General features: G+C 48.4%; 43 protein-coding genes and 4 pseudogenes (1 of these 47 running past the window's edge). 29 read left to right on the forward strand and 18 right to left on the reverse strand.

Going from position 1 to position 57,671, the window contains the following annotated elements:
• The coding region (locus MUN53_RS01415) for an ISAon1 family transposase (RefSeq protein ID WP_449587416.1) at positions 1-762 on the reverse strand (762 nt) is incomplete at its 3' end.
• Entirely contained in the window at positions 758-1,099 is a 342-nt protein-coding gene (locus MUN53_RS01420; protein ID WP_243323135.1) for an ISAon1 family transposase N-terminal region protein, read from the reverse strand. The genes MUN53_RS01415 and MUN53_RS01420, both read right to left, overlap by 5 nt.
• A 287-nt stretch (positions 1,100-1,386) precedes the next feature.
• On the opposite strand from MUN53_RS01420, the pseudogene MUN53_RS01425 reads away from it, so the two are divergent.
• The 3 genes and pseudogenes from MUN53_RS01425 to MUN53_RS01435 form a co-directional block, all read left to right on the forward strand.
• Positions 1,387-2,472, forward strand: a pseudogene (locus tag MUN53_RS01425) (alpha/beta hydrolase); the annotation flags it as partial.
• 461 nt (positions 2,473-2,933) lie between these two features.
• Positions 2,934-3,476: a cyclophilin-like fold protein gene (locus MUN53_RS01430; RefSeq protein WP_243323136.1), complete on the forward strand. Its 543-nt coding sequence runs from the start codon at positions 2,934-2,936 to the stop codon at positions 3,474-3,476.
• Between the two features lie 74 nt (positions 3,477-3,550).
• Entirely contained in the window at positions 3,551-4,321 is a 771-nt protein-coding gene (locus MUN53_RS01435) for a carboxymuconolactone decarboxylase family protein (protein WP_243323137.1), read from the forward strand.
• Between the two features lie 162 nt (positions 4,322-4,483).
• Here MUN53_RS01435 and MUN53_RS01440 read toward each other — a convergent pair whose 3' ends face one another.
• From MUN53_RS01440 to upp, 10 genes are all read right to left on the reverse strand, one after another.
• Positions 4,484-8,332 (reverse strand): TIM-barrel domain-containing protein, encoded by a 3,849-nt coding sequence (locus MUN53_RS01440; protein WP_243323138.1) that lies wholly within the window; start codon positions 8,330-8,332, stop codon positions 4,484-4,486.
• Between the two features lie 78 nt (positions 8,333-8,410).
• Positions 8,411-11,008, reverse strand: a complete 2,598-nt coding sequence (locus MUN53_RS01445; protein WP_243323139.1) for a beta-mannosidase — start codon at positions 11,006-11,008, stop codon at positions 8,411-8,413.
• A gap of 48 nt (positions 11,009-11,056) precedes the next feature.
• Positions 11,057-14,404, reverse strand: coding sequence for a transcription-repair coupling factor (mfd, locus tag MUN53_RS01450; protein WP_243323140.1), 3,348 nt, complete (start codon positions 14,402-14,404; stop codon positions 11,057-11,059).
• Positions 14,405-14,850: 446 nt separating this feature from the next.
• Positions 14,851-17,571, reverse strand: coding sequence for a pyruvate, phosphate dikinase (gene ppdK / locus MUN53_RS01455; RefSeq protein ID WP_243323141.1), 2,721 nt, complete (start codon positions 17,569-17,571; stop codon positions 14,851-14,853).
• A 179-nt stretch (positions 17,572-17,750) separates the two neighbouring features.
• On the reverse strand, positions 17,751-18,614 hold the full coding sequence (locus tag MUN53_RS01460) for a patatin-like phospholipase family protein (protein WP_243323142.1): 864 nt from the start codon (positions 18,612-18,614) through the stop codon (positions 17,751-17,753).
• 26 nt (positions 18,615-18,640) lie between these two features.
• A complete protein-coding gene (locus MUN53_RS01465) occupies positions 18,641-19,102 on the reverse strand; it encodes a septal ring lytic transglycosylase RlpA family protein (RefSeq protein WP_022455792.1) in 462 nt (153 codons plus the stop codon).
• A gap of 15 nt (positions 19,103-19,117) precedes the next feature.
• A complete protein-coding gene (locus MUN53_RS01470) occupies positions 19,118-20,107 on the reverse strand; it encodes a TlpA disulfide reductase family protein (protein ID WP_243323143.1) in 990 nt (329 codons plus the stop codon).
• Between the two features lie 22 nt (positions 20,108-20,129).
• Positions 20,130-20,915, reverse strand: a complete 786-nt coding sequence (locus MUN53_RS01475; protein WP_243323144.1) for an EFR1 family ferrodoxin — start codon at positions 20,913-20,915, stop codon at positions 20,130-20,132.
• A 177-nt stretch (positions 20,916-21,092) separates the two neighbouring features.
• The gene (locus MUN53_RS01480) at positions 21,093-21,995 is read right to left on the reverse strand and encodes a glycosyltransferase family protein (RefSeq protein WP_243323145.1); all 903 of its coding nucleotides are present in this window, start codon (positions 21,993-21,995) and stop codon (positions 21,093-21,095) included.
• Between the two features lie 196 nt (positions 21,996-22,191).
• Positions 22,192-22,845: a uracil phosphoribosyltransferase gene (gene upp / locus MUN53_RS01485; protein WP_022455796.1), complete on the reverse strand. Its 654-nt coding sequence runs from the start codon at positions 22,843-22,845 to the stop codon at positions 22,192-22,194.
• A gap of 391 nt (positions 22,846-23,236) precedes the next feature.
• Between upp and MUN53_RS01490 the strand changes: the two genes are divergently transcribed.
• Both MUN53_RS01490 and MUN53_RS01495 read left to right on the forward strand, forming a co-directional pair.
• On the forward strand, positions 23,237-24,472 hold the full coding sequence (locus MUN53_RS01490) for a site-specific integrase (RefSeq protein ID WP_103002427.1): 1,236 nt from the start codon (positions 23,237-23,239) through the stop codon (positions 24,470-24,472).
• An 11-nt stretch (positions 24,473-24,483) separates the two neighbouring features.
• On the forward strand, positions 24,484-24,858 hold the full coding sequence (locus tag MUN53_RS01495) for a hypothetical protein (protein ID WP_025075424.1): 375 nt from the start codon (positions 24,484-24,486) through the stop codon (positions 24,856-24,858).
• Positions 24,859-24,950: 92 nt separating this feature from the next.
• On the opposite strand, the gene MUN53_RS01500 is transcribed toward MUN53_RS01495, so the two are convergent.
• Positions 24,951-25,247, reverse strand: coding sequence for a helix-turn-helix domain-containing protein (locus tag MUN53_RS01500; protein ID WP_033886815.1), 297 nt, complete (start codon positions 25,245-25,247; stop codon positions 24,951-24,953).
• Positions 25,244-25,528 (reverse strand): helix-turn-helix domain-containing protein, encoded by a 285-nt coding sequence (locus MUN53_RS01505; protein WP_103002559.1) that lies wholly within the window; start codon positions 25,526-25,528, stop codon positions 25,244-25,246. The genes MUN53_RS01500 and MUN53_RS01505 overlap by 4 nt, the downstream gene beginning before the upstream one ends.
• A 213-nt stretch (positions 25,529-25,741) precedes the next feature.
• Here MUN53_RS01505 and MUN53_RS01510 point away from each other — a divergent pair, with 213 nt between their 5' ends.
• The 13 genes and pseudogenes from MUN53_RS01510 (at position 25,742) to MUN53_RS01565 (ending at position 45,130) form a co-directional block, all read left to right on the forward strand.
• Entirely contained in the window at positions 25,742-26,101 is a 360-nt protein-coding gene (locus MUN53_RS01510; protein WP_169757561.1) for a helix-turn-helix domain-containing protein, read from the forward strand.
• 115 nt (positions 26,102-26,216) lie between these two features.
• Positions 26,217-26,471: a helix-turn-helix domain-containing protein gene (locus MUN53_RS01515; protein WP_374693356.1), complete on the forward strand. Its 255-nt coding sequence runs from the start codon at positions 26,217-26,219 to the stop codon at positions 26,469-26,471.
• 32 nt (positions 26,472-26,503) lie between these two features.
• A complete protein-coding gene (locus MUN53_RS01520) occupies positions 26,504-28,093 on the forward strand; it encodes a DUF3945 domain-containing protein (RefSeq protein ID WP_103002425.1) in 1,590 nt (529 codons plus the stop codon).
• Positions 28,094-28,177: 84 nt separating this feature from the next.
• Positions 28,178-30,265, forward strand: a complete 2,088-nt coding sequence (locus tag MUN53_RS01525; RefSeq protein ID WP_103002424.1) for a type IA DNA topoisomerase — start codon at positions 28,178-28,180, stop codon at positions 30,263-30,265.
• A gap of 240 nt (positions 30,266-30,505) precedes the next feature.
• Positions 30,506-30,952 carry a DUF1896 domain-containing protein gene (locus MUN53_RS01530; RefSeq protein ID WP_103002423.1) on the forward strand — a complete coding sequence of 149 codons (447 nt, stop codon included), beginning with the start codon at positions 30,506-30,508 and terminating at the stop codon, positions 30,950-30,952.
• 478 nt (positions 30,953-31,430) lie between these two features.
• Positions 31,431-31,712 (forward strand): annotated as a pseudogene (locus tag MUN53_RS18405) (Eco57I restriction-modification methylase domain-containing protein); the annotation flags it as partial.
• Between the two features lie 753 nt (positions 31,713-32,465).
• A pseudogene (locus tag MUN53_RS01535) lies at positions 32,466-36,782 on the forward strand (helicase-related protein); the annotation flags it as partial.
• 657 nt (positions 36,783-37,439) lie between these two features.
• A complete protein-coding gene (gene tet(Q) / locus MUN53_RS01540; protein ID WP_243323146.1) occupies positions 37,440-39,365 on the forward strand; it encodes a tetracycline resistance ribosomal protection protein Tet(Q) in 1,926 nt (641 codons plus the stop codon).
• Positions 39,365-41,692: a hybrid sensor histidine kinase/response regulator gene (locus MUN53_RS01545; protein ID WP_103004151.1), complete on the forward strand. Its 2,328-nt coding sequence runs from the start codon at positions 39,365-39,367 to the stop codon at positions 41,690-41,692. The genes tet(Q) and MUN53_RS01545 overlap by 1 nt, the downstream gene beginning before the upstream one ends.
• Positions 41,673-42,685: pseudogene (locus MUN53_RS01550) on the forward strand (sigma-54-dependent transcriptional regulator). The gene MUN53_RS01545 and the pseudogene MUN53_RS01550 overlap by 20 nt, the downstream one beginning before the upstream one ends.
• A 248-nt stretch (positions 42,686-42,933) precedes the next feature.
• The gene (locus MUN53_RS01555) at positions 42,934-43,557 is read left to right on the forward strand and encodes an RteC domain-containing protein (protein ID WP_103004149.1); all 624 of its coding nucleotides are present in this window, start codon (positions 42,934-42,936) and stop codon (positions 43,555-43,557) included.
• 133 nt (positions 43,558-43,690) lie between these two features.
• Positions 43,691-44,029, forward strand: a complete 339-nt coding sequence (locus MUN53_RS01560) for a type II toxin-antitoxin system RelE/ParE family toxin (RefSeq protein WP_103004148.1) — start codon at positions 43,691-43,693, stop codon at positions 44,027-44,029.
• 9 nt (positions 44,030-44,038) lie between these two features.
• Positions 44,039-45,130: a HigA family addiction module antitoxin gene (locus tag MUN53_RS01565; protein WP_103004147.1), complete on the forward strand. Its 1,092-nt coding sequence runs from the start codon at positions 44,039-44,041 to the stop codon at positions 45,128-45,130.
• A gap of 102 nt (positions 45,131-45,232) precedes the next feature.
• Here MUN53_RS01565 and mobC read toward each other — a convergent pair whose 3' ends face one another.
• The 4 genes from mobC to MUN53_RS01585 form a co-directional block, all read right to left on the reverse strand.
• Entirely contained in the window at positions 45,233-47,239 is a 2,007-nt protein-coding gene (gene mobC, locus MUN53_RS01570; protein WP_103004146.1) for a conjugal transfer protein MobC, read from the reverse strand.
• Positions 47,240-47,275: 36 nt separating this feature from the next.
• Complete coding sequence (mobB, locus tag MUN53_RS01575) at positions 47,276-48,547, reverse strand: conjugal transfer protein MobB (RefSeq protein ID WP_103004145.1); 1,272 nt, start codon at positions 48,545-48,547, stop codon at positions 47,276-47,278.
• On the reverse strand, positions 48,526-48,954 hold the full coding sequence (mobA, locus tag MUN53_RS01580) for a conjugal transfer protein MobA (RefSeq protein WP_169757404.1): 429 nt from the start codon (positions 48,952-48,954) through the stop codon (positions 48,526-48,528). The genes mobB and mobA overlap by 22 nt, the downstream gene beginning before the upstream one ends.
• A 399-nt stretch (positions 48,955-49,353) precedes the next feature.
• Positions 49,354-49,590 carry a hypothetical protein gene (locus MUN53_RS01585; RefSeq protein ID WP_243323148.1) on the reverse strand — a complete coding sequence of 79 codons (237 nt, stop codon included), beginning with the start codon at positions 49,588-49,590 and terminating at the stop codon, positions 49,354-49,356.
• Positions 49,591-49,653: 63 nt separating this feature from the next.
• Here MUN53_RS01585 and MUN53_RS01590 point away from each other — a divergent pair, with 63 nt between their 5' ends.
• The 11 genes from MUN53_RS01590 to traJ form a co-directional block, all read left to right on the forward strand.
• Positions 49,654-50,415, forward strand: coding sequence for a ParA family protein (locus MUN53_RS01590; RefSeq protein WP_021825156.1), 762 nt, complete (start codon positions 49,654-49,656; stop codon positions 50,413-50,415).
• A gap of 2 nt (positions 50,416-50,417) precedes the next feature.
• A complete protein-coding gene (locus MUN53_RS18410) occupies positions 50,418-50,825 on the forward strand; it encodes a DUF3408 domain-containing protein (RefSeq protein WP_103004144.1) in 408 nt (135 codons plus the stop codon).
• A 31-nt stretch (positions 50,826-50,856) separates the two neighbouring features.
• The gene (locus MUN53_RS01600; RefSeq protein ID WP_243323150.1) at positions 50,857-51,351 is read left to right on the forward strand and encodes a DUF3408 domain-containing protein; all 495 of its coding nucleotides are present in this window, start codon (positions 50,857-50,859) and stop codon (positions 51,349-51,351) included.
• 42 nt (positions 51,352-51,393) lie between these two features.
• On the forward strand, positions 51,394-51,639 hold the full coding sequence (locus MUN53_RS01605) for a DUF3408 domain-containing protein (protein WP_036906439.1): 246 nt from the start codon (positions 51,394-51,396) through the stop codon (positions 51,637-51,639).
• Positions 51,636-52,352: a conjugal transfer protein TraD gene (locus MUN53_RS01610; RefSeq protein WP_103004143.1), complete on the forward strand. Its 717-nt coding sequence runs from the start codon at positions 51,636-51,638 to the stop codon at positions 52,350-52,352. Before MUN53_RS01605 ends, MUN53_RS01610 begins: the two co-directional genes overlap by 4 nt.
• Positions 52,353-52,563: 211 nt before the next feature.
• A complete protein-coding gene (locus MUN53_RS01615) occupies positions 52,564-52,875 on the forward strand; it encodes a DUF4134 domain-containing protein (protein ID WP_021825124.1) in 312 nt (103 codons plus the stop codon).
• Between the two features lie 11 nt (positions 52,876-52,886).
• Positions 52,887-53,219, forward strand: a complete 333-nt coding sequence (locus tag MUN53_RS01620) for a DUF4133 domain-containing protein (RefSeq protein WP_021824845.1) — start codon at positions 52,887-52,889, stop codon at positions 53,217-53,219.
• Positions 53,216-55,723 (forward strand): TraG family conjugative transposon ATPase, encoded by a 2,508-nt coding sequence (locus MUN53_RS01625; RefSeq protein ID WP_103004142.1) that lies wholly within the window; start codon positions 53,216-53,218, stop codon positions 55,721-55,723. The genes MUN53_RS01620 and MUN53_RS01625 overlap by 4 nt, the downstream gene beginning before the upstream one ends.
• 78 nt (positions 55,724-55,801) lie before the next feature.
• Entirely contained in the window at positions 55,802-56,155 is a 354-nt protein-coding gene (locus tag MUN53_RS01630) for a DUF3876 domain-containing protein (protein WP_243323207.1), read from the forward strand.
• A 6-nt stretch (positions 56,156-56,161) separates the two neighbouring features.
• A complete protein-coding gene (locus tag MUN53_RS01635) occupies positions 56,162-56,791 on the forward strand; it encodes a DUF4141 domain-containing protein (protein WP_103004141.1) in 630 nt (209 codons plus the stop codon).
• A 3-nt stretch (positions 56,792-56,794) separates the two neighbouring features.
• A protein-coding gene (gene traJ, locus MUN53_RS01640) for a conjugative transposon protein TraJ (RefSeq protein WP_103004140.1) crosses the window boundary here: on the forward strand, positions 56,795-57,671 show its 5' portion. The gene runs 128 nt beyond the window's last position; 877 of the gene's 1,005 nt are visible here — the first part of the coding sequence; the start codon lies at positions 56,795-56,797; the stop codon falls past the right edge of the window.

The following is a 57,671-nucleotide window of genomic DNA, read 5'->3' on the forward strand; positions in this document are numbered from 1 at the left end:
TGCAAGTCTGGTTAAGGCCGTATCCTTATGCCTGCACTGGTGATATATCAGCCCAAGTCTCATTGAAAGATAATAGGCTTTCTTTATATCCGGATATTCTCTGAAGAGGATGGCAGCACGCGTACGCTGCGATTCGGTCCATAAGGATTCTTTCTTATAGAGAAGATAGATGCTTCTAGCCAGTAATTGCTTCCTTGAGTCCCCGTTTTCGAAAACCGGAGCATGATAGATTTTCCCGCAAGCCCTGGCATGTGCTATCTGTATGGATTCCTCATCCAGGGCTTCCCATCGAGCCTTGACTCTCATTTCCTGAACAGCTTCATAAGCCAGTTTCTGGACATGGAAACGGTCCGTTACACGCCGTGCGACGGGAAAACAGACGCGTGCAATCTGTTCCATGTTGGGGGCCATATCAAGGGTTATCTCCCTGACTTGGAATCGCCTGCGTCTGGAGAGCCTTAGCAAGACGGAAGTAACGATCTTTACATCGGTACCTTTTATGATAGCGATGATACTCCCCGAACGTCCTATTCTTTCCTTATTTATCAGGATCGTATAGAGTTCGCCCTGTGAAAGGCAGACTTCATCAATCCCCACATATGCACCGATATTCTTCTCGAAAAGAATCCACTCTTCTGCATGTGAAAGTTGTTCCCAGCTCAAGTAACCGCTCAGATGGTTTCGGTATTGACGCTCAAGCAGCTCTCCGTTTACACCGAAGAGAAAGCCTAAAAGCTTGCAGCTTACCGGAAGTGTATCAATATAGTTCTTTTAAAAAAGACGCGAAATCATGCGTCATACGGCAGCCCTCAGCGACCAGTTTCCAGTTACAGCTTACATAGCGTCCATCATCCTTAACAATCCATCGGCGACGGCGGATGTTCAGGAAAAGTTTCTTGCCACGGATCGGGAAGTCCTGAACCACTACCGGATCATAAAACCCCTTGCTTTCCACTTTTATATTCGAGTATTCACTGGGAACCTCATTTTTCTCTTCCAGGAAAATGACAATGTCAGTACTACTTTCCTTTACATCTGAGATGCTGAAATAATCCAATGTCCCTTCCGGAAGAAGGAGACGATAACCGTTGGTTTCCATAACTGATAATGATTTGTTGTTCTCAAAGATACGATTTTATCGAATTTACCCCTCATATTTTTACGTTGATCCTTGATATTCTATGTGAAATATTTTTATCTGTCTTATCCGTTTCATCTACATTTCTTGCAGAATAAGGTTTGCCTATAAAAAATATGAGTATAAATCCGTAATAAAGGTAATTCTGCCCCGGGAAAAACCGTAATTTATCTACATTTTAAGCCGATGAAGCCAGCTAATTTTGTATCGTAAAACAATAAGATTGTTGAACCCTAATTGTTTATGGTATGTGCAAACGATTCTTTTATTTATGTTTGGTATGGTTCGGATTTGCTTCAGCGGGTTCCCTCCATGCTGAAAACAGGAATTTGGAAACAACAGAAATTAATAACTCAAAAAACAGCCTTATGGAAACAACATTAAATCTGACACAAGAATGGGATAAAGTATTCCCGCAAAGCGACAAGGTACAACATACGAAAGTGACTTTCCGCAATCGTTATGGTATTACCCTGGCTGCTGATTTATATGTTCCGAAGAATGCAGTAGGAAAATTCTCCGCTATCGCAGTGAGTGGTCCGTTCGGAGCTGTTAAAGAACAAGCATCTGGACTTTATGCCCAAACGCTGGCAGAACGAGGATTTCTGGCACTGGCTTTCGATCCCTCATTTACCGGAGAAAGTGGTGGTGAGCCTCGTTATGTGGCTTCGCCAGACATCAACACAGAGGATTTTTGTGCCGCTGTCGATTATCTTTGTACTCGTCCGGATGTAGATGCCGATCGTATTGGAATTATCGGAATTTGTGGTTGGGGAGGTTTCGCTCTTAATGCCGCTGCCATCGATACTCGTATCAAAGCAACAGTTACCAGTACAATGTATGATATGAGTCGGGTGACAGCCAATGGTTATTTTGATGCCATGGATGCAGAACAGCGATATGAACTGCGCAAGCAACTCAATGCACAGCGTACGGAAGATTATCGGAATGGAACGTATGCGCTGGCCGGTGGGGTGGTAGATCCGTTACCCGAAGATGCTCCACAGTTTGTAAAAGATTACTATGCTTATTATAAAACATCTCGTGGATATCATCCGAGATCACTTAACTCGAACCGGGGATGGAATGTCACTTCATCGCTTTCATTTCTGAATACACCTCTTTTGGCATACAGTCAGGAAATACGGAGTGCGGTACTCATGCTACATGGAGAGAAAGCTCATTCGCGTTATTTCAGTGAAGATGCTTTTAAGAAGCTGAAGGGAAAGAACAAGGAGTTACTTATCATTCCAGGAGCTAGTCATGTAGATTTATATGATAATCTTCAGGTCATTCCTTTTGATAAGATTGTACAATTCTTGCAAGAATATCTTCCCAAAGAAGCAGAGGCGATAGAAACAGATGCCAAAACAGCTTTTCAGCAGGAGATGGTTTTCCCTATTGGCGAACCCAATACGGCGTATGCCCAATATTTTACCGGCAACAGTTATCTCGCTTTTGTTTCTAAAGATCAGGTTCCGGTAGCGAATGTGACATTTGAGCCGGGATGCCGGAATAACTGGCATATCCATTGGGCAACGAAAGGCGGTGGACAAATGCTGATTGGTGTAGCGGGTCGTGGTTGGTATCAGGAAGAAGGTAAACCGGCGGTAGAAATTCTTCCGGGTACGGTTATTAATATTCCTGCGGGTGTTAAGCATTGGCATGGAGCGGCTTCCGACAGTTGGTTTGCTCATCTTACTATTGAAGTCCCGGGTGAGAATACTTCTAATGAATGGCTGGAACCTGTTTCTGATGAGGTTTATAAGCAAGCGCAAACTTCTAATCATCCTCAATGATGGATCTGAAGGAGAGATTTAGACACTTCTGGATAGTTCCGGTCTTATTGCTGACATGTGCCACCTTATCAGCTTGTACTCCTATGGATGAAGACGTATTTGTGGAAGAAGTACCTGAAAAGCCGGAAGATTCGGAAGAGGATACAAACAATGACAATAGTAACGAGAATATGGAAAGTAAGACGATTCGGTTGACTGTAGATGACCGTACATTTATAGCAACATTAGAAAAGAATTCATCAGCGGAAGCTCTGATAACTCGTCTGTCAGAAGGTAACATTCAAATCCGTATGGACGATTATGGAAATATGGAGAAGGTGGGTTCTCTTGGTTTTTCTCTACCTCGGAATGACAGACAAACAACTACCGCTCCGGGTGATTTGATATTATATCAAGGCAATTCGTTCGTTATATATTACGATACGAATTCATGGAACTTCACTCGTCTGGGGCATGTCGACGGAGTTACCACTCGGAAACAAATGCTGGAATTATTGGGCGGAGAAGGTGAAATAACCATTACATTATCTTTAGAATGATGAAACAAGCTATTATCTTCCTCTTGCTTGGATGCCTGATGCTTCCGGCAAGAGCTCAAAATAAATCAGAAAATATGGACAGAATAGATCTTTGTAAACAGAATTATACCGCCTTGTTTGGCGGAGAAGCTTTAACAGGGGAAGGAACGGATCCTGAGTTTATGGCAATCCTACAGAAATTTATCTTCGGAGAGATTTTTGCCGTGGGAGATCTTGATCGGCCTACTCGTGAATTGATTACTTGTACTGTACTTTCGGTGATGCAGACTTTACCCCAGTTGAAAGCTCATGCTGCAGCAGCTTTACAGGTAGGAGTCAAGCCTGTTGAATTACGTGAGGCGGTTTATCAGTGTGCTCCGTTTATTGGTTTCCCAAAGACTTTAAATGCGATTGGAGTCATCAATGAGGTTTTCCGAGAAAAAGGTATTTCTTTACCTTTGGAAAACCAGGCTACTACCACCGAGGAGGATCGTTATGAGAAAGGTCATGCCATCCAACATCCGCTTTATGGCGATGAAATTGCTGAGAAAATGGCCGATGTTCCGGGAGGTATGGGCGATGATGTAGCTCGCTTCCTGACGGCTTACTGTTTCGGGGATATATATACTCGGGGTGGATTGGATGTAAAGACACGCGAACTGCTTATTTATTGTGTTCTGACAACTCAAGGGGCCGATGCCCAACTATTACCTCATGCCCTGAGTAATCTGAAATTGGGTACAAGTCGGGAAACACTTGTAGCTGCTGTTATCCAATGTCTTCCTTATGTGGGATTCCCGCCTGCATTGAAAGCTTTGAATGTGATCAAAGGTATTGATCCGAAGGTAATCGAGGCTTCTAAATAAAATTATTATCTGTGGAAAATGATGTTTAATCTGCTGCCTGGTAATAGCGGTATATTCATGCAAGAAGGGCGCGGCCTTCAACGATAAATGAGGATAATTTCTCGGTATTGTCGTTGAGGCCGCGCCTCTTTTATTAAGCCGAAGCCTGAATCCTAAAAGGAATCAGAATTTCAGCGTATTCAGATTCTTATCGATTAACAAGCCGTCGGTCGGATTGAGGGCAAACTTCACCTTCCGTTTTGCCCGGAAAGTAAGAATAAAGAGATCTTCCGAACCTGAAAGGACCGGTTTGTCTCCTAAATTGACGAAGGTTGGATAGAGGACTTTCTGACCGTTGGTATGCAAGCGGTCGTATATCAAATTCTCCATTTGAGCCATACCTTGGGTTTCCACTCCTACAAACTCAAAGTTTTGCTGGTCATACGGCAGAGCAAAACTCAAGGCATTGACCGCACAAAGATCCATTCCTTTAACCAATACCCGAACAGTATCGCCTGCTTGTATAGCCTGTGTCTTGTCGAGGCTGATTGTTAATTGACCGGAAACTTTCTCTTGACCCGGATCTTCGATACCGTCTTCCAGTTGGGTAGCCACCACCGAGATGTCATAGGCGTCGATCAACTCGTTCCGGTTAATATCCCCGGCACTGACGTAATCGAAGTCGGCGTCGCCTTTCCGCAAACCGGTGTAATTCATGTATGAGGTTAGGTCGTTGCTATCGATCTTACCATCGTTATTGATATCGCCCGGCAGATAACTTTCTGTACCCGGAACCTTAAAGACATACAGCTCACGACCCGATCCGTAATTGCCAGCAGCCTCGGTCACGTGTAGTTTGATATAACGAGCCTGCGGATGATCTTTGAATTCAAATACCTTCACATCGCTATTACGTTTCCAGGCAAAGGAATCCACTGCTGTCCAGTGTTCTTTATCGAGACTGTAGGATACTTCTCCTCGGAGGATTGTGCCATTACCGCTATCTAGTCGGGGCAGATAGTGGAACTTATCCAATTGATTGAAGCTACGTAGGTCGATGATCAGATCGAACGGCACGGCCTTTTTCCCATATTCCGAATGCCAAACATCACCCGTTTCAGCCCAATCGAAGAGACGATCTACCTCAAATCCTTCCTGTGAAGGAGCCGACGATTCTCCGCGTATTCCCTTGATCGCAAATTCCAACGGATTCGTCTTGGTTTCTACACCGAAGGAAGCCCAGTTGGATACACCATCGCGATTGACCGAACGTATCTTGAAATCGTAGTGTGTTTCTGGTTCCAAGTCCTCAAACGAGAGTGACGTCTGTTGGATGGTCGTATAAAGCATGTTGTTGAACTCGATTTCGTAGTAATCGGCATTCTCCACTTTGTTCCAAGTTGGAGTAACGGCATAAGCTTCCCGGTTCTCTTCCGTTACTTGTGCTATAGGAGCTGTCAGATTTCCTGTCGAACGGAGATACGAATTACCCATGTCGAAACGATAGCCTTCGATTACCAATTCTGTGTTCACAGCGGTAATATCGGCAGATTCCAGTTTTACCCGTAATTGCGGATTCCGGCGGATGGAAACCTTGGCAAAGTCGCTACCTGGTGTCGCAAACCGGTTCCATTCAGGACTTGCTTCGTAAAAGACGACATTTTCGCCCTTCTCGAAAGCTTTCAGCGAGGTTACTTGGGACAGTTTTACTTTCCGTGATCCCAACCGTGCTGTCACTTTCTTTGGTTCTTCCGATACCTGTATACGGAATTCGGTCTGTTTTTCCTTCTCAAAGCCGGCGAAGTTTCCAGTTGTTGGTGCAATGCGGACAGTCACTTTCCCGTTGTTTTCCTCCATGGTAATCTCTGTACTTGTACTCTGTCCTAGCCGGTAGGCTTCTGTACGGCCATCATCGTCATATTCTGTAAAAGAAGTCTGACCTGCCGGATAAAGTTCATAGATACGGATATGTTTGTTGATCTCCGAGACATTGTTATTAGGATTCGTCATCGGAATGATTGCTCCGGCTTTTACAAAGACCGGTAGTTTCCAGATCGGAGCCTTCCAATTATTCACTACTTGGTTTCCGGTATATTTCTCACCAGTAAAGTAATCAATCCAAGTTCCTTCGGGCAGATAGATGCCATCACGGATATCATTCCCTTCTTCATCTGCCGCCGTATTCTTATAAATCGGGGCTACCAGGAAGTACGGACCGTATAAATACTGGTATTGTGTTGCCTTACCCAGCGTATAGGAATTTGGGTATTCGAGGAAGATAGCCCGAATCATTGGCAGACCGTCTACGGCTTCCCGCGCGATGCTATATGTATAAGGCATCAGTTCTGACTTTAGCTTCAGGTACCACCTGTTGATGGAAGTGGCCGGTTCTCCCAAAGCATGCGGATACTTCTCGTTGGCGCCCCAACCATCCATATTCAATTGCATCGGACTCCACGTCTTCCATTGGAAGTCACGCATGTTGACGACCGGATTCTTTCCACCGAAAATACCATCCATATCCGAAGTGATATTGGGTTGGCCGGACAATCCCGAACCAATGTAAGTCGGAATATGGAAACGGATGTATTCCCATTCGCCTCCGGTCTGGTCGCCCGACCAAACACCCGCATAACGTTGTGTGCCTGCCCAACCGTCCAAAGAAATGATAAACGGACGTGCGTCATTTCCATAATACGGCATGATATGAGCTACATCAGCCACGCCATTTAGCCCGAACGAATAGCCGGCACCAACCCAAGCCACATCTGTCTTGAGTACACGCACACCAGCATCCCGGACTTCCTTTACAATATCACGTTGGAGCAATGCACTAACTTCTGATTTCGGATGTAAGTCGGATTGGGTCCAAAGACCAATCTCCACACCTTGCTGGTGGGCATAGTCTGTCAGACTCTTCAAGTTTTGGATATTGCCGTCAAGCGTCTCCGTCTGACCGTATCCGGCTCCATAACCATCATTCGGAAGTAGCCAACCTAAAGGCATATCGTGCGCCTTATATCGGTCGATTACTGCTCGGGCAGAGAACTGGTAATTTCCTTTCTCTCCGTTGAGTGATTCTTTGATACCGCCGTTGTCCTTCTGACTTTCCTTATAGCGTTTGCCGTCTTCGAAAAGGATTCCTTTCTCGTCTTCTTTCCAGTAATCGCGGTTGTAAGCGTTCAGATGACCTTGATAGAAACCAAACTTCGGTAATAGAATTGGATTACCCGTCAGTTGATAGAAATCATTTAATAACGGAACTGCTCCATCATTGATCATAAAGAATACATCGAGGTAATCCGTCTCATGTGAAAGGGAAACAAGCCCTTTCTGAGAAGCACCAAAGTTATATTTACCAGGCTTGAAGGTGTACCACATGAAGCCATATCCGGCTGTTGACCAATAAAAAGGAGTAGGAGAAGCTACACCTCCATCTGTCCAACTGTTCTGGTTTACGATCGAAATACTTTTTCCCTTATGTGAAAAGCGTCCGTTTTGTACGCCGCCACCATAGAAGTATTCATCTGGTTGTTCCTGAAGGCTTAATCGAGTTTCGCCTTTTCCATAAGAAACGGGTTTCGCTTCTTCAAGTACAGTACGCTGAGTTGTCCGGTTAATGATTTTCATCCGGCCATCTTCTTTGGCGAATTGCAATTCGATTAGGTCTGTATAAATGCGGATCTGACCGTTCTCATCCTTTATTTGTAATTCCGAAATCGGCTTTCTGGGTTGATCTACCAGAATTTGTGCTTCCGGTTGTGCTTCCGGATCGCGGATAATACCTCCTTGGTTATCTTGAAACATCCGGAAGATATTCGGACCATAAAAGTCGAATGTCATTCGCTGGCCATTCCTGAATACGAGGTCAACGGTTGTTGGGTTGATCCGTTGGGCACTGACAATGGGCGTTATTTCTGTTGTTATGACGGGAACCGGTTCAGAAGGCTGGATTGCCAGCACCGGACCGCTCATCAATAACATCGGAAAAGCCCATATAAGCAGTTTGGGTTGTTTGTACACTTGTTTCATACCTGTTATTTTATAGAATAAGCCCAGGCGGATTCCAAAAGAAGCCAGCCTGAGCCAAATGAATAAATCTTTTTCTCATTAAAAAGCATCGCAGATGCTGATGCATTGCAGTTGCCGATCGAATGTCGCCTTATCCAAAGAGGTAGTTACATGGATAGTAACTGCTTCACTCGGTATCAGATCGAAATAATTATCTGAAAAGAAGTTGTCGATACCTTCTAAACTCAAGAACACAGCTCGGGCAAATACGTCGCAACGTAGGGTTACATCAAATCCGTCACCTGTAGCAACTGATTCTGTCTGTATAACGGCTTTCGGGAACTGAATGTCTTTGTAGCGGGTCAGGAAGTAATTGTTGGTGATGACTTTTTCCTGACCTTTCTCTTGGAAACGGGCGTGGATGAATACTTCATTTCTATCTTTTCCGCTCAGTAACTCTTCCGTAGATGCGGTATATTGAATCTTACTGGTATTTGCCGGAACAGTTACCTGCTTAGTTTTCTCTGAAATGATATTTCCTTTCAGGTCGAGAACCCGTACCGTTAATTCTCCTTTGGTTGCCTTGAGGCGGTCGGATACCATATAAATATTCACAGCATCTTCTTCTTCAATGGGTGATACCAGAATATCCTGGAAAGATTTCTTGGTGAAGTAATGCTGTGCCTTCCAGCGTCCGTAGTAATCACGGCTGGCCCATGAAGCGACCGGCCAACAGTCATTGTGTTGCCAAACCAGTGATCCCATATTATAAGGCATCATCCGTCGGTGTGCTTCCATTGCTGTCTTGATGGCATCTCCTTGCAGTAAGATACTCAGGTAAAGCGTACTGGCAAAGTCTTTCGGTTGCCCATACTCCTGTTTGGTAATGGATTCAATACGTTCGTTCGCGATTGCTCCTCCACGCTGATGGGCCATCATGACATCCGAATAGATGTTATGATCCCGTTTTTCGGGAGCATACTTCAGTACGGACTGGTATTCGGGGAATGACTGGAATCCGTATTCCGAGAAAAAACGGGCTTTTATCTTATTGAACTGTGTGATAGGATCACGTCCTTGCCATACGTTCCAGTAGTGAGCATCTCCATCTGGATTCCAATCTTCTTTGCCTGATTCGCAGCGGGCTTCGGGATTTCCTCCATAGGGTGAAGAAGGCCAGTAAAAGGTTGTTGCATCGTATTCCTGAACGACTTCAGGCAGAAGATGCTGAAACAGGTCGTTATGATCTTTCCACATTTGGTCATATACACCCATCTTCTTGTATTTTCGCATCCAGCCCCAGTTAAACCAGGCCGTATGATTTTCGTTGTTACCGCACCAAATGGCCAAACAGGGGTGATTCCTTAGGCGGATAACATTATCGATGGCTTCGTGACGGATATTATCCAGCATTTCCGGATTCATCGGATAGGTACTGCAGGCAAACATGAAGTCTTGCCAGACCTGGATTCCATGTTGATCACATAAATCATAGAATATGTCATTCTCGTAGATACCGCCACCCCAGACACGCAGCATGTTCATGTTGACATTCTTGGCATCCAGGATTGTCTTCTCGTAACGCTCGGGCGTTACACGAGGCAAGAAGTTGTCTTGTGGAATATAGTTAGCTCCTTTGGCAAAGACTTTGACTCCGTTCAATTCAAAATAGAAGCTGTGTCCATACTCATCCTTCTCATTTACTACACGCAGACTGCGGATACCCAGATTGGTCGTTTCTGTATCGCAAGTCGTTCCGTTCATGTTAATAGCGGCCGTAAACGGATACAAGTGCGGTTCACCCAGGCCATTGCTCCACCATAGTTTCGGTTGCTTGATGGTCAGATCGGTTTCAATGACATTGATTCCTTTTTTTACCGGCATGGTTTTATGCCAGGTGTTTTTGATACCTTCTGCTGTGATGGTTAAAGTAACATCTCCTTCTTTATCCGCGATGACCGTGGCACGGGCTTTGATATCGGCTTTCTTGGCGGACACATTCGACTGGATATAATGGATGTTATCAATCTTGGCATCGTTCCAACCAACAAGGTAAACCGGTTTCCAGATTCCACTTGTTACAATACGTGGTCCCCAATCCCAACCATAATGATAACCGGCTTTTCGGACCAGCACACTTAGTTTGTTGTCGAAGATTCCACCGTTTTCTGACTGGTCATTTCCGGCTTCAATCGGGTAGGGAATGTCCTTGTATTTGGGTAAGTCTACTTTGATCGGAGAATGAAGATAGACTCGCAATTCATTTTCTTCCTTCTTCAATAATCCTTTGATATCAACTTTCCATTCCCGGAACATATTGTTTGCTTTCAGGATGCATGAATCATTCAGATAGACGTCGGCATACGTATCCAGTCCTTTGAAATCGAGTTCGATGTTATCCTTATTATAAAGTTCATCATCAACCTTTAATGTTGTCTTATATTCCCAGTCTTCTTTGTCAACCCACTGAATGGCGCGTTCGTTCAGTCGGAAGAACGGATCTTCAATGATCTGATTGTCCATCAGGTCTGTTTGTACAACACCTGGAACAGTTGCCGAATACCAGTTATTACCCCGGACTTGTTTGAAGCTCCATCCTTGGTTGATCTCTTGTTGAATTAATCCTTCTGCACCAATGGGAGTTGCCAATAGGGCTGTTCCCAACAGGAATGCAGAAAATCTTGTTTTGTGTTTCATGCTTTATTCGTTTTTATAGATGTGTTATACTGCAATGAAGAGGTATGTTTATAATGATTCCATTTCTTCTAAGATACTGCATGCCATGGCAACAGTCGGTACATCCTTGATGACGATGCTTCTTTTCCCGTTCACTTCTTTCAGGTTACATATCCGGGGATGCTTTTGGATGTATGCCAATAACTGACCAAAGGCATGGCTTTGATAATAAGGACTGTCATCGGCTGATACCAGGTACATATTCATCTGACCTTTCTTCAAGACTACTTTCTCGATACCCAACGACCGTGCCATACGACGAAGACGGACGATACGAATCAATTCTTTTCCTTCTTTCGGAATCTTTCCGAATCGGTCTTCCAGGCGAGCACTAAAGGCTTTTATGTCTTCTTCCCGTTCCATATTGTCCAACTCACGATACAGTGAGATACGTTCGGAGTCGTTTGGAATATACGTAGGAGGGAAGAGCATTTCCAGATCGCTTTCTATATAGGTTTCCTTGACAAAGTCTTTGCCTTCTTTTTCTTTTCCGTCCGATAGTTCGTTATACAGATCAGAGAACTCGTCGTTCTTCAGTTCATCAACGGCCTCTTCCAATATCTTTTGATAAGCTTCATATCCCAAGTCGGCAATGAAGCCGCTTTGCTCGGCGCCCAGCATATTACCGGCACCGCGGATATCAAGATCTTGCATGGCGATATGAATACCACTGCCCAACTCGGAGAAACTTTCTATAGCCTGCAGGCGACGACGAGCTTCTTGTGTAAGTGAACTTAGTGGCGGCGACAAAAGGTAGCAGAATGCCTTTCGGTTACTTCTGCCCACGCGTCCGCGGAGCTGATGCAAATCCGACAAGCCGAATTGCTGGGCGTTATTGATGATAATGGTATTGGCATTCGGAACGTCGATACCGCTTTCGATGATACTTGTCGCTACCAGTACGTCGTATTCGTAGTTCACGAAGTCGAGAATCTTCTTTTCCAGTTCTTCCGGTTCCATCTGTCCGTGTGCTACACAGACACGGGCATCGGGAACTTCCCGTTTCACCAAGGCTTCTATCTCGTAGATATTCTGAATACGGTTGTTGATGAAGAAAACTTGTCCGTTACGACTCATCTCGAAGTTGATGGCTTCGCGGATGATGTCCGGATTGAAGCGTTCTACTTCCGTCTGTACCGGATAACGGTTGGGCGGAGGTGTCGTAATGCTACTCAGATCTCGAGCTCCCATCAACGAGAATTGAAGGGTTCGCGGAATCGGAGTGGCTGTCATTGTCAGAGTATCTACATTTGTCTTGAGCTGTCGTAGTTTTTCTTTGACGGATACACCGAATTTCTGTTCTTCGTCAATGATCAGAAGTCCCAGATCCTTGAATACAACGTCTTTACTTACGATACGGTGTGTACCGATCAGGATATTCACGCTTCCTTCCTTGACATCTTTCAGCACATGTTTGATCTGGGTCGTCGTACGTGCTCGGCTGATATATTCAATCCGGCAAGGGAAATCCTTGAGCCTTTCTTTGAATGTTTGGAAATGTTGGAAGGCCAGTACGGTTGTAGGGACCAATACAGCTACTTGTTTATTGTCTGATACGGCTTTGAAAGCAGCCCGAATGGCTACTTCTGTTTTTCCAAAGCCTACATCTCCACAGATCAGGCGGTCCATTGGGCGCTGACTTTCCATATCGGCCTTTACTTCGGCTGTCGCTTTCATCTGGTCGGGTGTATCTTCGTAGATGAAGCTAGCTTCCAGCTCTTGTTGCATGAAGCTGTCGGGACTGTAGGCAAAACCTTTTTCCTGTTTGCGTTTGGCATATAGCAGGATAAGATCGCGGGCGATGTCTTTCACCTTCTTCTTGGTGCGTTCCTTCATCTTTTCCCACGCACCGGTACCCAGCTTACTTAGTTTCGGAGGTTCGCCATTATCCTTTCCTTTGTATTTGGACAGTTTATGAAGTGAATGGATACTGACAAAGATCGCATCGTGATTCTGATAAATCAACTTGATGACTTCTTGTATCTTTCCGTTTACTTCCATGCGTACCAAGCCGCCAAACTGACCGATACCGTGATCAATGTGTACGATGTAATCACCTGGTGTAAACTGATTCAGCTCTTTTAGCGACAAGGTAATCTTTCCGCTTCGGGCTTTGTCGCTTTTCAGGCTGTATTTGTGGAAACGGTCAAACAACTGATGGTCGGTAAAGCAACATATCTTCAACTGGTCGTCGGCAAAACCACTATGGATGGTTTTGTTGACAGCCGTGAACGGGATATCTTCTTTCCGGTCTTCAAAGATGGCACGGATACGCGCCGCTTGCTTTTCGACATCACTAAGTATGTATAAGGAATACCCGTCTTTCAGATATTGCTGAAAAGTAGTACTGACCAAGTCAAAATTCTTATGGAAGATGGGTTGTACCTGAGTCTGGAAGTTGATGGTCGCATCGGGTGTTCCTACGGCGTGTGTCCCGAATTGGATAAGTCGCAAATCGAGAGCTGCGTGCATAAACAAATCCCATTGAACCAACTTAGAGTGCATCAACTCAGCACTGGTAAATGATTCTTCGTCGGCTACAACCGGTTCTTCGTTCCAGATAGCTCCGATCCGTTCGCGACACCAGGCAAGATCATGAACAACCAGGTTTGTTTGCTGAGGAAGAGTTTCCAGCAGACATTTGCCTGTCGCATTTTTCTTGCTGACTTCCGATACTATATAGATGCTATCCAGTTTTTCTTTGGAAAGCTGACTTTCTACATCAAAGCTACGGATCGTTTCTACCTCATTGCCGAAAAAGTCGATACGATAGGGAAACTCGAAAGAATAGGAAAATACGTCGAGGATACTACCACGGATGGCATATTGTCCCGGTTCGTAAACATAATCAACCTGCTCGAATCCATAACTGTCGAGTACATCTGCCACGAACATATTGTCGAGCTTCTCACCCGTATGAATCTGCAACGTATTTTGTTGCAAGGTATCCTGCGAAACCACTTTCTCGGCAATGGCTTCCGGATAGGAAACGATCATAAACCGTGCTTCCGGATTCTGTAAAACACTCAATACTTCGGTTCGCAAGATTTCATTGGCCGCATCAATGTGTCCGTATTTGATATCACGCCGATAAGCAGATGGGAAGAAATAGATAGATTCATCGCCCATCAGTTGTTTCAAATCATTATAAAAGTAACCGGCTTCTTCCAAATCGTTCAGCAGACAGATGAAACGATTGTTCCCTTTTTTGAAAAGGGCTGCCACCATCATCGCTGGAGCAGAACCATTCAATCCCTTCAAACTGATATTTTGATCTTTGTCTGCCTGTATCAGTTGATGAAGAGCTGTTATCCCGCTATGCGAAGTATATAAGTTGAGTAATTCCTGTATATCCATAAAAATCTCCAGACGGACCTGATGCGTCCGTTTTTGTTTCTATTGCAAATGTAGGAATTATCCATTAATCTCTGGTTGTATAGGAGCGGATTTGTCAATGCGTCGGTGGCTTAGTTGAAAACACAAGATGAAAAACTTTACATGTCGGGAGATAAAAGTCATGATCCCGTTTCTAATTCTTTAGTTCACGCCGCGGATTACTTAGTTCACGTCGTGGTTTAAGTAGTTCACGCCGTGGATTACTTAGTTCACGCCGTGAACTAAAGAATTGCCTATAAGATGAAGAAGTTTATCTAACGTCTTTGATCGATTTCTGTCGGTCGTAAATGAAAAGAGAAGGAGTGTAGAAGATGGAGAAAAAGGAAGAGTTCAGGTAGAAGAAGACAAAAAGAGAGATTTGCCCAACGGACAAATCCCTCTTCTTCTGTATTATTTCAAAAAACTTTTTATCCTTCAATAGCAGCTTGAGCCGCAGCCAAACGAGCGATAGGTACGCGGAACGGAGAACAAGAAACGTAGTCTAATCCTACTTTATGGCAGAACTTCACAGATGAAGGTTCACCACCATGTTCACCACAAATACCGCATTTCAGTTCCGGACGTACTGAACGACCTTTTTCTACTGCCATCTGAACCAACTGACCTACACCATTCTGGTCTAATACCTGGAACGGATCGACTTTCAGGATCTTCTTTTCCAAGTAAACAGGTAAGAAGGAAGCGATGTCGTCGCGAGAATAACCGAATGTCATCTGAGTCAAGTCGTTTGTTCCGAATGAGAAGTATTCAGCACGAGAAGCGATACGGTTGGCAGTCAGAGCTGCACGCGGAATCTCAATCATTGTACCTACTTTGAATGGGATTTCAATACCTTCTTTTTCGAACAATGCAGCTGCTGTTGCGCGGATTACTTTTTCCTGTGCCTCGAATTCATACAAGATACCAGTCAATGGAACCATGATTTCCGGATGAGGATCGTAACCTTCTTTCTTCAATTCAATAGCTGCTCCCAGAATTGCCTCAGTCTGCATTTCCGTAATTTCCGGATAAGTATTACCCAGACGGCAACCACGGTGACCTAACATCGGGTTGTGTTCGCATAAGTTTTCTACACGCTGACGAATGTATTCTACGGTTACACCCATTGCCTTTGCCATTTCTTCCTGACCTTTCTGATCGTGAGGAACGAATTCATGCAAAGGAGGATCGAGCAGACGTACATTCACCGGACAACCATCCATGGCTTTGAAGATACCTTTGAAATCAGCTTTCTGGTAAGGTAATAATTTAGCCAAAGCTTTACGACGTCCTTCTACATCCGGAGCCAAGATCATTTCACGCATGGCAACGATCTTCTGATTGTCGAAGAACATGTGCTCTGTACGACACAAACCGATACCAACGGCACCAAAGCTGCGAGCTACTTCTGCATCATGCGGCGTATCAGCGTTGGTACGTACTTTCAGACGAGTATATTTATCACACAAGTTCATTAACTTAGCGAAATCTCCTGAAACTTCAGCTGCTTTTGTAGGAACTTCACCTTGATAAACTTCTCCGGTACTACCATTCAAAGAGATGAAATCACCTTCTTTCAGCAATACACCATCAATTTCTACGGTACGTGCTTTATAATCTACATTGATGGCACCAGCACCAGATACACAACATTTACCCATACCGCGGGCAACAACAGCAGCGTGAGAAGTCATACCTCCGCGAGCTGTCAAAATACCTTCTGCAACGGTCATACCAGCCAAGTCTTCCGGAGAAGTTTCGATACGGACTAATACGACACGGTGACCATCGGCACGCCATTTTGCTGCATCTTCTGCAAAGAATACAATCTGACCGCAAGCTGCACCCGGAGATGCCGGTAAACCGCGAGTCAATACTTTAGCCTGACGCAAAGCTTCTTTATCAAATACCGGATGAAGCAATTCGTCCAGTTTGTTTGGTTCGCAACGCAGAACAGCCGTCTTTTCGTCGATCAAACCTTGTTCCAGCATTTCCATTGCAATCCGAACCATGGCTGCACCAGTACGTTTACCATTACGAGTCTGCAAGAACCACAACTTACCTTCCTGAACTGTAAATTCCATATCTTGCATATCATGGTAATGGTTTTCAAGCTTCGTCTGGAGTTCATCCAATTCTTTATAGATAGCCGGCATCGCTTCTTCCATAGACGGATATTTGCTGGCACGTACTTCTTCTGAAATACCTTGTAATTTTGCCCAACGCTGAGAACCGATCTTAGTAATCTGTTGCGGAGTACGAATACCTGCTACAACATCTTCTCCTTGTGCATTGATCAAATATTCACCATTGAACAAGTCTTCGCCGGTAGCAGCATCACGAGAGAAGCAAACACCTGTAGCCGAAGTATCGCCCATGTTTCCAAATACCATGGCCTGAACGTTAACAGCTGTTCCCCATTCAGCAGGAATACCTTCCATTTTACGGTAAAGAATAGCACGTTCGTTCATCCAAGAGTCAAATACGGCACAGATAGCACCCCACAACTGTTCGTAAGCGTTGTTTGGGAAATCTTTACCTGTCTGCGCTTTTACAGCCTCTTTAAAGCGAACAACCAATTCTTTCAGGTCGGCAACTTCCAGTTCATTGTCTAAGCGAACACCTTTATTCTTCTTAACATCTTCGATGATTGCTTCAAACGGATCAATATCTTCTTTGTTGGTCGGTTTCATACCCAATACAACGTCACCGTACATTTGTACGAAACGGCGATATGAATCCCACGCAAAACGTTCGTTTCCTGTTTTACGGGCTAATCCGGCAACAACTTCGTCGTTCAAACCTAAGTTAAGGATAGTATCCATCATTCCCGGCATAGAAGCACGAGCTCCTGAACGGACAGAAACCAATAAAGGATTCTCTACGTCGCCGAATTTTGATTTCATCAATTCTTCTACGCCTTTAATAGATTTTTCTACGTCGTCTTTCAATAACTCAACAACAGCGTCTTTCCCTTTTTCGAAGTATTCATTACAAACTTCAGTTGTAATTGTAAAACCGGGAGGAACAGGAACGCCGATCAAGTTCATTTCGGCAAGGTTTGCACCTTTACCACCTAATAGGTTTCTCATGTCTGCTTTTCCTTCAGCGTGACCATTACCGAAGGTATAGACTCTTTTTTTCTCCATAATATAATTAGTTTTAACTTAGATGTTAGTTTTGTTTCTCATCTTAAACTCCTGCAAATATATGGTTTTATATATTTTTCGACCTGTTTTGGGTTATAGTTTTTTATATGTTTTTAAACCATAGTATAGTTTGATTCGTTTTTATTCCTTATATTTGTGTGCGGAAATTTGATGACTGCCTATTTCTTCCTTGTGCAAACTTCTTTTAATTGCTTTCCTAATTGTTGTGCGCAAGCATATCCTTCTTCATATAATGCATGTAATTTGGAGATATTTCTTTCTGTTCGGGTAACTTGTAAAGGCTTTTGTGGCCGGATAACAAGGGCTTTTCCTTCAGCTTCCAGAGAATCAATATAATCCAGTACATGGTTGTAGTTTTTATAACGCATACGCAGTCGTTCCTGTATGGCTGGATATTGATGATAAATAAAAGAAGGTAGATAAAACTCTTTATCAGCTTTCCGGTATCCTTTGTTGCGGGTCAGGATTATGACATTCTGTTTAAAGCCTTCGTCTATGGCTCGTTGGATAGGAATGGCATCGCAGACACCTCCGTCTACCATTGGTATATGGTCAACATACGAGATTGGGCACATCACCGGCAAAGAACAGGATGCTTTACAGGCATCAATAGTCCGTTTGAAATCTTGTCTTTCTTCGATATACTCGGCTTTACCAGTGAGGCAGTTACTGGTAACCATCACGAAACGACCCGGATATGCTTTGTATGCCTCAAAATCGAATGGATAATATTTGTCTGGATATTCATAGAACAGGAAATTCAGGTCAATGTATCCGTTCCCTTTCAGCAAGTGTTTTATACCGATGTAATTATGTTTTTGGAGTAGTTCTATATTGCTGAAATAGGACCGTCCACGTTGTCGGGAAATATAAGAAATACCATTGCTGGCGCCTGCTGATACACCAATCACATATGGAAACCAAAGTTGATTGTCCATGAGGTAATCTAATACACCGACGGTGAAGATTCCACGCATTCCTCCACCTTCCAAGACTAATCCTGTTGCTATGTCTGTTCTCATATATATACCTTATATTATATATCTATTTATTCTTTTGGATAGATAAACGGAGGTGTTTCTTCTCGCTGCTCTACCGGTAAAAAGGGAATAGTTGGGCGCATCAGATCCAGATATCGAAGGTCAATCGGACCGGGAACAACTTCGATCCGTACGCGTGTAACACCCGCTTTGATAAAGTCGAGGACTTCAGCTGCTGATTTCGAAACATCGATGATACGGCTTTTCCGTCGAGGGCCACGATCCATAATGGAGACGATGACGCTTTTCATGTTTTTCAGATTTGTTACACGGACAAAAGTGCCGAAAGGTAATGTACGATGCGCCGCTACAAAATCATCGTTGTCGTGAACGTATCCGCTCGCTGCTTTTCGGCCATGAAATCGGTTGTGATAATAAGAAGCAAGACCTTCTTCCTGTCCATAAGAAAAATCTATATTTCCTATTATGAACAAGCCGAAAAGTAATGAGCGGATCACGAACTGAATCATTTGTCAGAGTTTCTATTATTTCAGTATTTCTTCTAGCTTCTCTTGTAAAGCATCCTCTCGCAAGTCTTTAGCTATGATAATACCGTTCGGATCGATCAGGAAGTTGGCAGGAATACCACGTACAGCATATAAAGCAGGAACTTCCGAATCCCAGTATTTTAAGTCGGATACATGAGTCCATGTCAGCTGATCGTCTTGAATGCCTTTCATCCAACGTGCTTTATCTTTATCTAGTGAAACTCCCAGGATTGTAAAATTCTTATCTTTATACTTCTGATAAGCAGCAACTACATTGGGATTTTCTTTCCGGCAAGGCGGACACCAGGATGCCCAAAAGTCGAGTAAAACATATTTCCCTTTGAAGTCAGCTAATGAGACATTGACTCCTGCTGTATCTGGAAGTGTAAAGTTGGGTGCCGGTTTTCCGATCTGTACGCTTTCAAGAGTCAGAATGATTTGATCCAAATCTTTAACGTAAGGACAAGAGGACAGAGTAGGGGATAATTTGGCACGAGTCGCTTTTAACTGTTCAAGTGGTAACTGATAAGTGAAGTATCGATACAGGAAAAAGGCTGCTACCGGAGAAGCTGGATTTTCACTGACCAGCTTATCAATGTCATAACCTTCTTCTGTTACATCCTCTTGATTGTCGAGAAATAGCTGGTTAAGAGGAGAGTTCTCTATCTTTTCTATTTCACCGTCTTCCGTATCCAGTGTAAGTTTTATGTTTTGGTTGTCTAAAAAGAATTGGGATGGATAACTCATATCTTCTGTCGCCAATCCATACAGTAAAGGCTGTTCAACTTTCCCTTGGAATGTAAATTTCCCGTTTACAATCTCAGCTGTATCAACATCAAAGAACATTTTGTTTCGAAATGACTTTAAATAGATTTTTCCTTCTTGTACACCTTCTACTTCACCTTCAATTTTGTATCCTTCCGGAGTAGATTGACAACTTACAAATAAAGCAGAAGCTAATAATGCTGCTAAACTGAATTTTTTCATGCGATGTTATTTTCTTATATGATTATACTTGTGTTGGATATACGTTTGGATTTTTATATCTTCCTTTGTGTTGGGTTATTTTTCCATATTCAATGGAATGTTCCGGACAACGATGAATACATGCCAGGCATTGTACACATTGATCACTCCATTCAGGCTGCTTCATATTATTTAGGTGAATGTTGTTTTCCGGGCAGACTTTTACACAAAGTCCGCAAGAAATACATGTGTTTGTCACCCGAAAATGCGTTTTCCCCTTAATGAATTTACTGAAACCAGCATAGATTAATTTAGTTTTTAGCCAGGCGGCACTTCCCGGATGATACAACAAGGAAGTTTTCTTTCCGCTTTCAATCGCCTTTATGATCTCTTGTATTTGGTGAGGGGCTTTTTCTAATTTCTGTTTTTCTATTGCTGGTGAGTCAACATCAAAGCCTGGAAGAAGAATGTAACTGTTTGGCATGATTATAGAAAAACAATCATTCAGTATCCATCCTTTTTGTCGCAATTCGTTTTGAATGACTTTGTCTGTTTGCCCACAATCATCACCGCATGTACAGATTGCATAAATAGGTTGATGATTATAACCGGCAAATTCCAGTTGTCGAATAAAAGACAACATGGATAAGGCTGGTCCCCATGAATGAACAGGGAAGACAAACAAGATCAAGGATGCGTTGGATATATCAAATTGATAAGACGCTTTCTTGACTGCTTCCGTAACAGAAATAAGCGGCAAATTGAAGTGATTGCTTAATAACTGAGCTGTCCAATAAGAATTACCTGTTGCTGAAAAATAGAATATCATATACGTGTAACCTTGTGTCCAACAAAGATAAATATAAAAATCGGTATCACAATAGATGTTGGGTTACAGCCTTGATTATTGAAAGATATTCCTGAAAAATAAAAACCGGCAACTACTTTTTGTGAATGAAAAAATAGTCGCCGGCAAGTAAATGTATTTAAATAAATGAATCTGTCATTAGAATAGTTTTTCAGGATATTCTCCTGCATTGACTAATGCCTGGATTTTATCAACAACACCTTGGCGATCGGCAGCATAAGTTACACCAAACCATTTAGAAGTTGTATCCAATACTTTGACTGTTGCCTTTCCTTTGGTAATTAACTCGTTTACCATAAGCGGAATGAAGTATTCACATTTCAGATTACTGATGTTTGCCTTCAGGAATTCAGCAAAATAATCTTCAGAGTATTTGAAATAATCAGGAGTGAAACCCCACATGTTCATAGAAACAGGAGTATTTTCTTCTAATACCACTTTTTCTCCGTTTTCGTCTTTGAATTGAATTTCTCCATCAATGCGTTCGATAGCTGTACGTTCAACAACGCCCGTTAAATAACCTTCGGCATTGGTTTCGCATACACCACGAGCTACAGAACCACTTTCACTTAATGTGTTACCAACACGGTAACCCACCATGCAGTATTGGTTTTGTTTACCATCCATTTCTGAAAGCCACTTACCTAAAACAGCGAAGCTGTCACGTCCATAGAAGTCGTCTGCATTAATTACAGCAAATGGTTCTTTGATTACATCTTTACCCATCAAAACAGCATGATTGGTTCCCCAAGGTTTCTGTCTTCCTTCTGGGCAAGTAAATCCTGCAGGCAGGTCGTTCAAATCTTGAAATACCACTTCTACTGGAATATGATTTTCATATTTGGCTACAATCTTTTCACGGAAGTCTTGTTCGAATGATTTGCGGATGACAAAAACCAATTTGCCGAAACCACCACGGATGGCGTCGAAGATAGAATAGTCCATGATTGTTTCTCCGTTAGGACCTAGTCCGTCCAACTGTTTCAAACCACCGTAACGGCTACCCATTCCGGCTGCTAATACAAATAATGTAGGTTTCATGTGTACTTAATTTAAAATTGTGTTATTTATATTATAGGACAAAGGTAATTGAATTTTAAAGACGGATATAGGAAAAATGAAGAAATTTTGTGCTTGACTACTTGGTTTGTTTTTAAGAGCTTGCTTCTGCTCTGTAACTTATTCCACGTATAATCTGCTGTCAATGATTTATTCTTTCTTCCGATTTATATTCGCCTTATTCTTTAATTCCGAATGCAAGGTCGCCTGCGTCGCCTAAACCTGGTACGATGTAGGAATGCTCATCTAACTGATCGTCGATGGCTGCGACCCAAACAGTTGTTTTTTCGGCAGGCATCTTTTCCTTTATATAATGGATCGCTTGTTTGCTGGCAATAATAGAGGCTACATGAATATGTTCTGGTTCGCCTTTTGTGAGAAGAGCCTGAAAGGCCAGTTCCATGGAGCTTCCAGTGGCTAACATGGGATCTGTAATGATCAATGTTTTCCCATTAAGTCGGGGAGATGCTATATATTCAATGTGAATGTCAAAATTCAAGCGATCTTTGTATTTTCGATAAGCCGATACAAAAGCATTTTCGGCATGATCGAAATAATTCAGAAATCCTTGGTGAAAAGGAAGGCCAGCTCGCAGAATAGTACTGATCACAACTTGTGAGCAAGGTACCATTAAAGAAGCTCGTCCTAATGGTGTCTGGACATTTTTGTTCTCATAAGAGATTTGCTTGCTGATTTCGTATGAAAGAATTTCTCCGATCCGTTCAATGTTTCTACGGAATCGTAAACTGTCAGTCTGAATAGTGACGTCCCGAAGTTCGGCAACGAACTGATTTAAGATAGAATTGGTTGCTCCCAAGTTGATTATTTCCATGCTGTTCTGTTTTTTCTGCAAAGATACAACAAAAAACTGAGAATGAGGGCAGAATGATGAAAAATCTGTGAGAATGAGCGGATTAATTGATTTAGTTGGATTCTCTGTGCAGACAACAGATGCCACAGAAAAGTCAGTTGAAGCAAGAGTTTCGTTACTATCCCGTTACTCTTTTCGCTGGCGAGGAGGTCTGAAAAGCCCGTGAGGAAATGGCTGTAAACTATCGAAATACAGCGTTTCGGGAGGCAAAATTAGGGTAATATCTGATGTTGCCTGCGGGAAAAGGACAAAAAAGACGTGAAGCGGATGTGATTGCGCCGATGTGCTGCGGTTTGCTTACAGCCTTTCAGCTCTACATGGAATAATTTTGCAAACAAAAACAATGTAGAGTATGAGCAGAAGCACTTTCAGGGTGTTGTTCTACCTCAAGCGCAACGCGCCGAAAAAGAACGGAATGATTCCCGTGATGTGCCGCATCACGGTGAACGGGAAGGTATCACAGTTCAGCAGCAAGCTGGACGTGGAGGAGAAAATGTGGAACGTGGAACTGGGCAAACTGACGGGTCGTAGCCTCGTGGCACAGGAGGGCAACCGTATGCTGGACAAGATACGGCTTGGCATCAACAAGGCGTATCAGGAAGTGTGCGACACCGACGGATATGTCACGGCTGAGAAGGTGCGCAACGCCTACCTGGGTCTGGGACAGAACCACAAGACCCTGCTTGCCGTGTTCAAGCAGCACAACGAGGACTATGCCAAACAGGTCGGCAAGATGAAGAGCGAGCGCAGCTACTGGAAATACTGCGTGGTGTACAACCACTTGTCGGAGTTCATCAAGCAACGCTACAAGATGAGTGACATCGCCCTACGTGAGCTGACACCCGCCTTCATCACCGACTTCGAGCTGTTCCTCCGCACGGAGAAGAACCACTGCACCAACACCGTATGGTCGTACATGATGCCCTTCCGCAGCATCATCTTCACCGCCATCAACAACGGCTGGCTGGCGCGTGACCCCTTTTATGCCTACCACATCACGAAGGAAGAGACCAAGCGCGGCTTCCTGACCAAGGAAGAGATTACGGCACTCATCAACGGCACGTTCAAGAAGAAAAGCTTTGAGCTTATCAGAGACCTCTTCATCTTCTGCTGCTTCACGGGACTGAGCTGGCGGGACATGTACAACCTGACGGAGGAGAACCTACAGACCTCCTTCGACGGGCATCTGTGGATAAAGACCAACCGCCAGAAGACAGGCGTGGAATCGAACATCCGCCTGCTTGACGTTCCCAAGCATATCATTGAGAAGTACAGCGGCATGGCTGAGGGCGGACGGCTGTTGCCCGTCCCCTGCTATCCCCATTGCCGATACGGCATTAAGGCCGTCGCCAAGCAATGCGGTATCAACAAGAACGTGACCTGGCACCAGAGCCGTCACTCGTATGCCACCACCATCTGCCTCTCCAACGGCGTGCCGATTGAGACCCTGTCGAAGATGATGGGACACACCAGCATCCGCAGCACGCAGATCTATGCGAAGATTACCGCTGAGAAGGTAAGCAACGACATGGAGCGTCTGTCCAAGCAGATAGAATCCATGGAACAGTTCATTTGTCAGACCATCTAACACGGAACGCCATGAGAAGAATCATCAGAATAGACGAGCACGGAAGCGTACGCATGGAAGGCAACCCGCAGGAAGAGGTGTGGATGACCCTTATGGAGATAGCCGACCTGTTCAACCTCCCTGCCGCCACCATAGGCAGGGAGATAAGGCGCATCCGCAAGACAGGCGTGTTGGTGGACTATGAGGTATGCAAGTATATCCGCATGGCGGGCGGCTGTTCCGTGGACATCTACCATTGGGACATCATCGTCGCCTTGTCCTATCGGATAAACACCTTCTATGCACATGCCTTCCGGAAATGGCTGAAAGAGACAGCTACAAGAAAAAAGGAAAGAGAGGCACAACAAGCCATCATCATTCCCCTTTGGACTTTCGGCAATAACTGAAAGACCGGACAGACATAACAAAACGAAAAGACGGACGGACCATCCCATTCAACAGGGTTGCCCGTCCGTCTTTTTTTCGTCCCTATACATGACTATACATCCGCCTTGCGGTAGTTCGTTTCCAGCAGTCGCTGTATGTCATACTCCCGGTAGAGTGCCTTGCCGCCCAGCAGGATGAACGGCAGCACACGGCTGTTGCGCAGGTTCTGCAAGGTGCGGCGGCTCACCTTCAAGACCTCCGACACCTCCCTGTCCGTCAGGTAACGGTCACCGTTGAGCGGAGGCGTGTACTCCTGCATGAAACGGTTAATCCTGCGATGGCTGTTTTTCAGCGAGAGAAGCATGTCCGCCACCTGTTCCTGCTCCAGCGTGAGGATTTCCTGCTTCATAGGCAGCCCTCCTTTCCGCCTACAACGAGACTTGCCACGTCCTCCCTGCGGTAATAGAACTTCTTACCTATCTGCGAGCAGGCAATCAAGCCCTTGTCGCGCATCATCTGCAAGGTCCTCGGACTGAGGCGCAGCAGTCGGCACACCTCCTCGTTGTCCATCCACTTCGCCATACGGCGGTCTCTTTCACGACCGCACAGGCGGTTCACTTTCTCCGTCAGCGACGAGACATCCGCCATCAGTGCCTCGAACGCCTTTTTTTCAATGATTACTACTTCCATGATTCTGAGTGTTGCTGTGATTGTCGGTGCAAAGTTACGCCGCAACGCCTCAAAGCCGTTCATTTCCAGCGCAGGTGGCAGCATCTGGAACAGACAAATGCGCCATCCGAAGCCAATCGCAAGAAAATCTTCTATGAGTCATATATGAGTCATAAGCCCGCCTTTTCCATACCCTGTAATTTTGCAGCAGAAACAAGAAAAACAGTATTGATTATGAACGTAATAATGATAGAAAGTGCCGCCTTTCAGGAACTGGTCGGGCACATTGAGAAGATAGCGGAGCACATCCGCAAGTATGAGGACAGACAGCCTGTACAGCCGCAGGAACGGTGGCTGACCAGCAAGGAAGTGACCACCCTGCTCGGCATCAGCCTGCGCACCCTGCAACGCTACCGAGACGAGGGGCGCATACCCTTCTCGCTGATGGGACACACCTGCCGCTACCGCCTCACGGACGTGGAGCGCATGATGAACGGCTGTTCCATGAGCGGCAATACGGAACGCATCGGGGAACTGCACAGGCAATATATGGTAAGGATAGGAAAAGGAAGAAGCATAGACAAACAGACATAAAACGACACAGGATATGGATACATACAAGATAGAACGGCTGCTCCACCTCCTCATGGAGCGACTCGACAGACAAGAGAAAATGATTGGCGACTTGATTTTCCGCAGCCAGCGGCAGATGGCGTGTCAGGAGGAGGACACGGAACGCAAGATATACAACGGCGAGCGGCTTTACGACAATCAGGACCTCTGCCTGATGTTGCAGGTGAGTAAGAGGTCACTGCAACGCTACCGCACACTGGGCATCCTGCCCTACCTCATGCTCCGTCAGAAGACCTACTACAAGGAGTCGGACGTGGAGAGGTTCCTTGCGGAGCATATCGACTGTTTCCAGAAAGAGAAGATGGCGGACTACAAGGCCCGCATCCGATAACAATCAATGTTTCACAATTAAAGTCAATCAAGATGGCAAAGAAAAAAGACGAAAAAGACGTGCTGATAGTCCGTGACGAGAAGACGGGCGAAATCAGCGTGGTGGCCGGACTACAGGCGGACGGCACTCCCAAGCGCACGCCGGCAAAGATGGAGAACTCCAAGGACTTCCTCCAGTTCGACAAGAACGGTGACGTGCTCGACAACTTCTTCCGCAACTTCTTCCGCCAGTGCAAGGAACCCAGCCGCTTCGGCTTCTACCGTATAGCGGCAGACCAGGCGGAAAACCTGCTCGGCGTGATGAAGGAGTTGCTGAAAGACCCTGCAGCCAATGCAGACCTACTCGCACCCCACAAAGTGGACACATCGGCTTACGAAAAGCAGGTGGCGCAGGAACAGAAAGTGCAGGAAGACAAGAAGCAAGAAATGAATCAAAATCAAACAAACAATGTAGAACCCCAAAAACAAGAAAACATGCAACAAAAACAGGAAAACGTGCAGCAGAGCGCACAGGAGAACAAGCAGGAAAGTAAACAACGGCAAGGCTACCAGCCCATTGACGAAAGCCGTATCGACTGGCAGGCACTGGAAAAGAACTGGGGCGTGAAGCGGGATGAACTGGAACAGTCCGGCGACCTACAGAAGATGCTCAACTACGGCAAGTCCGACCTTGTTCGTGTCACTCCCAACTTCGGCGGCGAGTCGTTCAGCCTCGATGCCCGACTTTCCTTCCGCAAGGACGATGACGGCAACGTGCGGCTCGTTCCCCATTTCATCCGCAAGGAGCAGAAACTCGACGAGTACAAGGGACACAAGTTCACCCCCGAAGAGAAGAAGGCACTGAGGGAGACAGGCAATCTCGGCAGAATCGTGGACTTGGTGGACAAGACCACGGGAGAGATAACTCCCTCTTTCATCAGTATCGACCGCAAGACCAATGAGATTACCGACATGCCTGCCGCACGCATCCGCATTCCCGAACGTATAGGCAAAACGGAGATTACCCCGCAGGAGCGTGAGATGCTCCGTGCCGGTCTGCCCGTCAAGGACAAGCTCATCGAGCGTAACGATGGCCGCAAGTTTGTCACCACCCTGCAGGTGAACGTGGAACAGCGAGGCGTGGAGTTCGTACCCGGCACGGGCAAGTCGCCCCGTACCGTGGAGGAGCAGACCAACAAGGAGAATCCCTCATTCGCACAGGAGGCACCTCAGCAGAAACCCGGCAAGCAACGTCGCAACTCGTGGACCAACGAGGACGGCAGCATCCGTCCCATCAGCAAGTGGAAAAACGTACCCTTCACCGAGGAGCAGAAAGCCGACTATGTGGCTGGCAAGACCATCAAGTTAGAGAACGTACCCGACGACAAGGGTGTGCTCTCCACCATGTACCTCCGTTTCAATCCCGAAAAGGGTCGTCCTTACCGTTACGACACCAATCCCGACAACGCCCAGAAGGTGGCTCCGGCAAACGAGAGCCGCACGCAGGTGGCCGTCAACAGTCAGGGCAAGACCAACGAGGCGACTAAGAATGTCAACGAGCCGCTGCAGAAGGGACAGACCGCTCCGAAGGACGATACCCAGCAGAAGCAGGAGAAACGCAAGAGCAAAGGCATGAAGGTATGAGCCGGAGTGCCACCACTGAATCCACCATTATCCCAAATATGAGAACATAAACAATAAGTAAGAACAGAAAAAAAGTAAATCAGTATGAAGACCATTATCGCAGAGAAGCCCTCCGTGGCACGTGAGATAGCCCGCATCGTGGGCGCGACAAAGAGAGAAGATGGTTATTTCTTAGGCAGCGGTTATGCCGTCACATGGGCCTACGGGCACCTTGTGCAGCTCACCATGCCCGAAGGCTACGGCATCCACGGCTTCGTCCGTGAGCATCTGCCCATCCTGCCCGACACCTTCACCCTGCAACCACGACACACCAAGACAGAGAAGGGCTACAAGCCCGAACCCAGCGTAGTCACGCAGATACGCATCGTGGGCAGGCTCTTCAACGAGAGCGAGCAGATAATCGTGGCCACCGATGCCGGACGCGAGGGCGAACTCATCTTCCGCTATCTCTACAGCTACCTGGACTGCCGCACGCCTTTCGTGCGCCTGTGGATCAGCTCCCTCACCGACAAGGCTATCCGAGAGGGACTGCGCCACCTCGAAGCGGGCAACCGTTACGACCGCCTTTACCATGCCGCCAAGGCACGCAGCGAAGCCGACTGGCTGGTAGGCATCAACGCTACGCAGGCCATGAGCATCGCCGCAGGCAGAGGCACCTACTCCCTTGGGCGTGTTCAGACACCCACGCTGGCGATGGTGTGCGCCCGCTACTGGGAGAACAGACGCTTCACCCCCGAAGCCTTCTGGCAGGTGCATCTGTCCACAGACGGCACAGGAGAACAGACGGTGAAGTTCTCTTCCGTGGAGAAATGGAAGGAGAAATCCCCGGCGGAGCACATATATAATAAGGTAAAGGCGCAGCCCTCCCTGCTCGTTACAAAGGTGGAGTGCAAGGAGAAGGTGGAAGACACGCCGCTGCTCTACGACCTCACCACCCTGCAGAATGAAGCCAACGCCAAGCACGGCTTCACAGCGGAGAAGACGCTGGAGATAGCGCAGAAGCTCTACGAAAAGAAGCTCATCACCTATCCCCGTACCGGCAGCCGCTACATCCCCGAAGATGTCTTTGATGAGATCCCCAAGTTGCTCGCCTTCTTGGGTGGCTATCCCGAATGGATAGGCAAGGTGCCCCGCAAGGACAGACTGACCCGCCGCAGCGTGGACGGCAGCAAGGTGACCGACCATCACGCCCTGCTCGTCACGGGCGAGAAGCCCCTCTTCCTATCCAAGGAGGACAACACCGTGTATCAGATGATTGCCGGGCGCATGGTGGAGGCCTTCTCCGACAAATGCGTCAAGGAACTCACCACCGTTACCGCCCTCAGCGGTGAGGCGGAGTTTGCCGCCAAGGGCTGCGTGATACGTCAAACGGGGTGGCGTGCCGTACTGGGCGAGGACAGCGAGGAGCAGATACTGCCCGGATGGAAAAGCGGAGAAACCCTTTCCGTATGCGGCGTAAGCCTCACAGAGGGCAAGACCAAACCCAAGCCCCTGCATACTGAGGCTACCCTGCTGTCGGCTATGGAGACAGCAGGTAAGGACGTGGAGGATGAGGAGGTCCGTCAAGCCATGAAGGAGTGCGGCATCGGTACTCCCGCCACCCGTGCCGCCATCATCGAGACTCTCTTTGCCCGCGGCTACGTGCAACGCTGCAAGAAGTCGCTTGTGCCTACCGAGAAAGGGCTGGCCCTCTATTCCGTGGTAAAGGAAATGCGCATCGCTGATGCCGCCCTCACGGGAGAATGGGAACGGGAGCTGGCACGCATCGAACGTGGGGAGAAGGAAGTCTCCGCCTTCCATGGTGAGATAGAGCGTTACACCACGGAAATCACCGCGGAGCTGCTCTCTTGCGACAAAATTTTCGGCCACAAGCCCTCCGGCTGCACCTGTCCCAAGTGTGGCAAGGGACAGATGCAGTTCTACGGCAAGGTTGTGCGTTGCGACAACCCCGAATGCGGTCTGCCCGTGTTCCGTCAGAAAGCCAACCGCGACCTGAAGGACGAGGAGATCAGGGAACTGCTCACCACCGGGAAGACTTCCCTGTTGAAAGGCTTCAAGAGCAAGCAGGGCAAGAGTTTCGATGCCGTCATTGCCTTTGATGCCGACTATAATACGGTATTTGTCTTCCCCGAAGTGAAAAACAAGGGAAAATATTCCCAGAAGAGGAAATAAATGAGTACCTTCGCCACTGAATCAAAGTCTAATCGTTGGTTTTAAACCTTCGTTTTCTCGCCATGGCAATGATTAAGCGAGCTTATCATTGCTCATCTGGCTTAACGAAAACGTTCTTGTTCTTCTAAGACTTGACTGATTTACTTTGGATTTAGTGGTGGCACTTCGGGAGGGATACCCGGAGTGCTTTTTTCTTCTATCCCGACATTTAGTATTCACCACTATAATCCCAAAATAGACATGAACAAGAACGAAAAGAAACAGAAAGAACTGTCGTACTACCACCTCTATCTGCAAAAGCATCTTCAAGAGAACCGTTTTGAACAGGCGGATGACACCGCCTTCATCGAGACCCGTGCCGAACTTGCCGCGTCTGCCTACGAGCAGGCACGCCGTGGGGGCTATCCCATAGAGGGAGCACAGGAACTGGTGATGCAGACCCTGCTGAAGGGACTGCACCATTCCAGATACGCCATCCTGCGTGAGGTTATCGCCAACGAGTTTGCCTACGAGATTCCCAAAGCGCAGCAGGAAGCCTTTACTAGAAAGCTGCTGCCATTAGTGGATAATGTATTCTCCATCTATGATCTATCCGACGACCTCTTCGCCCAGTCGTTGGACTATGACCTGCTGTACAGCGAACTGACGGGAGCTGTCGTACTCTATCTGGCCGAGTATGGCGTTTAACCGAAAGCAGAGACTGAGGGACAACATCGAGGCGATACGGACGGCATTCCTCCTTGACCGGGAAGGACGTACTCCCACCGAGACCGAGCGCAACATACTGCGCAGATACTGCGGCTTCGGAGGATTGAAGTGCATCCTGAATCCTGCAAAGGAACTGACGGATGCCGTCCACTGGGCGAAATCCGACCTCGAACTTTTTGCTCCCACGGCGGAACTCCACCGCCTTATCCGTGAGAACAGCCGTGACGAGACGGAGTACAAACGATATGTCGATTCGCTGAAAGGCTCCGTACTGACGGCTTTCTATACCCCGAAGGAGATTACCGACACCCTCGCAGGCGTGCTTGCGGGGCAAGGTGTCGTGCTTGCACGTATGCTGGAGCCATCGGCAGGCATGGGTGCATTCGTGGACTCCATGTTGCATTTCTCACCCCAAGCCGATGTGATGGCTTTCGAGAAAGACCTGCTGACGGGCAGGATGCTCCGCCATCTGCATCCCGACCAAAAGGTGCATGTGGAGGGCTTTGAGAAGATAGAAAAGCCTTTCAACGGTCATTTTGACCTTGCCATCTCCAATATACCTTTCGGTGACATCGCCGTGTTCGATGCGGAGTACGAGAAGCGTTCCATCATGTACCGTGTGGCGGCAAAGAAGATACACAACTATTTCTTCCTGAAAGGGCTTGATGCCGTGCGTGACGGTGGCATCGTCGCCTTCATCACCTCACAGGGTGTATTGGACAGCGAGAGCAACAACGGCACCCGTTTCCTGATGATGAAGAATGCCGACTTGCTGTCGGTGGTACGTATGCCCAACAACCTCTTCACGGAGAATGCCAACACCGAGGTGGGCTGCGACCTGATTGTCCTTCAGAAGAACAGCCAAAAGGAAAACCTGACGGAAGACGACCAGCTGTTTACCCAAACGGTGAAGGACAACCATACCCGTGTGACGACCAACCGCTATCTTCTGGCACATCCGGAACTGGTCATACACTCCACAGCCAAACTGGACACCGACCCTTACGGGAAACCTGCGATGGTCTATCTGCATGAGGGCGGTGTATCGGGAATCGCCGAGGACCTCCGTAAACGGCTGGATGCTGATTTGACCGCACGGCTGGACATGGCACGCTATAAGGGCGTGACTTTTGGTGACGGGCCAAAAGTAGAGAAAACACCTGCACATGCCATTTCATCAGCGAACAAGGAAGTCAAGACAGCGGAAGTAGTTCCGCAAATCAAGGAAGAGCCGAAAGAACAACCTGCCATTGATTTTCCCATGGACGGGAAGGCTGTGCAGCTTACCTTGTTCGACCTGTGGGAATATACCCTGCCACAAGAGAAACCAGTCTCGAAGGGTAAAAAGAAGTCCGCTTCCGCAAAACAGGTGCAGAATGGCAATAGTCCCACATCTGCTCACGCTGAGAAACCGAAGAAGCAAGACAATACGTTATTGCAGTCTTCGCAGAAAAAAGCAGACGAAACCCCGAAAGAGGAGAAGAAAACACTGCCAGGTGACATCTATGCAGACATCAACTGGGAGGACAATCCGCCCATCAACGGATTCTATGAAACGATGATGACGCTGACACCCGAAAGGCGTGTGGCATTGCGGCAGGAAGCGGAGCACCACCGTCAGGAACAGTTGAGGAGGCAGGGCGTAAAAGACACGCTCAATCCCATCTTCATACCCCCGATGGGAGAAATTAAGCCACCTTCCGAAAACGAGTTGCCCGGCCAAGGCGAAATAAAGCCGACGTCTGATGTAACTGAGCAATCAGCAAAACCGACAGTGCAGCCAACGAGAAATGGTTTGTTCCAAGATACGGGAAATGCTCCTGCCAAACCCGAGCGGAAACCGTTTGACCTTACTTCGCATCCCTACGACTGCACGTTGGAACCACACCACCGTGAAGGATCCATCGTACTTGATGCGGCTAGGAACGTGGGCTATCTGAAAGACCTCACGCCCTATGGTGCGATGTTCCACCCCACTGACGTAAGCGGATTCCAGAAAGAGAAGCTGACGCTCTACATCTCCCTGCGCGATGCCTACGAGCATCTGTACAGCTACGAGGCGGAGAACCATGAGGAGAACAAGCAGCAGCGAGGCTATCTCAATACCTACTACGATGAGTTTGTCCTGCGCTACGGTCCTCTCAATGCCAAGCAGAATGTGAAGCTGTTGCTGATGGATGCCGCAGGACGCGACATCCTCTCATTGGAACGTGAGGAGAACGGTCAGTTCGTCAAGGCCGACATCTTCGAGCGTCCCGTGTCCTTCTCTATCGAGGAGACAGCACAGGCCGACTCTCCCGAAGAAGCCCTGTCCGCATCGCTCAACAGGTACGGCACGGTAAACTTCGACTATATGCGCTCACTCACCGACACCACTGAGGAGGAACTGCTCACTGCCCTGCGCGGCAGGGTCTTCTTCAATCCTTTGGCGGACGGTTACGAGATTAGCGACCGTTTCATCGCCGGCAATGTCATCGATAAGGCGGAGCGCATCGAGGCATGGATTGCCGATAACGAAGAACATGAGCATCTGGCGGAGGCAAAGGTTGCGCTGGAGGCATTGCAGGATGCCGCTCCGCAGCGTATCACCTTTGAGGAGCTTGACTTCAATTTCGGCGAACGTTGGATTCCCACGGGCATTTACTCCGCCTACATGAGCCATCTCTACGAGACCGATGTCCGCATCGCCTATGCTCCCGGCATGGATGAGTTCTCCGCCGTGTGTGACCGCAAGAACATCAAGATCTGGGACGAGTTCTGCGTGAAGGGCTACTACCGCCACTACGACGGCATGAGCCTGCTGAAGCACGCCCTGCACAACACCTGTCCCGACATGATGAAGTGCATCGGTGAGGACGAGAACGGCAACGACATCAAGGTGCGCGATGCCGAGGGCATACAGCTCGCCAACGCCAAGATTGACGAGATACGTAACGGCTTCTCCGAATGGCTCGAAGAGCAGTCGCCGGAGTTCAAGGAACGGCTCGTGACGATGTACAACCGCAAGTTCAACTGTTTCGTGCGTCCGAAGTACGACGGCTCGCACCAAACCTTCCCCGACCTTGATCTCAAGGGGCTGGCAAGCCGAGGCGTGAAGGACATCTATCCCTCGCAGAAGGACTGCGTGTGGATGCTCAAGCAGAACGGCGGCGGGATATGCGACCACGAGGTGGGAACGGGCAAGACGCTGATAATGTGCATGGCGGCGCACGAGATGAAACGGCTGGGCCTCGCCCACAAGCCGATGATTATTGGGCTGAAAGCCAATGTGGCGGAGATAGCCGCCACCTATCAGGCGGCCTATCCCAACGCCCGCATCCTCTATGCCTCCGAGAAGGACTTCTCCACTGCCAACCGCGTGCGTTTCTTCAACAACATCAAGAACAACGACTACGACTGCGTCATCATGTCGCACGACCAGTTCGGCAAGATACCCCAGTCGCCCGAGTTGCAGCAACGCATCCTGCAGGCGGAGCTTGACTCTGTGGAGGAGAGCCTCGAAGTGCTCCGGGCGCAGGGCAAGGACATCTCGCGGGCCATGCTCAAAGGACTGGAGAAGCGCAAGTTCAACCTGGAAGCGAAGCTGCAGAAGGTGGAGCACGCCATCAGCTCACGCACCGATGACGTGGTGGATTTCCGCCAGATGGGCATCGACCACCTGTTTGTCGATGAGAGCCACCAGTTCAAGAACCTCACCTTCAACACCCGTCACGACCGGGTGGCGGGCTTGGGCAACTCGGAAGGCAGTCAGAAAGCCCTGAACATGCTCTTCGCCATCCGCACCATACAGGAGCGCACAGGCAAGGACTTGGGGGCTACGTTCCTTTCCGGAACGACCATCAGCAACTCACTGACGGAGCTGTACCTGCTCTTCAAGTACCTGCGCCCGAAGGAGCTGGAGCGGCAGGACATCCGCTGTTTCGATGCCTGGGCGGCGATTTTCGCCAAAAAGACCACCGACTTCGAGTTCAACGTGACGAACAACGTGGTGCAGAAGGAACGTTTCCGCTACTTCATCAAGGTGCCAGAACTTGCCGCCTTCTACAACGAGATTACCGACTACCGCACGGCGGAGGACGTGGGTGTGGACCGTCCGCACAAGAACGAGATACTGCACCACATACCGCCCACGCCCGAGCAGGAGGACTTCATACAGAAGCTGATGCAGTTCGCCAAGACGGGCGATGCCACGCTGCTGGGCAGAGCGGCACTTTCTGAAACGGAGGAAAAGGCGAAGATGCTCATCGCCACCGACTATGCCCGCAAGATGGCTCTTGACATGCGCATGATAGACCCGCATTATGAGGACCACCCCGACAACAAGGCGAGCCACTGCGCCAAGACGATTGCGGAGTATTACCGCAGGTACGACTCGCAGAAGGGTACGCAGTTTGTATTTTCCGACCTTGGCACCTATCAGCCGGGCGACGGCTGGAACGTCTATTCCGAAATCAAGCGCAAACTGATGGAGGACTACGGCATCCCCGGCCATGAGGTTCGTTTCATACAGGAGTGCAAGGCCGACAAGGCGCGCAAGGCGGTGATAGACGCCATGAATGCCGGGACGGTACGTGTGCTGTTCGGTTCCACGAGTATGCTCGGAACGGGTGTGAACGCACAGCAACGGTGTGTTGCCATCCATCATCTTGATACACCGTGGCGACCGTCAGACCTGCAACAGCGTGACGGTCGTGGCGTGCGTGCCGGCAACGAGATTGCCAAGCACTTTGCGGGAAACAATGTAGATGTCGTCATCTACGCCGTGGAGAAGTCGCTGGACAGTTACAAGTTCAACCTGCTTCATTGCAAGCAGACCTTCATCTCACAGCTGAAAAGCGGAGCGATGGGGGCGCGTACCATTGACGAGGGTGCGATGGACGAGAAATCGGGTATGAACTTCTCGGAATACATGGCCATTCTTTCGGGCAATACAGACCTGCTTGAAAAAGCGAAACTGGAGAAACGTATCGCCTCCCTCGAAGGGGAACGCAAGTCGTTCAACAAGGGCAGGCGTGAGTCAGAGTTCAAGTTGGAGTCCAAGACAGGCGAGCTACAGAACAACAACGCAGTCATCACCGCCATGACGGAGGATTGGGAGAAGTTCACAGCCGCAGCCAAGACAGACAAGGAGGGCAACCGCCTTAATATAATAAAGGTGGACGGAGTGGATTCCGCCGATGAGAAGGTCATCGGAAAGCGTTTGCAGGAGATAGCCAAGAATGCCACGACCGGAGGGTTGTACACGCAGGTCGGTGAACTTTACGGTTTTCCGATAAAGGTGGTGAGCGAAAGGATACTCAAAGAGGGATTGGAGTTCACCGACAACCGCTTCGTGGTCGAGGGGAACTACAAGTACACCTACAACAACGGGCATCTGGCGATGGCTGACCCGTTGGCCGCCGCCCGCAACTTCCTCAACGCGATGGAGAGGATACCCTCCATCATCGACCAGTACAAGGCGAAGAACGAGGTGCTGGAGATGGAGATACCGCAGTTACAGGAGATAGCGGGTAAGGTGTGGAAGAAGGAGGACGAGCTGAAGCAGTTGAAGTCCGAACTTGCCGCCCTTGACCGAAAAATTCAGCTGGAGCTTGCGCCACCCACGCCCGAAGTCGCAGAAAAGGAGAATGAAGGGCAACAGCTCAAGCCGGAAGCGGAAGATGTGAGGAACAGGCAGGCGCAATATCCCGAAAATGCACCGCCGCAGATACGCAGTCCGGCGGATAGTATCGTTGCCAACCATGTCATAATCGGGCGTCCGGGACTGTATGCCAAGGAGGAAACCCGGTCCAAAGGATTGAAAATATAACCTAAGGAATTTTATCTGAAGTATTAATAAGGGCTATCCCAAAAGGTCTAAAAGTAAATTTTATCCTTTCTGCAAGTATCTATAGGATGGCAACTGCATTTTTTTCTTTTTGGGCAGCCCTTATTAAAATTTATTCTTATTTTAGGTTATATACATTCATGTCCATTTATGTAAAAAATTCCTGCTGACCTTGTTTATGTCTTGTCAGTCACCATTTGCAAAACCATATTTGACCCTCAAAGAGGCTGAATTTGATAAGTAACTTGCTACATACTCATAATAAGGAGCTAAATAGAACACGAATGGGAAATACACAAATGCTAAACTAAAGAAGATATTGGCCAAAATAAACGCTATACCGAGAGAGAAACTTGATTTTTCAACTTCCTAAAACGGTGTTGTTCAAACATTTCTACTTATTTGTACTTGCCAGTTGAACCTACGCTTCCCTAATAAAATGTCTATGGTAAAAAGTTAAAAAATCCTCCCACTTTTGTTAGATATATTTTTTTGTGTAATTTTGTAATCGTTATGCGGCAGTAATAATATACATATTAATACGAGTTAGTAATCCTGTAGTTCTCATATGCTACGAGGAGGTATTAAAAGGTGCGTTTCGACAATGCATCTACTGTAGTATATTATTGCTTAATCCAAATGAATATTATAAATTTAGGAATTCTTGCTCACATTGATGCAGGAAAAACTTCCGTAACCGAGAATCTGCTGTTTGCCAGTGGAGCAACGGAAAAGTGCGGCCGTGTGGATAATGGTGACACCATAACGGACTCTATGGATATAGAGAAACGTAGAGGAATTACTGTCCGGGCTTCTACGACATCTATTATCTGGAATGGAGTGAAATGCAATATCATTGACACTCCGGGACACATGGATTTTATTGCGGAAGTGGAGCGGACATTCAAAATGCTTGATGGAGCAGTCCTCATCTTATCCGCAAAGGAAGGCATACAAGCGCAGACAAAGTTGCTGTTCAGTACTTTACAAAAGCTGCAAATCCCGACAATTATATTTATCAATAAGATTGACCGTGCCGGTGTGAATTTGGAGCGTTTGTATATGGATATAAAAACAAATCTGTCGCAAGATGTCCTGTTTATGCAAACTGTTGTCGATGGATCGGTTTATCCGGTTTGCTCCCAAACATATATAAAGGAAGAATACAAAGAATTTGTATGCAACCATGACGACGATATATTAGAACGATATTTGGCGGATAGCGAAATTTCACCGGCTGATTATTGGAATACGATAATCGCTCTTGTGGCAAAAGCCAAAGTCTATCCGGTGCTACATGGATCAGCAATGTTCAATATCGGTATCAATGAGTTGTTGGACGCCATTTCTTCTTTTATACTTCCTCCGGCATCAGTCTCAAACAGACTTTCAGCTTATCTCTATAAGATAGAGCATGACCCCAAAGGGCATAAAAGAAGTTTTCTTAAAATAATTGACGGAAGTCTGAGACTTCGAGACGTTGTAAGAATCAACGATTCGGAAAAATTCATCAAGATTAAAAATCTAAAGACTATTTATCAGGGCAGAGAGATAAATGTTGATGAAGTGGGTGCCAATGATATCGCGATTGTAGAAGATATAGAAGATTTTCGAATCGGAGATTATTTAGGTGCTAAACCTTGTTTGATTCAAGGATTATCTCATCAGCATCCCGCTCTCAAATCCTCCGTCCGGCCAAATAAGCCCGAAGAGAGAAGCAAGGTGATATCCGCTCTGAATACATTGTGGATTGAAGACCCGTCTTTGTCCTTTTCCATAAACTCATATAGTGATGAATTGGAAATCTCGTTATATGGTTTGACCCAAAAGGAAATCATACAGACATTGCTGGAAGAACGATTTTCCGTAAAGGTCCATTTTGATGAGATCAAGACTATCTACAAAGAACGACCTATAAAAAAGGTCAATAAGATTATTCAGATCGAAGTACCACCCAACCCTTACTGGGCCACAATAGGGCTGACGCTTGAACCCTTGCCGTTAGGGACAGGGTTGCAAATCGAAAGTGACATCTCCTATGGTTATCTGAACCATTCTTTTCAAAATGCCGTTTTTGAAGGGATTCGTATGTCTTGCCAATCTGGTTTACATGGATGGGAAGTGACAGATCTGAAAGTAACTTTTACTCAAGCCGAGTATTATAGCCCGGTAAGTACACCTGCTGATTTCAGACAGCTGACCCCTTATGTCTTCAGGCTGGCTTTGCAACAGTCAGGTGTGGACATTCTCGAACCGATGCTCTGTTTTGAGTTGCAGATACCCCAAGTAGCGAGTTCCAAAGCTATTACAGATTTGCAAAAACTGATGTCTGAGATTGAAGACATCAGTTGTAATAATGAGTGGTGTCATATTAAAGGGAAAGTTCCATTAAATACAAGTAAAGACTATGCCTCAGAAGTAAGTTCGTACACTAAGGGCTTAGGCATTTTTATGGTTAAGCCATGTGGGTATCAAATAACAAAAGACGGTTATTCTGATAATATCCGCATGAACGAAAAAGATAAACTTTTATTCATGTTCCAAAAATCAATGTCATTAAAATAATGGAGCGGTCAGGAAATTTCTATAAGGCAATACGGTTGGGATATATACTTATCTCCATTCTTATCGGATGTATGGCATATAATAGCCTCTATGAATGGCAGGAGATAGAAGCATTAGAACTTGGCAATAAAAAAATAGACGAGCTCCGAAAAGAAATAAACAATATCAATATTCAAATGATAGAGTTTTCTCTGCTTGGGGAAACCATATTGGAATGGGATGCCAATGATTTGGAGAACTACCACTCCCAACGTATGGTGATGGACAGCATATTGTGCGGTTTTAAGAAGACCTACCCGTCTGAACGGATAGACAGTCTGCGCTTTCTACTGGAAGATAAAGAAGTGCAGATGCGGAAAATCGTGCAAGTTCTTGAAAAGCAAGATTCCATTAACAAGAAGATTGCCGGACAGGTTCCGGTCATTGCAAAAAAGAGTGCGCAGGAGCAGCCTGTCAAGCCAAAACGCAAGGGATTTCTTGGCATTTTCGGCAAAAAAGAAAAGCCGAAGCAGACAACAGCCACGACTATGCTCTATACGCTCCACCGCGATGCAATAGCACAACAGCGTACACAAAGCCGCCGCCTGTCGGAACACGCCGACAGCCTTGCCGCCCGCAACGGAGAATTGAATTACCGGTTACAAGAACTTATCTCCCATATGGACACAAAAGTATATCAAGACCTGCAAAATCGTGAGGCCGAGATAATGACCATGCGGGAGAACTCGTATATGCTTGTCGGGAGCATGACCGCCATTGCCTTGGTATTGCTGCTCATATCCTACATCATAATACACCGCAATAACAGAAGAATCAACCGTTATGAAAAGGAAACGGAAGAACTGATAGGGCGATTGCAACAGTCTGTCCGTGCAAATGAGGAACTGATAGCTTCCCGTAAGAAAGCCGTGCATACCATTACCCATGAGCTGCGCACACCATTGACAGCGATAAACGGCTACGCAGAGCTTATACATGAAAACGATGCAGAATGTGCCGGTCGTTATTCAGTGAATATGTTACAGGCATCCCGGCATATGACAACCATGCTGAACTCGTTGCTTGAATTTTTCAGGCTGGAAAACGGGAAGGAGCAACCAAAAGTATCTCCGTTTCGCCTGCAAAGCGTGTCCGAGATGCTTAATGCGGAATTCCTTCCACAAGCAGAGAAGAAAGACCTTAAACTGACAATCGAATGTGATTCGGACGTTATTTTGGCAGGTGATAAAGAACGTGTCATTCATATCGGCAACAACCTGTTGTCCAATGCTGTCAAGTTTACACAATCCGGAAGCGTATCATTCCGTCTTTGCCATACAGAAGGCTACCTTGTGTTAAGCGTGGAAGACACCGGCAGCGGGATGAACAAAGAAGAGCAACAACGGATATTCGATCCATTTGAACGCCTGTCCAATGCAGCCACACAAGACGGATTCGGTCTGGGTTTAAGTATCGTGAAACGGATTGTTGATATGCTTGGCGGAACAATACGGGTTGAAAGCGAGAAAGGGAAAGGTAGCCGTTTTACAGTACGAATACCTATGTTGGTTGCGGATGCCATTGCCGAAAAGCCGGAATTACGGTCAGAACAACGCCTTGAAAAGACGTATTCGGTTGTCGCACTTGATGACAACGAGATAGTGCTGGGCATGGTAAAAGAGATGTATGCCAGTGTCGGAGTGCATTGCGACACCTTCAGCAATGTCGGTGATATGATGGAGGCGTTGCGCACACGGCATTATGATTTAGCAATCGTGGATTTGAAGATGCCGGAGATGAACGGCTTTGAGGTATTGGAACTGATGCGTTCATCAAGCGTCGGCAACTCAAAAGAGATACCCGTCATTGTGGCAACTGCATCCGGCAGTTGCGAAGCTGAGGAACTGACAGCGCAAGGTTTTACAGCCTGCCTGTTCAAACCATTCTCACTGTCAGAACTGATTGAGGCATCGGAAAAATGCCTTTCAGCCAACACCAGCAAAGAGGAAATACCTGATCTGGCCTCCCTTCTTGCTTACGGTGACAAGGCGGCAATGCTTGACCGCCTGATAACCGAAACTGAGAAGGACGTGCAGGACGTAAGGAATGCCGGAGCAAGAGGCGACCGCATGGCTTTGGGCGAATGGATACACCGCCTGCGCAGCTCTTGGGCTGTAATTCATGCTGATAAACCGCTGTGGGAACTATACGAATTGTTGCATCGGGAAAATGAATGTTCGGAAGCGGAGTTGCAACGTGCGGTATCATCCATATTGGAGAAAGGTAATATGATCATCAATGTCGCCAAAAACGAAAGGAGGAAGCTCAATGAAAATCTATGTGATTGAGGACAATACCGTCTATAACGAATATGTCTGCAACCTTCTGAAAAAAGGCGGCTTCAAGACCGAGCAGGCATACCATCTCAATACAGCCAAGAAGTTGTTGACCAAGATTGGGGATGATGACATCGTGCTTGCCGACCTGCGTTTACCCGAGGGTGACAGTATAGAACTGTTAAGATGGATGCGCAAAAATGAAATGCGTCATCCGTTCATCGTAATGACAAACTACGGTGAAGTCGGTTCGGCAGTAGAGAGTATGAAACTCGGGTCAAAAGATTATATACAGAAACCTCTGCTGGAAGACAAACTGCTACCGCTAATACCAATAAAACCGGGTATTTCCAAGAAGCCGAAGGCGGAACGTTATTCCTTGACGAAGTCGGTAACCTGACGCCGGAGATGCAGCAGATGTTGCTCCGTGCCATACAGGAACGACGTTACCGACCGATAGGGGCCAAAGAGGACAAGGCAGCCAACGTGCGTATAGTTGCTGCAACCAACGAGGACTTGCATAAAGCCGTTGCCGAGAAACGCTTCAGACCGGATTTGCTATATCGTTTGCAGGAATATGTGATAACAGTACCTCCTCTGCGCGATTGTCCGGAGGACATAATCCCGTTGGCTGAGTTTTTCCGCGAAATAGCCAATCAGGAACTGGAACGGAACATACAAGGCTTCAGCACATCCGCCTGTAAAACCTTGCTCGCCTATCCGTGGCCGGGCAATGTACGTGAGCTGAAACAGAAGATTCTGTCAGCCGTACTGCACACAGAAGGCGATATCATAACGGAGAATAGTCTGGAACTTGACAATGAACAAACAGCTTCATCCATCGGTTTTACGCTAAAGAGTGATGAAGAAGAGAAAGACCGCATACTGCGGGCTCTGAAACAAACTGACGGGAACAAAAAGCTGGCGGCGATACTATTGGGCATTGGCAGGACAACGCTGTACAACAAAATCGAAGAATACGGAATTGACGACGCAAAAGAATGAACAAGCCTTATGTGTGTACATTTTCTGAACAATAACCGTGTTCAGAAAATGTACACGTGTTCAGATTGTGAACACATTTTGTCCTTCAGAAAAATCAGTCTAAAAATATTTTCGCTGTTTATGTCGCTATAAATCAGTGTAAAACATATCTAGCTTCACGATTTCCTATTTGAGGGAGCGCATTTTGCATTGTATATCAGTGTGCGCACAACGACAAGCAACTATAAACCCTCAAATGGAAAAAGAACATGAACTACCTCATATTGGCGGAAACAGAATTTTTCGCCATGATTAACGAAGCCGACAGCGGCTGTCTGAAGACCGCATACGGTGGTTTCATAAGCTCAGTCATATCGTTATGCCATGAATGTGCTGACCGCAACCAAGCTGCCATTACACTGGCATATACCGAGAACGAATTGCAGTATCATAACACGCTGTATACAGCTGCCGGAAAAAGCATGACCGACTTATATGTACGCAAAGCCCTTGCCTTTGTGCGCAAGATGCAGAAGTTCCTTGCAGCTCCCCAAGTGCCACCACTCACATCCAACATCCATCCCACCGTTATCCCCACAGCAAAAAGCAAAACACAGAAGTCCCTGCAATGGACGGGCAACACCCTCGACCTTGTGGAGCTGGTTTACGGGCTGAGCGAGATGGGCTGTATAGACAACGGCGAGACTCCCTTGAAGGTGCTCGCCCCTGCCCTCTACGAGTTCTTCGGACTCGACACCAAGGAGTGTTACCGCTACTACTCCGCCATCAAACTGCGCAAGAATCCCAGCCGCACCTATTTCATCGACAAGATGCAGAAGAAACTCAATGAGAAGATTCGACGGGATGAGGAATTGGAGCGGATGAGGCGGTAAAAGGATGTGATTTAGCCAAAAAAGCATAAATTATCACCTATTTTTGAATAACACTATCTGTTATTTGAAAATAAAGTTGTAACTTTGCAGCAGAAAAGTATAATAGAATATGTAAGTCAAATATAGACAGCCAATGGATATATTCTTTCAGAGCAAGAAACTGGAGAAGATAGCATCTGACCCACGAAAATGCTTAAAGGAACTTGGTCAGACAAGAGCTGAATTGTTCCAGAAGCGTCTTCGAGATCTCTATCGAGCCGACACCTTGGAAGATGTGCGTTACCTGCCAGGACGCTATCATGAACTGAGCGAAAACAGGAAAGGACAATGGGCTTGTGACCTCGACCAGCCGTATCGGCTGATATTTGAGCCTCATGAAGACCCTATTCCGACCGACGAAAACGGCAAGTATGTCTGGATAGAGATAAAAGGAGTAGAAATTGTAGAAATAGTGAATTATCACGGTAAATAGTATAGTATTATGGCAACTTTAAAGAAATTCGTTCCGCCGGTGGAGTTTCATCCCGGTATCACCCTTTCAGACAAACTGAAAGAGATGGGGATGAGCGTAAAGGAGTTTGCTGTGCGCACTTCAAAACCGGAGAAGACCATCTTTGCCGTCATTGGCGGCAAGAGTAGTGTGACCTCTGATATGGCTGTGGCGTTCGAGAGTGTCACAAAGATTCCCGCACATTTCTGGCTGAACATACAGCGCGGGTATGATGAGTATGTTGCTCGACAGAAAAGAGAAGAGCAACTGGCCCTGGCATACGAATGGGCATGTTCGTTCCCCTTGGCAAAAATGATGGAACTGGGCTGGATTCCCATGGTAAAGACGGTTGAGGAGAAAGTCAAGGCATTGCTCTCGTTCTTTCAGGTCAGCACGGAAAGGGCATGGGAAGACTACTACCTGAACCAACAGTTGAAAGTGGCATTCCGTATATCCCTCAATAACACCAAAGAGCCGCACGCCATATCCGCATGGCTGCGTCAGGGAGAAGTGCAGGCAGCAGAAACGGAAGTCTGCGAGTTTTCCGAGAAGGCACTGCGTGAAGCTATCCCTGCCATGAAAAGCCTCTGTGCTGAGCATCCTGCTGATTTTGCCGTGGCATTGCAGGAACTGTGTGCCAAGGTGGGCGTCAAGCTGGTTTATACACCTTGTCTGCCCAAGGCTCCCATCAACGGCTCCACAAGATGGATCAATGATGCGCCCTGCATTCAGATGACGGGAAGACATAAGAGAAACGACATATTCTGGTTCACATTCTTCCACGAATTGGGACACATCCTGCTACATGGCAAGAAAGACATATTCTTGGAAGACATTGAATATGCGGACAAACAGAAGGAAAAGGAGGAAGAGGCCGATGCTTTCTCTTCACGCACCTTACTGTCTCAGGCAGAGGAAAACGAGATAATCAGGCAGGGAGATTTTTCTGCTGATACGATTCGATATTATGCAGAAAAGTTCAATGTACATCCCGCAATCATTGTCGGAAGATTGCAGCACAAGAAGGTAATTCCATTTACCGCACATTCAACTCTGATAGAAAAGATAGAGCTTTTCAATTAGCACGATATAATAAGCCCTCCAGGCGAGCCGCAAGGCAGCATACTTGGAGGGCGTTCTTCATTTTAGGCGGTAGCGGAATCATTGTCCACTACCGCCTTTTTCTTACTTGTTCTGCAGCAGATGCTTCAGGCTTTCATCGCTGGCAATGCGCTCCAGTTCGTCCTTCACAATCTGCTTCACCTCGTCCTTGATGCGGTTGTAGTTTTCCTGCACCTTCTCCTTCATGCAGTCGTTGCCGTGCTCGTCCGTGAAGTCCGTGATGACGGGAATGGGCTTGTAGGCTTTCGTCTCGGCGGCGACCTTCGCATTGTCCACCACAATCTCCGCATGGAAAATCTTCTGCTCGATGCGCTCGTCGAAGTTGTCGGAGACAGCACCCACGAACATGCCCTGCGTGAGGCCGGAAATCTTGCTGGGCGGGATGAGTGAATCCATCTGCGTGTTGATGGAGGTGGAAACGTCCTGACGGTTGATGGAGATGGACTGCCGCTTCTGCAACACCTTACCGAAACGCTCCGAAAGCGTCTTGGCCGTCTCGCCCACCACCTGCCCGGAGAAGATGTTGCCTACGGTGTTCATCACCACCTTCGCCTCCTTGTCGCCATAGTCGCGCACCAGCTGCGAGAAGTCCTGAAATCCCAGACACACCGCCACCTTGTTGCTTCGTGCCGTGGCGATGAGGTTGTCCAGTCCCTTGAAATAGATGGTGGGCAGCTCGTCGATGATGACCGACGATTTCAGCATCCCCTTCTTGTTGATGAGTTTCACGATGCGGGAGTTGTAGAGGCCGAGGGCCGCCCCGTAGATGTTCTGGCGGTCGGGGTTGTTGCCCACGCAGAGAATCTTCGGCTCTTCGGGGTTGTTGATGTCGAGCGTAAACTCGCTGTCCGACATCACCCAGTAGAGCTGTGGCGAAATCATGCGAGAGAGCGGAATCTTCGCACTGGCAATCTGTCCCTGCAACTGTTCCATCGCTCCTCCCTGCCAAGCGTCCATGAAGGGGGAAAGGTAGTTCTCCAGTTCGGGATAGCTCGTCAGAATGGGAAACACATCCTCGTAGCGGCGGTTGAGCAGTTCGATGGCATGGGGAAAAGTGCAATACCTGCCGCCCTCGTAGATGCGCAGGAACCAGATGATGGCAGCGAAGAGGATGATGGGCGATTCCACGAAGAAGTCGCCCTGCTTCTGCACCCACGTGCGGTTGAGGTTGAGCATGATGGTGTAGGCACTCTCGTAGGCATCCGAAATATCGGTCATGAAGTCCGGATGGATGGGGTTGCAGCGGTGGCTGCGGCGAGGGTCGTCGAAGTTGATGACGTAGAACTGCGGTTTTACTTTGTAACCCTCCGGGTGGTTCAAAAGATGGTTGTAGGCAATCATGGAGAGGTCGGGAAACTTGAAGTCGTACACATACATCGAATACCCCTTCTCTATCTGCTGCTTGATGAAGTTGTTCACCACGGCATACGACTTGCCGCTGCCCGGCGTGCCCAGTACGATGGAGGCACGGAAGGGATTGACCACGTTGATCCAGCCTCTGTTCCACCGCTTGCGGTAGTAGAAGCGTGTGGGCAGGTTCACGGAATAGTCGTTCTCCAGCAGCCTTGTCTCCTGCATGAAACTCTCGTTCTCGGTGTTGAACACATCCTCCATCAGATTGTGTTTCAGCAGACGGCTCATCCACAGCCCGCTCATCAGCAGGCAGACGTAGCCCGTGCCGATGGTGGCGATATACAGTCCAGCCACCGCCTCCGTGGGCAGTGTCAGTGCCAATATCCACCAGTTGAGGAAGAACAGCACACTGCCTATGGCCAGTGCCGTCCAAATCCTGCTCCAAGTGATTTTCTCGCCCTTCACGCCCTTTGTGCCGAGGCAGGAAAGGGCAAGCAGGAGTACGGCGAACAGCTTTGTGTAGAGGATGGAATGGAACAGCCCCGCCGTGCGGTTGAAGTTCATCAGAATCCTGTCCACCACACCGATGTCCACTCCCCACAGCCGTATGGCACTGTAGCAGTACCAATACACGTTCATCACTACCAGTATAATACTCACGGCACGCAGAAAATCCATGATTTTCGCCAGTGCCCTCAAATCGTCTTCTTGTGACATTGTTCCTTTGTTTTGAAGTGAATAAAAAATACGATGTTACATTCCCAGTCCCTTACGCTTCTTCTTTTTCTTCTTCCGCTGCATGGCACGGATAAACGCCTCTTCTTCGGGATCGATGGTCGAGCCGTCGGGCGAGAAAAGCCCTGCACCTGAGATGTGGAAGTCGTCGGTGTATTCTTCTGCCTTTGGCCTGACTGCATTTCTATCTTCAGTAGGCACACTCTCTTCCGCAGGTACAGTCATCGTTATTGGCTCCTCGTTGGCGTATGGCAGCGTGAAGTGTTCCTGCAAGGCATTGGCTGAAAGTTCCCTGCCCATGCGTGAGCCGTTGAGCACACAGCCCGTGCGGTGGTCGATGAAGGTGGCACCGTAGATGCGCCCGTCCTCCGTATGGCGCAGCACCGTGTCGATGCCTCTTTCCCTGAGCAGGGCTATGAAGCGGTCTTGGTGGTGCGTTGCCTCCAAAGCCGCCAATACGGTGCGCTTTGTCATTTCAGCGAGTTTCCTGTCCTTTATCTCTTTCTTGGAGCGTGCAAACTTGTTTTGCAGCGCATCATATCCGGCGGACTTGCCGAAGAGCGAGGACTTGAACGGATTGCCCGTCTTGTTGCCCGCATCATCCGTTGCGGAGAACACCAGCCCGTGGTATTCCCGTCCACGCACGATGCCCCGCGCTTCCTCCACCGTCACATTGTACAGCGACAGCAGCGCACGGTATTCGCCCAGCGACTGGAAGCGGTACTGCCTGTTCACCGCCTTCACGATGTTCCCCACCTGCTTCTTAATGTCGCCTGCCGCAACGTCCACCTTGCACAGCGGACGCTCTATGCGCTCGCCTCGCCGTTCTGCTGAATGAAGCCCATACTTCCGTTCCAAATCCTTGCGTATGCGCTCGCTCCTGCGGAAAAGGAAGTCCTGGTTGAGCCGCCTTCCGCTCTCGTCCACGTTGATGGTGACGATGTGCAGGTGGTGGCGGTCGATGTCCTCATGCTTATAGACCATATAAGGCTGGTTGCCGTAGCCCAGACGGTCGAGGTATTCCCGTGCTATCTCCTGCAGTTCCGTGTCCGTCAGCACATCGTCGGGATGCGGATTGATGGAGATGTGCAGCACAGGCTTCTCCGTGCGCACCGTGGCGGGCATGAAGGCGAGAAAGCCCTCCATCGCCTTGGCAATATCCACCGTGCCGCTCCCGTCGTTGAAGATGCGGTTGGTGGCCAACAGCCGTCCCTGCTCCTTGTTGATCTTCTCACCGTTGTAGGCGAGCGCACCGTAGAGCGACTTTCCTAAACTGATTTTGGTGACCATTTCGCCTCCATTTCTTTTGAGAGTTCCACAATCCTGTGGCTCAACGCCGCCAGTTCCTCCGTGCATTTCTCCAATTTGTAGAGCAACGCCATAGCCTTCTTCTCGGAGAAATGCGACCGCAGTTCCTTCACGACTTGGTTGTAGTTCGTGCCGATGGCACGGAACTGCGCATGGAAATCCGACAGCTTGGTGTAGTAGTCCACCAAGCCCTTGTCCACCGTAACGACCCTGAATGTCCTGCCGAAGAACTGCTCCTTCAGGAACACCGCCTTGGCATAGACACCCGATCTCTCGTACATGGCGAGGAACCTGTTCCACTCGCCGTCGTCGAAACGCACCATCACGCAGTGCGTCTTCGTGTCCAACTTGGGGCATCGCCCCGTCCTTCTTTTCTCTTTCTGCATCATTGATTGGATTTAGTGGTTTCACGTCAAGACCCCTTTCCCAACTCCAAGCATCGGTTTTCATCAGGCTTCCCGACTTCGGAGGAAGAGCCCGTCCCCCGCCAGTGGGGCAAGAGCTTTTCGGGTAACTCAAATCCTTTTGAGTAACTGAAAAGACATCTTGCTATTGGCTAATGCCAATAAAAATCCGCCTTCGGACGGATTGGTGTGTTGCCTGATAACCCTGGTGGCAGTGTTCCAAGGGCAAGCCCTGTCGCTTGGGTGCAAAATTACTGCTATTTCCGCCTCTGAATCAGCGTTTTTGCGGTGCCAACCGCTACCATCCTGTGCCACTCGCTGCCACTCATTCTGAAAGTGATACGGATATGAAAAAATGCCTATACTTTTGCATCGTGATTCAGTTCACGGATGATTTGCGGACTCAGAAAACCGACTGTTCAAATCCATGCGTAACCGGTTTGACGGATAAGTAGAAAAGCGGATTTTCAAAGGTCCGGCAATCCACAGATACGATGAAGCGCATACGTAATGATGCAATGACTTCATGCCGTCATTCAGTGGGGATTCAAACAGGCGAAGAACCGGATAAGGGGAAAGCCGTTGAAGCGACAAGCCAATCATCCGCATAAATGAAGACACCGGGATGCAATCCCATAGAGAGACAATAAAACGAGTAAGTAATCATTCAAAAAACGAGAAGACATGAGTAAAGAAATCTTCGTCGCCTTTGCGACACAGAAGGGAGGCATCGGCAAATCCACCGTCACTGCCCTTGCCGCAAGTTACCTTCACAATGTGATGGGGCTGAATGTGGCGGTGGTGGACTGCGATGCCCCGCAGCACAGCATTCACGGTTTGCGTGAGCGCGAGTTGAAACTGATAGAGGAAAGCCTCTACTTCAAGGCACTGGCCTGCGACCATTTCCGCAAAATCAAGAAGCATGCCTATCCGATAGTGGAGAGCGATGCGGTGAACGCCTTGGACGATGCGGAGAAACTGCTGGCAAACGAGGAGGTGAAGCCCGATGTGGTGTTCTTCGACATGCCCGGCACGCTGAAGGCGAATGGCGTGGTCAAGACGCTCTCGCAGATGGACTACATCTTCGCCCCAGTCAGTGCAGACCGTTTCGTGGTGGAGAGCACGCTCCAGTTCGCCACCATGTTCAAGGACAACCTGATGACGACAGGCAGGGCGAAGACAAAAGCCTTCCACCTGTTCTGGACGATGGTTGACGGCAGGGAGAAGAACGGGCTGTATGAGGTCTATGAGGACGTGATGGCGGAGATGGGGCTTTCAGTCTTATCCACACGACTGCCCGACAGCAAGAAATACCGCCGTGACCTTTCGGAAGAACGGAAGGGCGTGTTCCGTTCCACCATCTTCCCGATGGACTCCGCCCTGCTGAAGGGGAGCGGCATCAAGGAATTTGCAGAGGAAATCAGTAACATCATAAACAACCCGTAATTATGGCAAGCAGAAAAGTGAATACGGAAGGCATTGACGAGGAACTGTTGATTGCCTCCATCGGAAAGAAAAGAAGCGAGGAACAGATGCCTCTTCCCGTACAAGAACAGTCCGTGCAAGGACAGAAAGAAAAGTCCTACGCTCCAACGAGGCGCGATGCGGGCGGCAAAAAGAAACAGCAGGACGATGACTATATCGGGCTATATCTCGGTCGCAACGAAATCAAGACCCGGCAGTGCGTGTATATCAGCAGGGATGTCCACAGCGTCATCCTGAAGATAGTCAACAGCATCGCCCCGGAGGACACGACAGTGGGCGGATACATCGACACCGTCCTGCGGTTCCACCTGCAACAGCACAAGGACCGCATCAACGAACTGTACAAGAAACAAAGAGACAATTTGATTTAACAACAGTATTAACATCAAAAATTTCAAGACAATGAAGAAGAATCAAGTGAGCAATTACCGTAGCGTGTTTTTGAAGAGCAATGGCATCAACAAGAAGAATGCCATGCCAGTGGCCATCAGTCCGAAGACTTATGCCAAGATAGAGCAAATCATCCAAGTCATGGGAGACGGCAGCTGTACCGTGGACGATTTTGTGGAGAACGTGCTGAAGCATGGTCTCAGTGGTAAGGAATCCCGGTCTATATCTATCAGCGCAGCGACCTATGACATGATAGAGGGTCTGATTCATGGTATGGAGACAGACGGCTGCACTGTGGACGCCTTTGTGGAAAGCATATTGAAGTACCAGCTCCGCGAGGCGAATACCCGTCCTATTCCTATCAGTCCGACAACTTATGCCGTGATAGAGAATATCATCCAAGTCATGGGAGACGGCAAATGTACCGTGGACGATTACGTGAAAAACGTATTGCAGAGCAAACTCTGCGAGATCAATGAAGTGCAGTGTATCGCATCTAAAGCATAAAATCGGGGCAATCAAATTATTCACATCTAAATTTACAAGACAATGAAGAAGAATCTCAGAAGCATTTTCAACAAGTTCATTAAGAAGGCTGGCATCAAAGCAAGAGACGGCAAGCAAGTTTACATCTGCGAGGAATTTCATCAGAAAATAAGTCTGATGGCTAATCTCGGCTGTCGAGGTGAGATTACCATAGCGGATTATCTCCACAATGTGCTGGAAGACCACTTCCGCATGCACGGGACAACCTTCAACGAAGTATTGAACGAAGCATTGAAGGCAAGATTATGAGCATCACCTATATCCTGCTTTCCGTGTCCATTGTCTGCAATGTCTGGTTTATCCTGCTGCTTCTTGCAGACCGCATAGCCGACACCAAGGCGGCAAGACTCCTGAGAGGCATTGCCGATGTATGGAAGTCGCTTCATGAAACGGCGGAGGAAAGGCCAACGATGTCCCAATCTCCAGTTTCCGACAATGAGATTATCGGGAAAAGCAAGTTCAGAATGCAGTCTCCGAGGCCAACCGCTGCCACCCCTGTGCCAAAGGATTCCACTTCCGAAAAAGGTGTGGAGATGTCGGAAAACGACATTACTTTTGAAAGCGAAAACAAAGACAGCGAGCAAGAAACGGACTCCGCTCGCATCCCGGACGAGAAACTCGACAAGGCTTTCAAGAGCCTTTCACCGGACGAGCTGGGTTATTCGGATGATGAGCCGGAAGAAGAAAGCGAACGTCCGCGAGCCTCTGGTTTCAGCTTTGACGAGATTCGTGAGGCTGTCCACATAGCCACCAAGAAGAACCCGTCGGGCAAGGAACAGCAGAAAGCGAGGGAGGTCTTCGCAGAACTGGAGGACACGGAACTCTATGAGAAACTAATGGCCGGAAGTACGGAAGTAAGTATCCGCATCAAGGGACTGATGGAAATTCGCCTGAAGAAGCCGAAGAAAGATTTCGTCATCCCCGACAAACTGGAGGACTTCAACATCCGGGACTATGTATAACGTATAACCATTGCAACGAAAAAAAGAATGAATAGAAAGTAATGCAACAACAAAGCGGCAGAGCGGTACAAGGTACATCCAGACCGCAAACGGACAGCCTAAGTCCGTGGAAACAAAAGGGCGACACCACTATATCCGAATAAAGTAAATCATTATCAACCCGCCCGACAAGGACTATCCACCCTTTGAGGGCACAAAATAGAACATCAATATGAACAAGAACAACAGTATCAGAACAATCCTCTCGGCAGCACTCCTCATCGCTGCAAGCGCAACAGCATTCGCACAGGGCAACGGACTGGCAGGCATCAACGAAGCCACCTCCATGGTCACCTCGTATTTCGACCCAGGCACGAAACTCATCTACGCCATCGGCGCAGTGGTCGGACTCATCGGCGGCGTGAAGGTCTATGGCAAGTTCTCGTCGGGCGACCCCGACACCTCCAAGACCGCCGCAAGCTGGTTTGGAGCGTGCATCTTCCTCATCGTGGCAGCCACCATTCTGCGCTCGTTCTTCCTATAATATAATAATGTATGGCTGAATACCCCATCAACAAGGGCATCGGCCGTCCGGTTGAGTTCAAAGGTCTGAAGGCTCAATACCTGTTCATCTTCGCAGGTGGGTTGCTGGCTCTCTTCATCCTCTTCGTCATCCTCTACATGGTCGGCATCGGCCAGTGGATATGTATCGGCTTCGGTGCGGTGTCGTCGTCCATCCTCGTATGGCAGACCTTCGCACTGAACGCCCGGTACGGCGAGCACGGACTGATGAAGCTGGGAGCGGCACGCAGCCACCCCCGATACCTTATCAACCGACGGCGGATAACCCGATTATTCAAGAACAAACAGAAAACGGAACAAGAATGAGGAACATATCCAAAATGACAACACTGGAAAACAAGTTTCCCCTGCTGGCGGTGGAGCACGGCTGTATCGTCTCAAAGGATGCCGACCTCACGGTCGCCTACGAGGTGGAGCTGCCGGAACTCTACACTGTGACGGGTGCGGAATACGAGGCCATACACGGCTGCTGGTGCAAGGCCATCAAGGTGCTGCCCGACTATTCCATCGTCCACAAGCAGGACTGGTTCATCAAGGAACGCTATCAGCCGGAACTTCACAAGGACGACATGAGTTTCCTGAGCCGCTCGTTTGAGCGTCACTTCAACGAGCGTCCCTACCTGAAGCACACCTGCTACCTCTTCCTTACGAAGACCACGAAGGAGCGCAACCGTATACAGAGCAACTTCAGCACGCTGTGCCGTGGGCATATCATCCCCAAGGAACTGGACAGGGAGACAGCGGAGAAATTCATGGAGGCTACGGAACAGTTCGCCCGCATCATGAACGACAGCGGCTTCATCAGGCTGCGCCGTCTCACAACCGATGAGATTGTCGGTACGGAGGACAAGGCCGGACTCATAGAGCGTTATTTCTCCCTCATGCCCGAAGGCGACCGCACCTTGCAGGACATCGACCTCTCGGCAAGGGAGATGCGCATCGGCGACAACCGCCTGTGCCTGCACACCCTCTCCGATGCGGAAGACCTGCCCGGCAAGGTATCCACCGATGTCAGGTACGAGAAACTCTCCACCGACCGCTCTGACTGCCGTCTCTCCTTTGCCAGTCCCGTGGGACTGCTGCTGCCCTGCAACCACATCTACAACCAGTATGTGATTCTCGACAATAGCGAGGAGAACCTGCAGAAGTTCGAGAAGTCCGCCCGTAACATGCAGTCGCTCTCCCGATACAGTAGAAGCAACAGCATCAACCGTGAGTGGATAGAGCAATACCTGAACGAGGCGCACTCCTACGGACTGACCTCGGTGAGGGCGCATTTCAACGTCATGGCATGGAGCGACGATGCGGAAGAGCTGCGCCACATCAAGAACGACGTGGGCAGTCAGCTGGCAAGCATGGAGTGCATGCCGCGTCACAACACCATCGACTGCCCCACGCTCTACTGGGCGGCGATGCCCGGCAATGCGGCGGACTTCCCTGCGGAGGAGTCGTTCTACACCTTCACCGAACAGGCCGTGTGCCTCTTCACGGAGGAGACCAACTACCGCAGCTCGCTCTCGCCCTTCGGCATCAAGATGGTGGACAGGCTCACGGGCAAGCCCCTGCACCTCGACATCAGCGACCTGCCCATGAAGCGGGGCGTCACCACCAACCGCAACAAGTTCGTGCTGGGTCCGTCGGGCAGCGGCAAGTCGTTCTTCATGAACCACCTCGTGCGCCAGTACTACGAGCAGGGCACGCACGTGGTGCTGGTGGATACGGGAAATTCCTATCAGGGGCTGTGCGAGATGATCCGGCGCAAGACCCATGGTGAGGATGGCGTATATTTCACCTACACGGAGGAGAAGCCTATCTCGTTCAACCCGTTCTATACAGATGATTATGTGTTCGACGTGGAGAAGAAGGACAGCATCAAGACGCTGCTGCTGACGCTCTGGAAGTCGGAGGACGACAAGGTGACGAAGACGGAGAGCGGCGAGCTGGGCAGTGCGGTGAACGCCTACATCGAGCGCATCAGGGCAGACCGGAGCATCACTCCCTCGTTCAACACCTTCTACGAGTACATGCGCGACGACTACCGCCGCGAGCTGGCGGAGCGGGAGATAAAGGTGGAGAAGTCCGACTTCAACATCGACAACATGCTCACCACCATGCGGCAGTATTACCGGGGCGGTCGCTACGACTTCCTGCTCAACTCCACGGAGAACATCGACCTGCTCGGCAAGCGGTTCATCGTCTTCGAGATTGACAGCATCAAGGAGAACCGTGAGTTGTTCCCCGTGGTGACCATCATCATCATGGAAGCCTTCATCAACAAGATGCGCCGATTGAAGGGCGTGCGCAAGCAACTGATTGTGGAGGAGGCATGGAAGGCTCTCTCTTCGGCGAACATGGCGGAATACCTGAGATACATGTACAAGACCGTGCGCAAGTATTACGGCGAGGCTATCGTGGTGACACAGGAGGTGGACGACATCATCTCCTCACCCGTGGTGAAGGAGAGCATCATCAACAACTCCGACTGCAAGATACTGCTCGACCAACGGAAGTACATGAACAAGTTCGACCAGATACAGGCATTGCTCGGACTGACTGAGAAGGAGAAGTCGCAGATTCTCTCCATCAACATGGCCAACCACCCGTCACGGCTCTACAAGGAGGTGTGGATCGGGCTGGGCGGCACGCAGTCGGCGGTCTATGCCACCGAGGTGAGCGCGGAGGAATACCTTGCCTACACCACCGAGGAAACGGAGAAGGTGGAGGTCTATCGGCTGACAGAGCAACTGGCCGGCGACATCGAAGCCGCCATCCGGCAACTGGCAGAGAAAAGAAGGACAAGCAAGACATAACGTTTATCACAACCAATTTTATCACATTCAACAATGATTCAGAACATGGGAAGAAGATTGAAGACAACAAGTAGGCAGATGCTGCTCCTTTGCGGCATCGTGCTGGGAATGGCGGGTATGGCCATGCAGTCATGCAGTGAGGCGGCGAGGGACGACCGTCCCGCCCTCTGCGGCAACTGGGAGAGCGTGGAGGGTAAGCCCGACGTGCTCATCTATAAAGAAGGAAAGGCATACAAGGTGACGGTGTTCAAGCGCAAGGGGCTGGGTCGCGAGTTGAAACCGCAGACCTATCTCCTGCAGATTGAGAACGGCAACCTCTTCATGAATACGGGATTCCGCATCGACGTGGCCTACAACGAGGAGACGGACGTGCTGACTTTCTCGCCCAATGGGGACTATGTAAGAGTAAGACAGGAACCGACCAAACAATAGCGAGCAATGAAAGCAAGAATGACAATCCTTATCTGCCTGTGCCTGCTGACGGCGGGCAAGGCAAGCGCACAGTGGACGGTCATCGACCCGTCCAACATCGCGCAAAGCATCGTGAACACCTCCAAGAATGTGGCGCACACATCCACAACGGCGACCCACATGGTCAAAAATTTTCAGGAGACGGTGAAAATCTACGAGCAGGGCAAGAAGTATTACGATGCCCTGAAGTCGGTGAACAACCTCGTCAAGGATGCCCGCAAGGTGCAGCAGACCATCCTGATGGTGGGCGACATCACGGACATCTACGTAAACAGTTTCCAAAAGATGATGCACGACGAGAACTTCACGGTGGAGGAACTCTCAGCCATCGCCTTCGGCTACACCAAACTGCTGGAAGAGAGCAACGACGTGCTGACGGAGCTGAAGAACGTGGTGAACATCACCACGCTCTCCATGACGGACAAGGACCGCATGGACGTGGTGGAGGGCTGCTACCAGAAGATGAAGCGGTACCGCAACCTCGTGAGCTACTACACCAACAAGAACATCAGCGTGAGCTACCTGCGGGCGAAGAAGAAAAACGACCTCGACCGTGTGATGGGGCTCTACGGCAGTGCCAACGAAAGATACTGGTAGCCTATGGACTTCGAGAACCTTCACCAGATACTGCGGTCGCTCTACGACGAGATGATGCCGCTGTGCGAGGACATGGCGGGCGTGGCGAAAGGCATCGCCGGACTGGGCGCACTCTTCTACGTGGCCTACCGGGTATGGCAGTCGCTGGCGCGTGCCGAACCGATAGATGTGTTCCCGATGCTCCGTCCGTTTGCCATAGGGCTGTGCATCATGTTCTTCCCCACGGTGGTGCTGGGCACGCTCAGCGGAGTGCTCTCGCCGATTGTGCAGGGCACGGCCCAGATGCTGGAGGCGGAGACACTGGACATGAACGAGTACCGGGAGCAGAAGGACAAGCTGGAATACGAGGCGATGAAGCGCAACCCCGAGACGGCCTACTTAGTGTCGAACGAGGAGTTCGACAAGCAGCTGGAGGAACTGGGTTGGTCGCCCGAAGACCTTGTCACCATGACGGGGATGTACATCGAGCGGAGCATGTACCAAATGAAAAAGGGCGTGCGCGATTTCTTCCGCGAGTTGCTGGAACTGCTGTTTCAGGCCGCTGCCCTCGTGATAGACACGCTGAGGACGTTCTTCCTCGTGGTGCTGTCGATACTGGGGCCGATAGCCTTCGCCATCTCGGTGTGGGACGGTTTCCAGAGCACGCTGACGCAGTGGATATGCCGCTATGTGCAGGTGTATCTGTGGCTGCCCGTGTCGGACATGTTCAGCACCATACTGGCCAAGATACAGGTGCTGATGCTACTGAGCGACATCGAGCGGATGCAGGCCGACCCGAACTTCTCGCTGGATTCAAGCGACGGGGTGTATATCGTGTTCATGATCATCGGCATCATCGGCTACTTCACCATCCCCACCGTGTCGGGCTGGATTATCCAGG

The sequence above is a fragment of the Parabacteroides faecalis genome (genome assembly GCF_022809355.1).
GTDB classification, from domain to species: Bacteria; Bacteroidota; Bacteroidia; order Bacteroidales; family Tannerellaceae; genus Parabacteroides; species Parabacteroides faecalis.

Excerpts from the sequence above, each read along its gene's own strand:
- MUN53_RS01420 (WP_243323135.1), bottom strand. The coding sequence starts at position 1,099 with ATGGAAACCAACGGTTATCGTCTCCTTCTTCCGGAAGGGACATTGGAT.
- MUN53_RS01430 (WP_243323136.1), top strand. The coding sequence starts at position 2,934 with ATGATGGATCTGAAGGAGAGATTTAGACACTTCTGGATAGTTCCGGTC.
- MUN53_RS01435 (WP_243323137.1), top strand. The coding sequence starts at position 3,551 with ATGGACAGAATAGATCTTTGTAAACAGAATTATACCGCCTTGTTTGGC.
- MUN53_RS01440 (WP_243323138.1), bottom strand. The coding sequence starts at position 8,332 with ATGAAACAAGTGTACAAACAACCCAAACTGCTTATATGGGCTTTTCCG.
- MUN53_RS01445 (WP_243323139.1), bottom strand. The coding sequence starts at position 11,008 with ATGAAACACAAAACAAGATTTTCTGCATTCCTGTTGGGAACAGCCCTA.
- mfd (WP_243323140.1), bottom strand. The coding sequence starts at position 14,404 with ATGGATATACAGGAATTACTCAACTTATATACTTCGCATAGCGGGATA.
- ppdK (WP_243323141.1), bottom strand. The coding sequence starts at position 17,571 with ATGGAGAAAAAAAGAGTCTATACCTTCGGTAATGGTCACGCTGAAGGA.
- MUN53_RS01460 (WP_243323142.1), bottom strand. The coding sequence starts at position 18,614 with ATGAGAACAGACATAGCAACAGGATTAGTCTTGGAAGGTGGAGGAATG.
- MUN53_RS01465 (WP_022455792.1), bottom strand. The coding sequence starts at position 19,102 with ATGATTCAGTTCGTGATCCGCTCATTACTTTTCGGCTTGTTCATAATA.
- MUN53_RS01470 (WP_243323143.1), bottom strand. The coding sequence starts at position 20,107 with ATGAAAAAATTCAGTTTAGCAGCATTATTAGCTTCTGCTTTATTTGTA.
- MUN53_RS01475 (WP_243323144.1), bottom strand. The coding sequence starts at position 20,915 with ATGATATTCTATTTTTCAGCAACAGGTAATTCTTATTGGACAGCTCAG.
- MUN53_RS01480 (WP_243323145.1), bottom strand. The coding sequence starts at position 21,995 with ATGAAACCTACATTATTTGTATTAGCAGCCGGAATGGGTAGCCGTTAC.
- upp (WP_022455796.1), bottom strand. The coding sequence starts at position 22,845 with ATGGAAATAATCAACTTGGGAGCAACCAATTCTATCTTAAATCAGTTC.
- MUN53_RS01490 (WP_103002427.1), top strand. The coding sequence starts at position 23,237 with ATGAGCAGAAGCACTTTCAGGGTGTTGTTCTACCTCAAGCGCAACGCG.
- MUN53_RS01495 (WP_025075424.1), top strand. The coding sequence starts at position 24,484 with ATGAGAAGAATCATCAGAATAGACGAGCACGGAAGCGTACGCATGGAA.
- MUN53_RS01500 (WP_033886815.1), bottom strand. The coding sequence starts at position 25,247 with ATGAAGCAGGAAATCCTCACGCTGGAGCAGGAACAGGTGGCGGACATG.
- MUN53_RS01505 (WP_103002559.1), bottom strand. The coding sequence starts at position 25,528 with ATGGAAGTAGTAATCATTGAAAAAAAGGCGTTCGAGGCACTGATGGCG.
- MUN53_RS01510 (WP_169757561.1), top strand. The coding sequence starts at position 25,742 with ATGAACGTAATAATGATAGAAAGTGCCGCCTTTCAGGAACTGGTCGGG.
- MUN53_RS01515 (WP_374693356.1), top strand. The coding sequence starts at position 26,217 with ATGGCGTGTCAGGAGGAGGACACGGAACGCAAGATATACAACGGCGAG.
- MUN53_RS01520 (WP_103002425.1), top strand. The coding sequence starts at position 26,504 with ATGGCAAAGAAAAAAGACGAAAAAGACGTGCTGATAGTCCGTGACGAG.
- MUN53_RS01525 (WP_103002424.1), top strand. The coding sequence starts at position 28,178 with ATGAAGACCATTATCGCAGAGAAGCCCTCCGTGGCACGTGAGATAGCC.
- MUN53_RS01530 (WP_103002423.1), top strand. The coding sequence starts at position 30,506 with ATGAACAAGAACGAAAAGAAACAGAAAGAACTGTCGTACTACCACCTC.
- MUN53_RS01545 (WP_103004151.1), top strand. The coding sequence starts at position 39,365 with ATGGAGCGGTCAGGAAATTTCTATAAGGCAATACGGTTGGGATATATA.
- MUN53_RS01555 (WP_103004149.1), top strand. The coding sequence starts at position 42,934 with ATGAACTACCTCATATTGGCGGAAACAGAATTTTTCGCCATGATTAAC.
- MUN53_RS01560 (WP_103004148.1), top strand. The coding sequence starts at position 43,691 with ATGGATATATTCTTTCAGAGCAAGAAACTGGAGAAGATAGCATCTGAC.
- MUN53_RS01565 (WP_103004147.1), top strand. The coding sequence starts at position 44,039 with ATGGCAACTTTAAAGAAATTCGTTCCGCCGGTGGAGTTTCATCCCGGT.
- mobC (WP_103004146.1), bottom strand. The coding sequence starts at position 47,239 with ATGTCACAAGAAGACGATTTGAGGGCACTGGCGAAAATCATGGATTTT.
- mobB (WP_103004145.1), bottom strand. The coding sequence starts at position 48,547 with ATGGTCACCAAAATCAGTTTAGGAAAGTCGCTCTACGGTGCGCTCGCC.
- mobA (WP_169757404.1), bottom strand. The coding sequence starts at position 48,954 with ATGATGCAGAAAGAGAAAAGAAGGACGGGGCGATGCCCCAAGTTGGAC.
- MUN53_RS01590 (WP_021825156.1), top strand. The coding sequence starts at position 49,654 with ATGAGTAAAGAAATCTTCGTCGCCTTTGCGACACAGAAGGGAGGCATC.
- MUN53_RS18410 (WP_103004144.1), top strand. The coding sequence starts at position 50,418 with ATGGCAAGCAGAAAAGTGAATACGGAAGGCATTGACGAGGAACTGTTG.
- MUN53_RS01600 (WP_243323150.1), top strand. The coding sequence starts at position 50,857 with ATGAAGAAGAATCAAGTGAGCAATTACCGTAGCGTGTTTTTGAAGAGC.
- MUN53_RS01605 (WP_036906439.1), top strand. The coding sequence starts at position 51,394 with ATGAAGAAGAATCTCAGAAGCATTTTCAACAAGTTCATTAAGAAGGCT.
- MUN53_RS01610 (WP_103004143.1), top strand. The coding sequence starts at position 51,636 with ATGAGCATCACCTATATCCTGCTTTCCGTGTCCATTGTCTGCAATGTC.
- MUN53_RS01615 (WP_021825124.1), top strand. The coding sequence starts at position 52,564 with ATGAACAAGAACAACAGTATCAGAACAATCCTCTCGGCAGCACTCCTC.
- MUN53_RS01620 (WP_021824845.1), top strand. The coding sequence starts at position 52,887 with ATGGCTGAATACCCCATCAACAAGGGCATCGGCCGTCCGGTTGAGTTC.
- MUN53_RS01625 (WP_103004142.1), top strand. The coding sequence starts at position 53,216 with ATGAGGAACATATCCAAAATGACAACACTGGAAAACAAGTTTCCCCTG.
- MUN53_RS01630 (WP_243323207.1), top strand. The coding sequence starts at position 55,802 with ATGCTGCTCCTTTGCGGCATCGTGCTGGGAATGGCGGGTATGGCCATG.
- MUN53_RS01635 (WP_103004141.1), top strand. The coding sequence starts at position 56,162 with ATGAAAGCAAGAATGACAATCCTTATCTGCCTGTGCCTGCTGACGGCG.